Source organism: Pseudomonas helvetica (assembly GCF_039908645.1).
GTDB lineage: Bacteria > Pseudomonadota > Gammaproteobacteria > Pseudomonadales > Pseudomonadaceae > Aquipseudomonas > Aquipseudomonas helvetica.
The window spans coordinates 3,485,387-3,540,560 of record NZ_CP150917.1; the positions used below are offsets into that span (position 1 = coordinate 3,485,387).

The following is a 55,174-nucleotide window of genomic DNA, read 5'->3' on the forward strand; positions in this document are numbered from 1 at the left end:
GATGAAATACGCCGACCTGATCAAGGTCAGCGACGAAGACTTGAGCCTGCTGTATCCGGGGCGCGAGCCGCAGAGTGTGATCGACAGCTGGCTCGAACATCGCTGCCAATTGGTGTTCCTGACCCGCGGCGGCCAGGGTGCGACGGTGTTCAGCCGTCGTCATGGCAGTTGGTCCGCGCCGGCAAGCAAGGTGGTCATTGCCGACACCGTTGGTGCCGGTGACACTTTCCAGGCTGCATTGATCACCTGGCTGACCGAGCAACAGCTCGATTCAGTCGACGGCTTGCAGCGCTTGAGCCGCGAACAGATCGACGCGATGCTCAGGTTCGCCATCAGCGCAGCCGCCCTGACGTGCAGCAAGACCGGGCCGGATTTGCCGTACCGGCATCAGTTGGAAATGCGCTGAATGTGAGGGCCTCTTCGCGAGCAAGCTTTGCTCCTACAGGTCACGTGTTACTTGACGACATTGATCACCCGTAGGAGCAAGGCTTGCCCGCGAAAGCGGTCTACCTCACACCACCACTCTCACTGTCACAACACTGAGAAGTTGTAACTCACAATCAACCGGGTCTCATCCACATCCCGGGCGAACTTCTCGTAGTTGCTCCGATACGTCGCGTTGCGCAGCCGCAGGCTCAGATCCTTGAACGTCCCGCTCTGCACTACATACTTGAGCTCGCTGTCGCGCTCCCACTCCTTGCCTTCCTGCTCGCTGCCCGGCACCTTGATCTGATCGCCATTCACATAGCGGGTCAGGAAGCTCAAGCCATTGAGGCCGACGGCCTTGAAGTCGTAGTCGTAGCGCAACTGCCAGGAGCGTTCCTGGGCCGCAGCGAAGTCGTTGACCTGCACATAGTTGACCAGATACGGGTTACTGCCATCCAGGTACGGCATCGAGTTATCACCGATCATTCGCTGCCAGCCGGCGCTTAGCGTGTGACCGCCAAGGGTGTAGCCGAGCATGCCACTCAAGGCACGGTTCTCGATGGAGCCGGCGCGAGCGGCGCCGCTGTCGGCACTGTCGAATACGCGCAGGTCAGCCTTCAACAGGCCCGAGCCTAATGGCTGATTGGCCAGCAAACCGACAAAGTGCTGACGGTAGATATCTTCCAGTTCGGCGTAATGATACTGAGCGGTCAGGCGCTCGTTGATCTTGTAATCGATGCCATACATATCGAAGTGATCGGCCGTGACGTTGCAGGCGTAACGCTTGTTCTTGCAGTGCACGCGGATGTCCTGGGCGTCGGTGGAATCCCGAGCGGTGTATTTGTCCAGGCGAGCGGCCGTGAAGGTCAGGTCCTTGAATTCTTTCGATGTGAGCATCGCACCGTTGAACATCGTCGGCAGCAGACGACCGTCGTTGTATTTCAGCAGCGGCAGATCCGGTAGCAACGCGCCGTACTTCAGGACGCTTTGCGAAACGCGGACTTTGGCCGTCAGGCCCAGCTTGGCGTATTGGTCTTTCGAGCCACGTGGATTCTCGCCGGTGGACGGCAACAAGCCGCTGTTGCTGCTGTCGGGGCTGGAATCGAGTTTGAGCCCGAGCATGCCCAACGCATCGACGCCGAACCCTACGGTGCCTTCGGTGTAGCCCGATTGCAGATTGAGAATGAAACCCTGGGCCGACTCGTCACGCTTCGACGCACCCTGCTCGTTCGAGGTATGACCATCACGAAAATCGCGGTTGAAATACACCGTGCGCGATTCGACTTTGACGCTGCTGTCTTCGATAAAACCGCTGGCCTGGGACTGCGCGGTAAAACCTGCGCACAGCAGCAAAGCGCCGAAGCCCAGAACCGGGCACGGTGTGATGAGGGGAAACGGGGGACGCATGAAAAAAAGCTCCAACAGCGCATCTTTGCGGCAGGACAATCAGCCAACACAAATAGCGTTCATCCAGCGAAAAGGTTCGCCGTGATGAAGTGAAAAGTTACGGGGGTGATTGCCAATAGTGGCAGATGGCTGCTAGCTGATACAGACGACTTTAGTCTGAAAATGACTGCCAATTACTGCCCGCCGATGAGTTACCGATAGCGCTTAATGAACACGTACTCATCGTTTTTTCGGTGACAAGACCAGACTAGCCACGACCCTAGAGGCGCATTCTGTCCGACTGGTTACGTATGCCAGGAGCAGCGTAAACACGTAAACTCCCGCCCTTATCAGGAAACGGACTTCGGATTCAACGTCATGGAATTGCAATTCAGCATTACCCCCAAGCATACCGAGATCAGGATCGGCAAACTGCTGGAGCGCGAGATGCTCAAGCATGATCAACAGCAGGCCCGACTGCTGGGCTATGTCGCACGCTTTCAGGACCGCCTGATCGCCCCGCTGCTGTTTCTCCTGGGCCTGGTTGGCGGCATGCTGGCAATCTATTTCCCTGCGCGCGAGTTCAGCACTCAGAAGTTCATCTCCATGGCGCTGTTTGGGGTGATCTTCTTGGTGTTCTGGCGGGTCTACTCCGGTCGCCTGCTAAGCCATTTACGTGAACGTATCGCCGACAACCGTGCCAAGCCGCGCGCGCCTTTTCGCAGCGCGAACCAGCGTCTCATAGCAATGAAATTGCGCATTTCCCTCAAGGCAGCTGAAGGTGGTTATCGCCTGCAATTCGACGACCAGGGCTTCACCCTGATCAATACCAGGGGCAAAGGCGCCATAAGTAGGCTGGCCTGGGGGCAGATTGCGCGTCTCACAGTAACGCCCGACTTCTACTCCGTTGCCTGCGCCAAACTGTATCGTGAGGACAAGGCCTATCACATCCCCAGGCATAGCGATGTGATGGACGCGGATTCGTATCAGCAAGGTTTGCAGCTGTTTTTGAGCCGAGTGCCCGTCTCGGCCAAGGAGTCATGCGTCGCGCCCTGAGCCTCTTCTGACCAGCGTGACCCTTTTTGTGTCCCTCTCCCTTTAACCCGCCTCGGCGCAAATATTAAAGAACATGGTCAAATGAGAAAAATTTGGCTGTATACGATAGCTCTGTTGGTGGGCGGCCCTGCTTACGCAGAACCCATCAAGGCGATCCTCAGCTGTCCATTCTCCGATGGAACGCATGCATCGCTGTTGGCCACATCGACTTTGGAAGGTCAGAAGCTGTTTTTGAAAGTCGACGGGAATATCCAGAGTGCATTTTCCGATATGCCGAACGCTGATTTTGTCGGACAGATTGTCATGGCCAAGTGTGTTGCGTCCGGCTTGATATTCGCACTCAACTACGGAACTCCGTACTCCAAGGGAGTCCTCTTACGAAAGAATCCAATAAGTCACGCTACCGAACGGATTGATTTTTCTGAAAAAGCGCTTCCTCGCTGGCTCTATGTCGGGCGTGAACAGATGCGACTCGTCATTCCAAACAGTGGACATGAAGTCGCCGCAAAGTTTCTGGTCTACGATTTCGTCAATGCAAAGGGACAGCCGGAAGAAGTCGAAGGCGTTGATACTCTTCCAGACAAGCTCGGATTTAAGGTTCTACGCTTGAAATGAGCAAACGTTTGGCATTGACACTTCCATCACTGCTCACATGCCGGGCAGTTAGCCGCATTAATACTCTTTACTCCGACTCAATACGGCTCATACGGCATATCATTCAAATGAGACAATTTTCGCTTGGCATCTCGCTTGCCCTATTCTGCGTACATACTTTTGCTGCACCACCACAGATAAAACCTGTCGTCAGCTGTGAGTTGGCAGGCCCCAGGAATACGGTCGAACTGTTACGTGGCTCACCCATTGTTGACTCCTACATCTACAACATCCGCCACACTCAAAAAAACCGACTTATCTTTGGCACCCAGGATGCCTCTCGAGGTACCTCTGTTCAGTGGCAGTGCGCATCCAATCAATCGAATATGAACGTACTGGTGGTCTCTGGTGAATTCACGTCGAACTATCTCCAGGGCGCTCTTTTTTACTACGACCCGAAAACAGGGCAAATAGAGCGTGTCGATTTCGCCGAAAGAAATCGCCCGCGCTGGGTGCAAATGTCCGAACAGGGGGCTCGCGTGATTTTCGAGAACACGGGTAATGAGAGCTCCCACAAGTATTTGGTCTACGGAAAAGGCGACACGTATCTGGAGCTTGATGAGTTACCACCAGCATCTGATGAAAATGGAGGTCCCCTGATCGAACTGCATGGTCCTCAACCGTAAGTCGATCAACCCGCTACGTCCGTTAGGAACCCCACCGAGCTTAACCCCCGGTTAATCCTGCGGTCTAAAATTAACTGGACCGCGTTCGCGCAGAATCTTCTGACGCCCTGCGCGGCAGGGCCGACATCGTCAGGTGTCGCGCTGACTTCACGTCTGCACCGGAGACTTCTCATGAACATGCGAACTTTACTGGTGGCCTCTGCCCTCGCCTGCACCGGGTTTACCGGGCTGGCGCTGGCCGACTCCGCACCCTCCCAGCCTGTGCCGTATCACTACGGAATGTCGCTGCACGTCAAGAAAGTGGTTTCGATGACCGAGCCCACAACGCAAGACTGCAAGGTGGTGACGGCGGAGATGAAGTTCATCGACGACGTGGGTAAACAGGAATACATCAGCTATCGCAAGCTGTCGGATGCCTGCAGCTATCAGAACTGAGTCATGGCGCTGCGCAACGCCAGGCATTTGGTGATGGGCGAGGCCAAAGGTTATGCTTTGGCCTCCCCTCACTGCCGCAAGGATTCGCCATGCAGTTTTCGTTTCGCACACTGTCGATGTTTACCGCTGGTCTGTGTTTTGCGCTGGCGCTGGTCTGGGGCTTTATACCCGAGGTGATGCTGTCGATCTGGAGTATCGGATACTCGGACGCGACAGGCTTGGTGGCCAGACGCAGTGCGATGTTGTTTGTGGCGCTGGGCGTGATGTTTTATCAGACTCGCAACGCGCCGCCGTCCATTTCGCGTAGCGCGCTGAGCAGCGGTCTCGTGGTGGCGGTTTTCGGGCTGGCCACACTGGGTGTCGGCGAATGGCTCAACGGCCACGCCGGCCCGGGTATCTTGCTGGCGGTGGCGGTGGAGATTGCGCTGGGCCTGGCATTTCTCCAGACCCGGCGTGCGCCCGTCGAACTCGCAGAAATCGTGGATTAATGCGCGCGGACCTTTGACGCGAGCACATGGCTGCCGGGGGTGTGATCCTCCAGGTCGTGGCGCAACTCAGCGATCAAATCGTTGATTTCACGACAGCCGTTAAGAGCGTTCGCATCGATGCCGGTCACCAGCAGATCCAGTTGGTCCGTCCGGTGGTTGTCGTAGACCTTGACGGTCATCGACAAGTCCGGTGACAAGGTGCATTGGCACCGTTTAGGCAAAAAGCTGTGTTCAATGATATTGCGAAGTTCCAAGGCAGAAAGAAACATTACACCCCTCCCTTTTTGTAGGACCATCGATCAATCGCCGGGTTAACCGCCGTCAGTCTTGCCCATCCTTATCTCGCGGTTTTTCCTGGCGTGTTTTTCATGCACTGGAATGAAGCATAAGGTATGCCCGGGAATTCGCACGACGGGCCGTCGGTAAATCAGCTATTTGCGACGAACCGCCAAGTGACCTCGTGCAAAACGCATGATTGCCACTAATCATCTCTCACGTTGCCAACTTCGCCGTCGTGATTTGCATTGAGCGACCTGCACAGTAAGAATGCTCGCATTCACCGACTCAACCAAGAGCAAGGAGGCATCATGCGCTCATCAACTCTCACCGCCGCGGCGGTGCTGCTGTCCGGTCTGTCCACTCTGGCCAGCGCTGCGAAACTCGAAGACGTTGCCCCCTATCCCAAGGCTGAAACCGGTTTTACCCGCCAAGTGATTCACCTCGCGCCGCAGACTCGGGAAGACAGCTACCAGGTCGAAATCCTCGCCGGGAAAACCCTGACTGTCGATTGCAATCACCAGCGTCTGGGTGGCACGCTGGAGGAAAAAAACCTCGAAGGCTGGGGTTATCCGTTCTATCGACTGGAGAAAGTCATCGGCCCGATGAGCACCCTGATGGCGTGCCCGGATGGCAAGAACAAGCAGGACTTCGTGCCGGTCGTCGGCGAGGGTTTCCGGCTGCGATACAACAGCAAACTGCCAATTGTGGTCTACGTGCCGAAAGACGTCGAAGTGCGCTACCGGATCTGGTCGGCGTCGGCCAAGGTCGAGAAAGCCCGTCAAGAATAAACGGAGCACACACGATGATTACCTGCCACGTCAAATACGTGATCGACCCTTACCAGCTCGCCGAGTTTGAAGCCTACGCCAAGGCCTGGCTTAGTGTTGTCGAACGCCTGGGCGGTACGCACCATGGGTACTTCCTACCGTCCGAAGGCGCGAGCAATATCGCTTATTGCCTGTTCAGCTTTCCTTCGCTGGCCGACTACGAAAGCTATCGGCATATTGCCCTGACCGACTCCGAAAGCACCGCGTTGGTGGCGCAGGTGATGGAGAAGAAATTCATCCTCAGTTACGAGCGGACGTTTCTGCGTCCGCTGCTCGCCTGAATCCCTTTCAGCGACTTACACCGGAGCGCCGCACAATGCGGCGCGCTCGGCCACATGCCGCAAACTATCAAAATTGATATTGGCCCCCGAGTCGATCGCCACCAGGGTCTGCCCCCAAACACCGGTTTGCGCCACGTACTTCTTGATTCCGGCCACGGCCAGCGCGCCGGATGGCTCGGTGATCGAGCGGGTATCGTCGTAGATATTCTTGATCGCCGCGCACAGTTCGTCGTTGCTGACCGTGAGTACTTCATCGACATGATGGCGGCAAATTTCAAAGCCATACTCACCGATCTGTGCGACGGCTACACCATCGGCGAAGGTGCCCACTTTTGGCAACACCACTCGCTCTCCCGCGAGCATTGCTGCTTGCAAGCATGCGGAGTGTTCCGACTCGACGCCGACGATACGGATCTCCGGCCGCAGGTATTTGACGTACGCGGCGATGCCGGCGATCAAACCGCCGCCGCCCACCGGGACGAAGATTGCGTCCAATGCGCCTTGATGCTGACGCAGGATTTCCATGGCCACCGTCCCCTGCCCGGCGATCACGTCCGGATCGTCGAAGGGCGAAACAAAGGTCCGGCCGGTTTGCCGGGCCAGGTTCAATGCGTACTCCAGGGCGAACGGAAAGCTCTCGCCATGCAACACCGCATTCGCGCCACGACTGCGCACACCAATCACTTTCAGCTCCGGCGTTGACGTGGGCATGACGATGCTCGCCTCGATCCCCAACTCCCGCGCCGCCAGTGCCACGCCTTGGGCGTGATTGCCAGCCGAGGCGGTAATCACCCCGCGAGCCTTTTGCTCGGCACTCAGTTGGGCCAGCTTGTTGTAGGCACCACGAATCTTGAAGGAAAAGGTCGGTTGCAGGTCTTCACGCTTGAGCAGGATCTGGTTGCCCAGCACCTCGGATAACGCCGGTGCCACCTGCAAAGGCGTGCGCACTGCCAGTTCATAAACCGGTGCGGCGAGGATTTTTTTCACGTAACGCTCAAGCAGGGCCTGCTTGGCGGTTGCAGTGTCGGTGTTGGTGTCCATCAACGTCTCCTGGCTTTGTTCACGGCCCCGGAGACAGAAAATGAAAACCCGCCTCTAGGGCGGGTTGGGTGCAGTCGTCAGCTAGCCCGCCAAATAAGGAATGGCGGTAATAATGCTTGGCTGGCAGCGCGATACGGTGGAAGTCATGGCTCGAAATTAGCTGCGCGCGAAAGGCAAGTCAATGGCCAGTTTTCTGTCGAATGCGATAGTCTTCGAAAACCGTTCATTGTCCCAAGGAAGGAAAGCATGAAGTCTGTCGCACTCCCGTTGATCGCCCTTCTCGCCTTTGCTGGCTATACCGTTTCAGTGATGCTCCATGCCGAGCAGTCACTCATCGATTTCGGCATCAGCCTGATGTCCCGCCCCGATACTGCCCAAGTGGTGATCGACCTTTATCTGCTAGCCACCCTCGCAGGCATCTGGATGTACAAGGATGCCCGGAGCCGTGGCCATTCAGTGTTGTCAGTGCTGCCGTACCTGCTGATTACCGCAGTATTCGTTTCCGTCGGGCCACTGCTGTATTTGGTGGTGCGCGGGCTTCGCAGCCGAAAAACCAGTGCTGTTTTCGGGCAGCAAGCGTGAGCAGAAGAGCGCTAAACGGGCGGCAGTGAAAACGTCAGCTCGATACGCCCAGTCTGTACCTTCACCGTGTTGAGCATTGGCGGGTGATGCCAGGCACTGAGTTGGGCACGTTGCGCGGCCGTACCGATGCTCAGTTGCGTCAACACGTCACAGACCACCGCATAGAGGATGGTCTGATTTCCGTCCTCGACTTTTACCGCAATACCCCGCGCCTGCTGGTCGGTCACACCGCGTATACCGATTGCATAGCTCGCGTCGGCACCGACCTTGCCCACCAGTTGACCGTTGAAGGCCTTCATCAGTGCTGTACAGAAACGGCCCTTCCCGGCGACCAGCTCAGGGTATGTGGCCATGGCTCGGTAAATTCGCGCCAATTCAGCTTCACGTGGCGACCGGGCACTTTCACCGGTATCGGCAGCACTGGCTATTTTGGCAAAGAGCAACGCCAGGCGATCCAGCGCGAAGGCCGGTGTCGGCAGGTTGCAGCCGTCGGTAGCCCACTGAATGGCGTCACCTGAAACCTCGCAAACCTCAGCCACCGTCTGCATCACCCGCTGCTGAAGCGGATGAGCTGGAAGGTGATAACCCTCCAGCGTTGCACCCAGCGCTTGGGCGGCCGCCAACATGCCAGCGTGTTTACCTGAACAATTGCTGCACACCGGACCGGGGACAAAATCGCTTTTGATCCAGGCCCGATAGACCTCATCCGAGATAGGCGGATGACCGCCGCAGCGCATGTCTGCTTCACTGGCGCCGGCCTTGGCCAGCATGCCCAGCGCTCGCTGGATATGCCGTGTTTCGCTGCTATGGGAGCCACACATCAAGGCCAGGTCAGCATCGTCCAGACCGAATTGTTCGAGTGCACCAGTTTCCATGACCGCCAACGCTTGCGCAGGTTTGGCGGCGGACCGGGCCAATGTCATGCGCGATGGATCACCAAAACCGCTGAGCAAGCGGCCTTGGGCATCGACGACCGCGACATGCGCGATGTGAGTGTTTTCAATGCTATTACCGCGGTAGACGATCGCGGCAATCGCCTGTTCCCTGTTCATCCGGCATTCCTGCTGATTGCTTGAAAACCCTGCGCGGATGACTCCGCACTAATGCAGGGGAGCGTAGTTCAGCTTAAGGATGTTGTCGGCATGAACGACTGTTCACCAGACTTGCCCGCGACGCTTGAGTTCGAGTCTGCGGACAAACTCCTCGAGTACCAGTGAATACAGATCGTCCTGCAGGTAAGCATCTTCGATACCAGCGTCGATGTTCGGGTTGTCGTTGACCTCGATCACCACCACTTTGTCGCCGGACTGCTTGAGGTCGACGCCGTACAGACCGTCGCCGATGAGGTTGGCGGTTTTCACTGCAAGGTCCACCACGGCCTTGGGCGCCTCATGAACCGCCAGGGTACGGCACTCGCCGTTGATGTCCTGGCCCTTGGCTTTGTGGTTATAAATCTGCCAGTGGCCTTTGGACATGAAGTACTGGCAGGCGAAGATCGGTTTGCGGTTGAGCACACCAATGCGCCAGTCATACTCGGTGTAGAAGAACTCCTGTGCCAGCAGCAACACCGAGTGCTCGAACAACTCAGCCGTGGCTTCGAGCAAGGCTTGCTGACTTTCGACCTTGATCACCCCTCGCGAGAAGCAGCCGTCAGGAATTTTCAGCACCAATGGAAAACCCAGTCGCTCGCCTACCCGCTCAAAATCTTCCGGTCGTTCCTTGTAGAGAATTTCCGTGGCCGGCATGCCCAGTTGATGGCTGTTGAGCAAGTCTGTCAGGTAGACCTTGTTGGTACAGCGCAGAATTGATGCCGGGTCGTCCATCACCACCAAGCCTTCACTTTCGGCCTTTTTCGCAAATCGGTAGGTATGGTTATCGACGCTGGTGGTCTCGCGGATCAGCAACCCGTCATATTCGGCGATACGCGCGTAGTCCTTGCGCTCGATCAACTCGACATCGATGCCCAGGCCCTTGCCCACCCGAACGAAATTCTCCAACGCCCTGGCATTGGATGGCGGCAGCGCTTCCTGCGGATCGTGGAGGATTGCCAGGTCATAACGGGCCAGCCGGCGTGAACGCGGCATGCGCCAGATCTTGCGACTGAAGTTGTCCAGAGCGTTGGCGAAGTGATCTTCCTGATCTTCTCGCAACTTATGTAACGCACCAAACTTGACACCTTCGATGTGCCAGCCGTTACGTCGGCGAAACTCTACCAGCAAGATTGGACAGGGGAACACTTCAAACAACTGACGCGCCAAATCCTGTAACGGTTCGATATTGGTCTTGCCGAAATACAGCGTCAGGGTAAATCCTTCAGTGTCGCTGTAAAGGTGATTATTGAGCGCCTTATCCAAGGCTTTATCCAAATCGTCCAGCGACAGGCCATAAAGAGACTTGCGAGTGAGTTCGCTGATGGTTCGCACCGAAGGAATCACCTTGTGCCCACGAGCCTCAGCCAGCAATGAGCAGTAATAACCGTGTCCCAGGTACTTGTAGCTGCGGCACAGGTTGATCACCTGAACCCGCTTGCCCTGCTCGCTGCCACGGGTTTGCTCGAGATACTCCTGGGCACTGACGATGTCTTCACTGGGAAAGTAAGACGCCCAGTCTTCCTTGCGTTCGACAATAATAACCAACTGACTGGAGGTTCTGGCAGCCTCTGATAAATAAGTTGCTTTGGTTATTGCTGTCGGTAAACGTTGCTCCGATACTTCACGCCAATGACCTTGTAGCGCTGACATAGTGATTGATCCGTTGGAGAACAAGACCTTTCCTATTAAGCACGAAGTTTTTCGAAAGTCCCGTTTCGTTACACAACTTTTACGGTGGTCATATGAATCTTGTCTTTCGCCTTGCAGCACCGGCTGACCTGGCAGCACTCCTGAAACTTGAGCAGCAATGTTTCACCAGCGACCGGCTTAACCGCCGTAACTTTCAGTGGATGATTAACCGGGCTCACGGGCAGTTGATCATCGCCGAGTGTGCGGATCAATTGCTCGGATACGCCTTGGTGCTGTTTCACCGCCGCACTTCGCTGGCGCGGCTGTACTCGATTGCCACCTCGGTTCAGGCCCGCGGTACTGGTCTGGGCAAACAGCTGTTGGAGCGAATCGAGGCTTGTGCGCTGGAGCATGACTGCACCTGTCTGCGACTGGAGGTGCGTATCGACAACCCGGTAGCGATTGCGCTGTATGAACGTAACGGCTACCGGCGTTTTGCGTTGATTCACGACTACTACGAGGACCATGCCGATGCCTTGCGGCTGGAAAAACGTATCAGCTCAGCCAGCGCCTGCCATACGCTCAATAACTGCTGGTGTCCGAATCTCGGGATGGCGACTTGGGCGCACTATACGGTTTGACTGTACCCGGCGCAGTACCGCTGCGCGGATAGCCATTGCCAATCCCGCCGTTTTCGAGGGTCGGTGGGCGGGGAACCGGCACGGTGTTCGGCCCGCGAATAACCGGTGCGCTGGGCTGGGTGCCCTGCATGCTGTTGGGATTTACCCGGCGAATCGGGCTGTTGTAGGGGTTATCGGAGTTGTCAGGGAGATTCTGGGCCAGCAGGGCCGGATGCTCCACCGTGGCAGCCAGCATGCCAATGTCTGCGCCGGCCTGGGTCAGAGTGCCAAGCAAGCCACTCAACGCCAACGCACTGGTACCGAGCACAAACCTGTTCATGGTGGAGTTCCTCCAGTACATGCAGATAGGGTCTTCGATAACACGCTACGCGCAGGATTCATCCCTGGGAAGATAATACTCCAGCGCAGATGTCACACCGATTGAGCGTATTGCAGACTCGCCCGAAACCTCAACGCCGCGCCAGCAAAGGTTGCTGGCGCAATGGTCGTGCTCAGATCAATACAATAATGGCCAGCAAACCGCCGAAAATCGCCCACTTTTCCAGGTAGTAACGCGTCCGGTTGCGCTTTTTCAGTTCTTTACCGCGCAGACGGATCTTGTAGATTTTTCCGAAAAACCGGTTTATGCCACCGGTTTTATCGCCCGCATCGTTTGGCGCGCCAGCAGCGGACATCACATTACGGCTGAACCAGCGATTGAACGCTGTGGCCCAGCGGTATTTCAGCGGGCGCTCGATGTCGCAGAACAGAATGATGCGGTTTTGCTGGGTGGTGTTCTCGGCATAGTGAATGTAAGTCTCGTCAAACATCACCGCCTCACCATCACGCCAGTGGTAGCGCTCGCCGTCGACGTCGATGTAGCAACCCTCATCGTTCGGCGTGTCCAGACCCAGGTGGTAACGGTACGAGCCGGCATACGGGTCACGGTGGCGGACCAGTTTCGAACCCGGTGGCAATTCGGCGAACATCGCCGCCTTGATCGAGCCAATGCTTTGTACCAGCTCCGTGGTACGCGGGCAGAGCTTGGTGGCCGATGGGTGGCTGTCGCCATACCACTTCAGATAGAAGCGCTTCCAGCCGGTTTTGAAGAACGAATTGAAGCCCACATCGTCGTATTGGTCCGAGCGTTTGATCTCCCCTGCCCTGAGCAGATTTTGGCCTTCGGCGCGAATTTCCTGCCAATTGGCCTGCAAGGGGCTCAGGTCCGGGAAGTCGGCCGGATTCAGATAAGGCTTGTTGGGGATTTTCGAAAACAGGTACAGGAAGCAGTTGACCGGCGCCAGAAAGGTCGAATGATCACTCAATTGGCGACTCAGTTTGTGCCGGATGCGACCACGTAGATGCACATACGCAATGGATAAAACGTAGAGGGAGACAATGATGAGTTTCACGGGAATTCGTCACAGTTCAGAAGAGTACATGCCGCGCGCCACAAACCTGATTTGAACGCAGCGTCCGAGATCCAACGATCAAGCGAATCGGTCAAGCACGGGAGTCTGAGCAGAAAGCTAGCTCATGGCCACCGGGGCGTATTTTAGTCATACTTTGTAATCAAAGGTTAACCTACATTTGTGAAAAACTGTGGAGGCGTTGTGCCAGAAACGCGCCTGCTCAGCTCAGCGAGACGCAAGACATCATTGAGAGCTGCGATGATCGTCTCAATAGACGTATGCCTGCTGGCTCAAATCATACGCAGACTGAAAATCCCTCCCTCGGTGTCCTGCCGACCGAACGAAAGCCCCTCTGTCGCCTCAAGATTTCCTACCGCTGCGTCGCGACCTCCACAAAGGGGTTCGCGATAGCAAATTCAGACCGCTCCTTCTGCAGCCCTGTCATTACTCGACTAGGCTATTAATCGCCACAGGAGCCAAAGCCATGGAAGACCGGAGCCCGATCAATTTCGCGCTCCATAATCTAAATCCAACGCAGCGTGTATGCGGCGACGGAGCTACTACCGGTCCGGTGCTGGCAAAATATATTGAAAATTGGAGGGAGCCATGAGCAATAGCGTCGCCACCGGCGAGCCACCTGAAGCCATCCGTCTCATCATCAAGGTTTATGCCGGCCTGCTGCTCGCGGGGTTTGCGTTTATTCCGGCCTACCTGATCAGCTACTTGTACTTCTTTCAGGACCCCACCCTTCTATTCGAGAACCACGCGTTCCATATCATTGCGATCACGGCAGCCACCCTGGAAGGCTTGTTTGTGACTTACGTGACGTGGCGCTGCTATCAGTCATCGGGAGAGCCGCTGCTGCGATGGATGACGCTTGGTTTTCTCGGTTTTGTACTGATCTATGCATTGCATGGTGCGTTCACCGGGCTCGCACATCACAATATCTGGCTCTTCCTGCTTTATGGACCGGCCTCTCGACTGGTCATGTCGATACTGCTGCTGGTCGGAATGCTGTCGTACCACCGCCCACCTGATGCTGCGGACCGCCGAATGCAGCCCCGCCGGTGGTTGACCTGGATAGGACTGTTCCTGCTGGTTGACCTGGTAGTGGCGTTCGTCGCGAACTCGTCAATCGCCGGCGAACCTGCGGTGCGCCTTTCGCTGGAAGGTGGCGCCCTGGTTCTATCCACATTGAACGTGGCAATGCTCCTGTTGCGCCGTATCCGTTCGCAGCTGATGGTGATTTTTGTCATCTCGGTCACGGCGTTCGCGTTGTCATCTCTTGCATTCATCCTTGGACGTCCCTGGAACCACATGTGGTGGCTCGCCCATGCGATCTTCGCCGCTGGATTCTTCCTGTTGAGCTATGGGGTAGTACAAGCGTTCCTCACCACGCGGTCCTTCTCGACAATTTACACCCAGGAGGAGCTGATGGTGCGTCTTGCCGAGGCTATGGAGTACACCGAAAACGCCCTGGTGGAGCTCCAGCGCACCAATCAGGAACTCGGACACCTTGCGGCGACCGATCCACTGACAGGCGCTGATAATCGGCGTCGGTTCATAGAGCGGGTCGAAGCCGAAATTGGCCGGACCAACCGTGGCGGTGAGCCGTTCTCCGTGTTGGCACTTGATCTGGACAATTTCAAGTCCATCAATGATCGCTTCGGCCATCAGGTTGGCGATGACATCCTGAAAGAGTTCGTGCAGAAATGCCTCGATTCGATCCGACCGTATGACGGTGTAGCCCGAGTGGGTGGGGAAGAATTCATGATACTGCTACCTCATACCTCACTAGAGGCCGCGCATGTCATCGCCGAGCGTCTGCGAACCAGCGTTGCAAATACTTCTTTTAATAGCGGCTTCCAGCGGCTGACCATGGTCACCGTGAGCATCGGCATATCGCAATCTGGCCGCGACGGCGACACCATCGAGGCCATTCTGCACGTAGCTGATCAACGCCTGTATCACGCGAAACACCAAGGCCGTAATCGTGTGGTCACTGCCATCAAGACCAGCCTCCAACCGCTGCCCTGAACACCATAAGGATCATCACGAGCCTATTCGCTCTCTCGTAAATAACAGCCAGGTGCCTATAAGGCACCTTGGCTGTTATTAATGGAGCAAGCCATTACTCACGTTGAACTTGCAACGTATCCCAGGGAGTGGATACCGGGTGCTGCGACCGCTGTATGACGTTTTGCAAGTCAATCTGTGTCTAACACTCTCCCGTTGACCGCCCTACTATCGTTCGCTCCAGGTGCAAACCTCAGCGGTGGCGAAAACCGCTCGTATTGATTTAACGGAGCTTTCGATTCGTTATCTCATCCATTAGGAGTTACTCGATGCCCGAACTGTCCAACCTGCTCGCCTACGGTCTGATCTCACTCGGCATGGTGCTGACTCCCGGCCCGAACATGATCTATCTCATCTCGCGGTCGATCTGCCAGGGACGAATGGCCGGACTGGTTTCTTTGGGCGGAGTGGCATTGGGTTTCGTCGTTTATATGTTTTGCGCCGCATTGGGTATCACGGCCCTGGTCATGGCCGTTCCCTATGCGTATGACGCCCTGCGACTCGGCGGCGCGCTCTATCTGCTCTACCTGGCCTGGCAGGCGGTCAAGCCCGGCGGTCGTTCCCCGTTCCATGTGCGAGACCTGCCCAAGGATGGCCCGCGCAAGCTGTTCATGATGGGCTTTGTCACCAACCTGCTGAATCCAAAAGTTGCAGTCATGTATTTGTCGCTGCTACCTCAGTTCATCGACCCCACCGACCACGGCAGCGTGCTGACGCAATCGATCGTGCTTGGCTTTACGCAGATCGTCATTAGCGTGAGCGTCAACGCGCTGATTGCCGTCATGGCTGGCTCCATCGCAACATTTCTCGCAGGCAGGCCCGTGTGGCAGATCGTGCAACGCTGGCTGATGGGGACGGTCCTCGCGGGTTTGGCCGTACGCATGATCGTCGAAGGGCGGCGCTAACCCCAATCGGCTAGCAGTAGCCCGTCGCTTATAGCTCGCCAATTTCGATACGATGGTGATACCAATGACCATCAGCGGACGATGCCGTGCCGGGATTATCTTTTGCCATCCGCGCTCTGTTTGCGGGCTGCCTACTCGTTGCAACAGCCAATCACCTGCATGCAGGCCTTACGCATGGGCTGCTCTGGGACTACGGATATGGTGACAGTACTCCATGGGCCAGTCGTTTGTTCTGGGGAGCGCTCACGTTTTTAGATCCTCTGGCCGCACTTTTGCTCTTCAGAAACCCCCGACCAGGCATCCTTTTCACGGCTGCAATCATCGTTGTGGACGTGATCCATAACACGTTCTATGTGGCGCTAAACCGACAATGGCTGGAGACGTTCTATATTTCGCAGACAGTGTTTTTGCTGGCAGTACTACTTCTAGCACCTGTTGCCTGGAAAAGTATCAAGCAGCACTGAAGCCACGAGCGATAGAGAATGCCTCCGGTACGAATCCCCAGTAACCTCCCGCCAATCACGGACAGTAGCCTCCTGCCCCAAGGCAACGGATTCGCCCATTCCTTTGCCTGCCGGCCCAGGGACCAGGATTTCACCCATATCGGCGCGGACAGGATCCTGGAGGTCGAGTCTGGTTTGCGTCCTGAGCGACCAGCACCTGATCACAGGTTTGAGGACTACAGCAATGCCGAAGAAACAGCAGGAAAATAAAGCAGCGGCGACCGCAGCTGAAATTGAGCGCTCTATCCAGGCGCTGAACAAGATGGCTGAACGCCTGTGGGGGGATGGCCGGGAAGCTGAGGCGAAAGCCCTTCTCGATGCCTTGAATGCGTTAAATCGGGCGCTGGATCGGATCAGGATTGGTGAGAGCCGTAAGACACTCCATTGAGCCCCTGTAAAGGCTGGATAGCGATTCCATCACCTCAAGAGGATATAGCGTTCGCCCTGCGCATATGACCTTGCCATCCTTGGACCGGTAAAGAGTCATATGGCCGGGCGAACAGCTGAAACGATACACCAACTGATCTGGGCCTTCAAAGCATCATATATGGCCAGCCAGTGAAAGGTCGGTCCACGCATATGACTGTCAACCTAAATAATGTAAGGATCGTTGTATGTGATGTCTGCCTGGGGCATTCTTCGCGATGCAAATCTACATGGACGGTAACATTTGATGCGTTCTTCACCCATGGACGTGCTTATCCCCTGCGCCTGCACGCTCGATACCCTGCGTCGAAATCGCCTGGCAGGCGTTACTGGCCTGCCGTCCCATGCGCGAAAACCACCGAGCACTGTTCAACTCTATGGATGAATGCTGGCGTTTTTTCCGACGCGCCCATCGACCACTATTACCCCATTTGAAACCTTGAAAAGGAACTTCTCATGAGTAGCAAACCGGCTGCCCGAGTGACAGCCCCCCACCCATTGACCGCTTCCCGGAAGCGCTCCGTTAAAGCAATTTGATTGCAGTTGAACTGCTGCGCAACGTGAATGCAATCGAACCGTTAATCAGTGGAGACTTAAAAGTTGCAGTGGAAAAAGTCTCAAAAAATGGGAAGCCTTACCCATGGGCCCAGGCTTGGCGAATCGGCCAGTCAAAGAAAAACCATCGGGCCAACCATATACTGAGTACGGTGAAGTAGAAAAAATATATAAAAACTTTGGCGGTACCGTTAAATGAAGCTGCAAACATTCATCATCAGCCTTTTTTGCTGCACCAGTTTTTTTGCCAACGCAACGGACGCCCCTATAAAAGAGGGAATGTCCTTTCTAAATGCCAGAAAAGTATTAATTCAAAATGGCTGGAAGCCGAACCCAACCTATACAGGTGAGTTTGGGGTCGAAAACATCATCATGAGAAAAGGTTTCAAAGAGATCGAATCCTGCACGGAGGGCATCCGGTACTGCAGCTTCAATTACATCAAGAATGGAACCTGCCTTGGCGTGGGAACTGTCGGCGAAAAGATTAAAGAAATGAAGATTTACTCCTGGAACTTTAAATGTCCGGAGAAGGATTGAGGGCTGGCGCCATGTCACGAGATAGATGCACTAATGTCAGCCCTACTACTTTTAGGGTCTTGCCAATTGCTTGCATTGTGCTTTGTTGCGTTAGCACTTTTGCGAACGCAACAGATGTGCCAATTAAAAAAGCAATGCCATTCTTAAGTGCACGAAAGGTATTGATTAAACATGGCTGGAAGCCAAATTTAACGAACGTGATGGAGCCGGGCGGCGTTATGAAAACACTTAGAGATATGGGCATTAGTGAAGTCGAAAGATGCACCGAGGGAGTTCAATACTGCGAGTTTAATTACAGAAAAAATAAAACTTGCCTAGTTGTCAGCACTACTGGCGAAGAGGTAAAAAACATGATAGTTGATGATTGGGGCTTCAAGTGCCCCGAAGCGGAGTAAGGGCTGGCACTAAGTCCGCGCCACAAAGCTTAGACCAGCCAGGAATACACCTCCCACCCCACTGTCGCATCCGCTCACGGAGGGCGATATCAGGCCAGCTTCATCAGCGCTCCAGAGACATTATCTCTGGCTTGCCGCAACTCGCTCGCATCCTGATTCAGGCGATGGACCACGCCCAGCAGCCGCTGGCGCAGCACTTCGTCACCAAGCTGATCAATGGCCCGCATGACATCAAGTGCTGCGGCCTCGTTATTGGCTGCTGCAGCGTCCAGTGTTTTACGCAGGTTTCGTGCTGATCGGTTCACTTCAGTAGCCCTCATGAATCAGGCCAGCACTCTATAACAGCAATGTTTCTTTTTAATTTCAGTCGTTTAGCTTTGGATGAGCGGCACCTGACTGGAAATGCCCCAATGGTCGGAATCATTGGGTTGTCGCCAGCGGTCCAGAACACTACATGTTCATACTACCCGGCCATTTTGCATCGCTGAGATGTAGTAAATAGATCGCGGCCCAGGGCCCGCGCGACGTCCAGATGAACAGTCGGATCCTGCGTTTCCGATTCGAGCAGGAGCTCGGAGGTCACGACACATGCGCCGCAATAGTCAAAGATCCCATGGTCAATCTGCGTCTTCATCGCGTTGGCATAACCGTGCCGTTCATAGGTTCCCCCGTCTGCGCCACCAATACCGACAAGATGAACTCGTAGGTGGCGAAGCTTCTTCACCAGCTTCGCATCAGAACTGAAGTCGAACGCCCAACCATTGGCGAACACACGATCGATCCATCCCTTGAGTAGTGCCGGCATAGACCACCAATAAACGGGATACACCAACACAAGGGTATCGGCGCGATCGATTCTCGCCTGCTCGGCAGCAACATCGGCCGGCGGTGGCCCTTCCCTGTGATGTACAGCGAGATCAGCCGCGGAGAACCGCGGATCGAAACCTTCCTCGGAGAGGTCCGCGATTTCGAAAGAGTTGCCTGCGTCAGCCAAGGATAGGCCCTCGGCGACATGCGCAGCGATGCTGTGACTGAGCGACCTTGGATCATGATGAGCAACAACGATAAGCGCGTGCATGTCGAAAACTCCTGCTACTGATTGAGGGCAAAAGGCGAAGCTTATATACTTTTAGTAAGTTACTATCTTTAAGTTACTTTTGGTATATAGCCATGTCAAGCGCCGAAAATAGAGAGCAGGTCTCCAGCACGCAGCCACGTCGTCGCCTGTCTAGAGAGGAAAGACAGCGTCAGCTTTTGGATGTCGCATGGCGATTGGTTCGAGAAGAAGGCACGGAAGCACTGACGCTTGGACGGCTTGCCGAGCAGGCCGGAGTTACAAAACCCGTCGTTTACGACCATTTCGGCACAAGGCCTGGACTGCTCGCGGCGCTCTATCAGGAGTTCGATGCACGCCAGACAACGCTTATGGACGCCGCGCTCCAAGCGAGTGAATCTACGTTAGTGAGCAGGGCTGCTGTCATCGCATCGTCTTACGTCGACTGCGTGCTTCTCCAGGGCAATGAGATACCTGGCGTGATAGCGGCGCTGGCCAGTTCACCGGAGCTCGAAAAGATCAAGCGTGATTACGAAGTGATCTTCATGAATAAGTGCCGGATCGCCCTGGCCCCTTTTGCCAGGGCAGGAGATATTGCGCCTGCAGGTCTTCGGGCAATGCTTGGCGCGGCCGAGGCTCTATCCCATGCCGCTGCGACCGGAGAAATCACGCCCGCCCAAGCGCAGGACGAACTCTTCGAAATGATCATCGCAATGGTTGATCGAAGCGCGCGCGGCAAGGCTGATCACGTCGCCGATGCGTAGCGATGTCGGCCCGACAGGAACACATCCCAGAAACAACAAAGCCCAGCACTAAACTGGGCTTTTTCACATCAGGAACGACGCCTTACTTGCTCTGGCTCCAGATCACGGCCTGGGCCACGACGATGTGCGAGCCGTTGAATGTTGCAGCTGGAGAACCATAAAGTTGATAGCCCAGCGCGAGCCCACTATCCCGGCGAAGACAACAACGCAGAGTGAACCATACAGAAAGCCGCTGAAGTCTGCGGTCTTGGTCCAGGCTCTGCCCAGCAGCTCAGCAGCACCGAAGCCACCACCAATCCAGCCAGCCACCAGGTAACCCAATCGGCGTAGCGATGTCATGTCCTTGGCGAACACGACGTAAAAGAAAGCCCCGACCAATACGGCCAGGTCAATCTGGGGGAATGCAACGCCAGCGCCAACGCCGCTAAGTACGCCAGCTAATGCCAGGGCGCCGGTACTCGGCTCGGCCATAGGTGTTACTCCAGAAATGAAAAAAACCAGCGAATACTGAGGCCCTGAATAGGTGCGAATTTGCAGCGCACGAGGTATAACACCGGCCGAATATTCATCGAAAAAAAACGAAATACGTGGATCGAAATATGAAGGGAAGTAGAGCTTTCTCAATGTTAATCGCAGCAACCTTTCTCTTCTTGCAGGGATGCGAAAATAAAGAGGAACACATATTCCAACTGACTCGATGTGGTTTAGCTGCCGGTTTGGACGTCCATTCCGATCCATCTGTGGTAACCCGATCTGCCGAAGCAGTGGGGCTGTACGGGCGAGAGCACGGAATCAAAATGAGTTTTGAAGAGATGACCGTTATCACAGACAAGATAACAAAAGAAATAATGGGTGCCCCTGAATCCCCAGTGCAAGAGTGGGATGATCGAGCAAAAAAAATCGCAGAGTCCGATTTTTGTAAAAAGTACCTAAGCAGTTTGTATTCGAAATAGCTGCGCGGTCTTCCCGCTGCCTGCCAAAGCCCTTCACTGCGCCGATCCCCGATCCAGTCTCGCACCAACCGTAAGCGTTGGAGTGCGGGGTGCGCGAACAGCCGTGCTGGCTGCGGTGTAAATTTTAGGCAATAAAAAAACCGGCGCAGTAACCAGGTTTCTCTTAAAGGCAGGACCATCTACTCGCGTTTACTTGCCGCGATCTGCCAAATTTTCAACGACATCAAAGCCATTAATGCGCCAACCGTGCCAGCGAATATACCAATCTGAAGATATACCGAGGGGCCGAACTCGCACATGTTCGTTGGGGTAGCAAAACGAATAATGCAAGGTTCAGGAAACAACATTAGCCAAGCATGCGGTAGACAAGTTATGCAAAAAAAACCGATAACAAAAAGCCCGCACAGCCACCAACCGGAAATGTTTTTGAGCTTTCTGTGGAGGATGCTCAAAGTAATGACCAAGGCAAACGACAAAAGCCCTGGCACAAGAAACGCGTCGAAAAATAATCGATGAAGCTGTTGGGTTGGCGTATCCATGTCACCTCAGCAAAAAAACCAGCACTAGCGCTCTGAGCCTCGGCCATGAGGAGCGCTGGACCTCATACAGTGTGCCGATTCAAACCACCCGGGCACAGGGCTGTACGCCGCATATTGTAGATACCCGACATTTTCTTGCAAGTAGCGATTGGCAGGCAGTTACAAACACGCAGGAAGCGATAGCGTGTCCGCCACCAACGTAAAGGGTAAGTCGAGAATAATGAACGGCCCAACTAAAGGCATCATCTCTTTGAACTCAAGCTCCGTTCCGTTAAAGCAGGCAATGGACCCGTGAGAATTTGCAACAAGCCAAGCGCAGCCGCTCAACTGTGAAAGGCTGAATATCAAAATGAGCTTCCGTAGCACGCAATTTCCTTATTACTTTTCCGTTGTGTTTCCCATAGATGCCATCGCGAAGAGCTAGTCACCCCCTCCCCGAATCTACCCGCATGCACTCCCCTCCGCGCCCAACGGCAACACGCGCGTGCGTGGTTGAGCGGGAGGGAGATCGAGGAAGGAACGCATCTAAATTACAAGAGTGAGTTGAACCTGTACTGGATGCCGTACTTGGCGCTGACTCGCCTGAGTACGATCAGCACCGTGATGCTGCGGAAAATCATCGGAGAGATAAACTGGTCATCACCTGACGTAAAACTCAACTCAATGGTGCGGCTCAGTACGATTCTGGATGATGCCGTTCGGGAGGAGCTCATCGCGAAGAATCCCGCAGAACATTTGGACACGCCGAAGCGCAAGAAGGGGGAGCCTGATCCATTCACCCTGGATGAGGCTAACCAGATAATCGCTCAGCTATACCACACAGCCCATTGGCCGAGCACGATCTACGCTGCATTTTTCGAATTCGCTTTCTTCACCGGCATGCGCCCGCAGGAGATCATTGCTCTACGCTGGGAATCCGTGGGGCGGGTATTGCACGCCCTGGAGTTCGCCGCTCAATACGCGGAGCGCCGGAAAGCTGGGAGTAGTTCAATCAAGCAGTTCCCCTACGTTTTCCCGCCCTCAAAGATGAGTCAGTACATCCGTCAGACCTCAGACCTGCACAAACAATGGGGGCCAACACTGAAGAAGCTGGCGACGCGTTATCGGCCGCCGTACAACTGCCGTCACACTTATGCGACAATATGCACAATGTCTGGCATGAACCCCGCCTTTATAGCTCAACAGCTTGGACACAGCGTCCAGATGCTGCTCTCGACTTATGCGCGCTGGCTGAACTCTAGCGGCGACTGGGGAGAGATGGAAAAACTCCAAAATGCCCCAGGAATGGCCCAAGCGTCAGATGCGTAGCTCGCAACCCATTGATAGGTAAAGTAATTGATCTCCACAGCAAATATCACGATGCAGTTCGGCGCCAAGCCGTTGTTCGAGAACGTTTCGGTCAAATTTGGTGCGGGTAACCGCTATGGCCTGATCGGCGCCAACGGTTGCGGCAAGTCGACCTTCATGAAAATCCTCGGTGGCGACCTTGATCCGTCCGGCGGTCAGGTCATGCTCGAGCCGAACGTACGTCTGGGTAAGTTGCGCCAGGACCAGTTCGCCTACGAAGAATTCAGCGTTATCGACACCGTGATCATGGGTCACGAAGAGCTGTGGAAGGTCAAGGCCGAGCGCGACCGCATCTACTCGCTGCCGGAAATGACCGAAGAGGACGGCATGGCCGTCGCCGAGCTTGAAACCGAATTCGCCGAGATGGACGGTTACACCGCCGAATCGCGCGCCGGTGAACTGCTGCTGGGCCTGGGTATCGGCATCGAGCAACATTTCGGCCCGATGAGCGAAGTTTCGCCAGGCTGGAAACTCCGCGTTCTGCTGGCTCAGGCACTGTTCTCCGATCCGGAAGTGCTGCTGCTCGACGAACCGACCAACCACCTGGACATCAACACCATCCGCTGGCTGGAAAACATTCTGACCCAGCGCAGCAGCCTGATGATCATCATCTCCCACGATAGACACTTCCTGAACAGTGTCTGCACCCACATGGCTGACCTGGACTACGGCGAGCTGCGCCTGTTCCCGGGCAACTATGACGAGTACATGACCGTGGCGACCCAGTCCCGCGAGCAACTGCTCTCGGACAACGCCAAGAAGAAAGCACAAATCTCGGAACTGCAATCGTTCGTCAGCCGCTTCTCGGCCAACGCCTCGAAAGCCAAGCAGGCTACTTCCCGCGCCAAGCAGATCGACAAGATCCAGCTGGCCGAGGTCAAGCCTTCGAGCCGCGTCAGCCCGTTCATCCGTTTCGAACAGAACAAGAAGCTCCATCGCCAGGCGGTCATCGTCGAGCGCATGGCCAAGGGCTTCGATGGCAAGACCCTGTTCAAGGACTTCAGCTTCAACGTTGAAGCAGGCGAACGCGTGGCGATCATCGGCCCGAACGGTATCGGTAAAACCACTCTGCTGCGTACCCTGGTCAATGAATTGAGCCCGGATGCCGGTAGCGTGAAATGGACCGACGCCGCAGAAATCGGCTACTACGCACAGGACCACGCTTCGGATTTCGAAGATGAATCCAACCTGTTCGACTGGATGGGTCGCTGGACTCAAGGTGGCGAGCAACTGGTCCGTGGCACCCTGGGCCGGATGCTGTTCTCCAACGACGAGATCCTCAAGTCGGTCAAGGTCATCTCCGGTGGTGAGCAAGGTCGCATGCTGTTCGGCAAACTGATCCTGCAAAAGCCGAACGTGCTGGTGATGGACGAACCGACCAACCACTTGGACATGGAATCCATCGAAGCGCTGAACCTGGCGCTGGAAAACTACCCGGGCACGCTGATCTTCGTCAGCCACGACCGCGAGTTCGTATCGTCGCTGGCCACTCGAATCATCGAGCTGAGCCCAAGCGGCGTGATCGACTTCAGCGGCACCTACGATGACTACCTGCGTAGCCAGGGCGTGGTGTTCTAAGTAGCCTTAAGCTTCAAGCTGCGAGCGTCAAACAAAGCCCCGTCCATGTGACGGGGCTTTTGTGTTTTTGGCTACAGGATGCGATAGAGCAAGCGCTCAATCCGTACCCGGCTGACCCGACGCAGAAACTTGCTCACTGCCGGCGGGTATTCAAGCAAGGTTTCCAGCTGCTGATAGCGCTCGATGCGGCGGGTGTTGTGGAAAATTTCCGCCAGCTCACTGCGACGGGGTTCCTGCAACTCACCTTTCGGGTCGTCGATCAGCAAAGCGTTTTCCAGGTCCAGGCGGAAGGCACGCGGGTTGAGGTTGTTGCCGGTCAACAAGGTGTAGCGTTCGTCGACCCACATGCCTTTGAGGTGATAGGTGTTGTCACCGTCGCGCCACAGATGCAGGTTCAACTGACTGCTGTCGATCACCCGCTGATGCCGCTTGGCGAAGCGTCGCAGGCTGATTTCATAGAGGTACGGTAACGCGGCAATGACCTTGAACGGCTCGCTCGGCGGAATGTAGAAGTCGTTGGCAGTCTTGTCGCCGACAATGATGTCGATGTTCACCCCGCGTGCCAGCGCCCGATTGATTTCACGGGTCACCGGCAACGGCAGGTTGAAATACGGTGTGCAAATAGTCAGCTGATGCTGGGCGCTTGCAATCAACTCACAGATCACCCGGCTCAACGGGTTGTTTTTACCGACCCCGAGCAGCGGACTGACTGTCAGACCACCCTTGTCCAGCGTACCCGCCGTGGTGTCATACACCGCGTGCTTGAGTCGACTGCGCAGGTCACCGATGTCGCTACGCAGACTGCGGGTGGTTGGCAGGTTTGGCACGTCAAGACGATGCACGGCTTTAGAGGCGATCAACCCGTGCTGCACCAGGTGCTGCATGGAATCGGCCAGTGCCCGGTTGCGCAGCACGTGATAACGGTCGTAACGGTATTTGTCGAATTTATGCAGATAGACGTTATTCAGGCTGGCGCCGCTGTAGATCACGCAGTCATCGATCACGAAGCCTTTAAGGTGCAACACACCGAACAGTTCCCGGGTTTGCACCGGCACGCCATACACCGGCACTTCGCTGGCGTGTTCGCGAGTCTGCTGCTGATACCACGCCGAATTGCCCGGTTGTTTGCCGGCACCGATCAAACCGCGCTGCGCCCGTAGCCAGTCAACCACCACCACCACGTCCAGTTCCGGGCGCGCAGCTTTGGCGGCGTGCAAGGCATCGAGGATTTCCTGTCCCGCTTCGTCGTGCTGCAGGTAAAGCGCGACGATGTAGATGCGCTGTGTCGCCTGGGCAATTTTCTCCAGCAGGCAACGACGGAACTCGGCAGCACCAGAAAGAATGGAGACCGCATCGGCGGTCAGCGGAAAACTGCGCAGCTTGGGCAGTAGAGAGCGTTTGAAAAGCGACGGCATAGGGCTCGCAAAAGGTCGAATCCGAAGAACGCACGAGCTTACACCATGTGTGGCGAAGGGGCTTGCCCCCGTGGACTGCATAGTCGCCGAAAGTGCCGAAAATGTGGTTTTCCATTTGCCGTTTCCAGTATTTTTCAGGCCCGCTTCGCGGTCCAACGGGGGCAAGCCCCCTCGCCACAATAAAATTATTGAATAGCGAGTTGACCAAGAAGAATGATCGTTCTACTCTTTGCCGCATGAACGAAATCACTAGCAACGACACACGCGACATCATTCTGGATGTCACCGAAAAGTTGATCTATAAAAGTGGTATTGCTGCCACGGGCATGGATCTCCTGGTGAAAACCGCCGGCGTCTCCAGAAAAAGTATTTACCGCTACTTTGCCAACAAGGAGGAACTGACAGTCGCGGCTTTGCAACGGCGCGACGTGCGCTGGATGAACTGGTTCAAAAACGAAGTGAACAAGGCCCCGACCTCGGCCGAGCGGCTGCTCAACCTGTTCACCGTGCTCAAGGACTGGTTCGCCAGCGAAGGCTTTCGCGGCTGTGCCTTTATTAACACCAGCGGCGAGACCGGTGACCCGCAAGACCCAGTGCGACTGGTCGCGAAGGAACACAAACAGAAACTGCTCGACTACATACGCGAGCTCTGTACCGAACATGGCGTACACGACCCGGAAGCGCTGGCCAAACAGCTGCTGATCCTGATCGATGGCGCCATTACCGTTGCACTTGTCATGGGCGATCACAGTGCTGCCGATAATGCGCAATGCATGGCGCGGAAGTTATTGGACCTGTAACTGTTCAAGCAAGAACAACTGGCTGTTTTGACACTCACTTTCCCTGGAGACTTTAAATGTCATCTAATGCCGAAGTTCGTCCGCCACTTCCACCATTCACGCGTGAGTCAGCCATTGAAAAGATTCGCCTGGCCGAAGACGGCTGGAACTCCCGCGATCCACAACGAGTATCCCTGGCCTACACCCTGGACACTAAATGGCGTAACCGCGCCGAGTTCGCCAACAACCGGGAGGAAGCCAAGGCTTTTCTGACCCGCAAGTGGGCCAAGGAACTGGATTACCGGCTGATCAAGGAACTCTGGGCTTTCACCGGTAACCGTATCGCTGTGCGTTACGCCTATGAATGGCACGACGATTCGGGCAACTGGTATCGCTCGTATGGCAATGAAAACTGGGAGTTCGATGAGCAGGGGTTGATGTCCAACCGTTACGCCTGCATCAACGACATGCCAATCAAGGAAAGCGAGCGCAAGTTTCACTGGCCGCTGGGCCGGCGCCCGGATGATCATCCGGGCCTGTCTGACCTGGGCTTGTAACCCGGTTGTTGATCGTTCCCATGCTGCGTGGGAACGATCATGCCGGGTATTAGGGCGGTCGCAGGGGGCGGCGGTTATGGGTAAGATGGCGCCCCGCCTTGCCCTCTGCCCCGCCGAATAAGTCGACCTCATGCCTTTCGAACTCAGCGTAGACCTCACCACTCTGGCCATTTTGGCCATCGTCGCGTTCATTGCCGGTTTCATCGATGCGATTGCCGGCGGTGGCGGTCTGCTGACTACCCCGGCGTTGCTCACTGCCGGTTTGCCGCCGCACCTGGTGCTGGGCACCAACAAACTCAGCTCGACCTTCGGCTCGGCCACCGCCAGCTTCACCTTCTACCGACGCAAGCTATTCCACCCGCGGCAGTGGGTACACGCGATTATCGGAACCCTGGTCGGCGCACTGACCGGCGCAACCGTCGCGCACTACCTGCCGGCTGAATGGTTGAACAAGATGCTCCCGGTGATCGTCTTCGCCTGTGGCGTGTATCTACTGTTTGGCGGCACGCCGAAAGCGCCACTGGACAGCGACGCGCCGATCAAGAAGAAGTGGCAGTCGAGCCAGGGTTTCAGCCTCGGTTTCTACGACGGCGTGGCCGGTCCCGGCACTGGCGCCTTCTGGACCGTGAGCAGCCTGCTGCTCTACCCCATCGACCTGGTCAAGGCCAGTGGCGTGGCACGCAGCATGAACTTCGTCAGCAACATCGCGGCGCTGTCGGTGTTCGTCTTTTCCGGGCAAGTGGACTGGATCATCGGCCTGAGCATGGGCCTGTCAGTAATGGTCGGCGCGTTCTTTGGGGCACGCACCGCCATCAGCGGTGGGGCGAAGTTCATTCGCCCGGTATTCATCACCGTAGTGCTGGGTTTGACCGTGCGTCTAGCCTGGCAACACTGGTTCAGCATGGCCTAAGCGTCGCGCCACATAAATGTCGATCAGGTAGCGGGCAATCGAGCGCCCCGCCGGCAACGGCGGCAGCGCATGAATGTTGAACCACTGGGCGTCTTCGATCTCGTCGGCTTGCGGCACGATCTCGCCACTGGCGTATTCGGCATGAAACCCAAGCATCATCGAATGCGGGAACGGCCAGCACTGGCTGCCCAGGTACTGGATGTTCCTGACCTCGATCTGCACCTCTTCGCGCACTTCACGAATCAGGCAATCCTCGGCCGACTCACCCGGCTCGGCAAAACCCGCCAGGGTGCTGTAGACCCCTGGAACAAAGCGCGGCGAGCGCGCCAGCAGGATTTCGTCACCGCGGGTGATCAACACGATCATGCTCGGTGAAATCCGCGGATAAAAGCGCAAATCACAGGGTTCGCAGTACATCGCCCGCTCGCGCGGAATCTGCGTCATGCGCTGGCCACAGTTGCCGCAAAACCGGTGCTCGCGCGCCCAGGTGCCGACTTGCGCGGCATACCCCAACACTTTGTAGACCGTGTGATCGCCATCAAGCATGAACGCCCGCAGGCCTTTCCAGTTGCAGCCCGGCACTTCGCTGTGAGCCTTGAGCTCGAGCAAATACACCGGCTCACCGTCGAGATGACCGATGCCGTGCTCGGCGAGAATCGACAGGTCCTGTCGTTTCAGCCATTCCCGCGGAAACAGCGCGCCATTATCGTCGAACAAAAAACCTTCAGGGCTGCGGGCCACGGCCCAGCCGCCGGGCAAGTCGGTGTCGAGTACTGCAGTGGTCCAGCGTGAAGTCATGTGTGCTCAGTCCAGAAATTCGGGTTTCTGCTTGCTCATCGACGCCGCCATGGCGACCCGCAGGTCTGTGGATTGCAGCATCGCGGCGTTCCACGTAGCGACGTATTCCAGGCCATCGTTGATGCTGTGATCGCGCATGTAGCTGATCATCTCTTTGGTCCCGGCAATCGCAATCGGCGATTTGGCAGCAATTTCACGGGCAATGCCCATCACCCCATCCAGCAGGCTGGTCGTGTCCGGATAAACCCGGTTGACCAAGCCGATGCTGCGCGCCTCTTCTGCGCCGAAGGTGCGACCAGTGTATGCCAGTTCGCGCAGCATGCCGTCACCGATGATCCGCGGCAAGCGTTGCAAGGTGCCGACATCGGCGGCCATGCCCATGTCGATTTCCTTGATCGAGAATTGTGCGTCTTCTGCCGCGTAACGCATGTCACAAGCGGAAATCAGATCGATGGCGCCGCCCAGGCAATAGCCCTGAATCGCCGCCAGCACCGGTTTACGGCAATTATCGACAGCGTTGAACGACGCTTGCAACGCCAGAATCTTACGCCGCAACAGGCGCGCATTGCGACCCGCGTCCTTGCCCATTTCATTGGCCACCGAAGCCAGCATCATCAGGTCGATGCCCGAAGAGAAATGCTTGCCGGCGCCGCTGATCACCACTGCGCGGACTTCATCGGTGTCGTCGATCCACTGGAAGATCTCGATGATTTCAGTCCAGAACACCGCATTCATCGCGTTGATCTTTTCCGGGCGGTTGATCTGCACATGGGCGATGTTGTCGCTCAGTTCGACGCGAAAGGCTTGGTATTCGGACATGGCAGTGATCCTTGCTGGCGCTGAAAATTAGCTCAGAACTATAACAAGCCATCGCGCGTGGCTGTAGGCAGTGCATCGGCCAAAAGCGGGACTGAGCGTCCACAGACCTTGCAGCCATCTACATCCGGTTGGTTACCTCCCCTTGGTCCTCACAAACGGACCTATGCTCAAGGTAAAAAGAGTGGTTTAGTGCCGCCCGTTACCCATCCGGAGAGTTGTCATGACGTTCGATTCGCTTCACTTCACCCCATGGTCCGCGTTGGCTGGAGGCGCGCTGATCGGTCTCGCCGCCGGTTTGTGGGTGGTCGCCAGCGGTCGTATCGCAGGCATCAGCGGGTTGTTGGGCAGTCTATTGGGCCCCAGAGATTCGGCCTCGGGAGAAAAAGCCCTGTTCCTCCTGGGATTACTGGCGGCACCTGTGTTGTGGATGCTGTTTTGGGGACCGCCAGGTATCGAGTTCAAGACCGGCGCCCTGGGCCTGATCGTGGCAGGGCTGCTGGTGGGCATCGGCACCCGCTATGGCGCAGGTTGCACCAGTGGTCATGGCGTGTGCGGTGTTTCACGGCTTTCTCCGCGCTCGATCATCGCCACGCTGTGCTTCATGTTCACCGGTTTTACGACGGTGTTCGTCTTGCGCCATCTGCTGGGAAATTGAACATGAAAAAACTGACTGCGTTTGTTGCCGGCTTGTTGTTCGGCATCGGCCTGTTACTGTCGGGCATGACCAACCCGGCCAAAGTGCTGGGGTTTCTGGACATCGCCGGACTTTGGGACCCTTCCTTAGCCCTGGTCATGATCGGCGCCATTGCCGCGGCGTGGGTGCCGTTTCACTGGGCCATGAAACAGAAAACATCCCTGCTGGGCTTACCCATGCAACTGCCGGTAAGCCGTGAACTGGATCGGCGCCTGATCGGTGGCAGTCTGCTGTTCGGCGTCGGCTGGGGCATTGCCGGTATGTGCCCGGGCCCGGCACTGGTGCTGCTGCCCATCGGACACTGGCAAGCCTGGGTATTTGTGATTGCCATGCTGGCGGGCATGCTCATTTTCAACGTCCTGCAGACACGTCGTTGATCCCGCTGATGTGTTGCGGCCCCGCCTGATCGCCCGGATTGGTCTTGAGCCGAAGCGTTTTTTCAGCGGTTGAGAGCGAGCCCCATCGACAGTAGCTCTTTTCTGAGCAGTGGCGGCTCGACAACGACCAGCCCTGCCTGACAGTCAACCTGTAACAGGCGGTTAAGCTTATGTTGGCTGGCCACAGGCTCGACCAGTAAGTAGCTTTTAGCCTCACCGATGCTGATGACGTTGAGTATCCAGTCATCCCCTTGCGCACCGAGCCATCGGCTCATCGCTGATCGGTGTTGTTGTACTAGGGCCTCGGCGTTCCAAACCGCCATCTGCGCGAACACCTGGGGCAAATTGCTCTGCGGCCGCATTATTTTCAGGTCCGCGGCCAGGGCCACGGGCAGGTCGGCTTCAATCGCCGCCTGACACTCGAGAAAGTAACGCTCAGGCCAGTCAGACGCCAACCCCGCTAGCGGCCTCAGAACCTCAAAGGCTCTGAGATCCTCTTCAGTGCTGCGCAATCCGGTGAAACACAGGGTGTTATCCAGAATTGCCGTAGCCAGCAACGCCGCGCTCTGTGCGCTGATGTGAGGCAGCAAGCCCGAGCTTTCCCAGCGCTGGAAAACCTGAGTCGCTGCCGCGCCGATAGGCCGAATGTCAGCATTCGGCCCCAAGGTTTCGGCCCAATAGGCCTCGAAGCCAGGATGATGATCAATCACCTCCACCACCCGATCGAGCTTCACCATCGGGTCGAAGTAGTGATAGTCAGACACGTCCATTACCACGAACTCGTCATCGGCTCGCGGGATGTAATCATCAAAGTGTTTGTTCCACCCCAACACCGTTGCCGAGACACTGGCGTTGGGCTGTGCGCTGCTCACGGCCCTGGCATCGACGCCGGTAAGATTCAGCCATTCGGCATAAGAGATGCAGCACGCATAAGCATCGATATCCAGATAGGCCGAACCGGAGGTCACTACCCTCATGACAGGTCTACCGCCAGCCTGGGGTGTCGCTCACTTGGGCAAGGCAAGTCCAGGGCGTATGCAAATCCGTAAATCAACATCACATGTCCACATCCATATTCACATTACGTAACAGGGCGTCCACCCCGCTGCAGTTGTTACCTGATAATCAGGTCGCGCAAAATCTCACAGGGACATGACGTAAATGTGACAAAGCGATGGAATATTAAGTAAGTGCTCGAATGGGGAGAGGTCTTACCCCTCCCCCCATACGCGGCGAGACCTCAGGCCGCCAGTTCACCACTGGCAATCGCCGCCGAAGCCGCCAGCATCGCCCGCAACAACACCGCACAACCGGCCGCCAGGTCATCCGGTGTGGCGTTTTCGATTTCGTTGTGGCTGATGCCGCCCTCGCACGGCACGAAGATCATCCCAGCCGGCCCCAGTTCGGCGAGGAAGATCGCGTCATGCCCCGCCCCGCTGACGATGTCCATGTGCGACAGCCCAAGACCTTGTGCCGCACTGCGCACAGCCTCGACGCAGCCCTTGTCGAAATACAGCGGCGGGAAGTCGGCAGTTGGCGTCAGTTCATAAGTCAGGCCGTGCTCATCGCAGGTGCTGTCGATCACCTGCCGCACTTCCGCGATCATCGAATCCAGCCGGGCCGGTTCAAGATGACGGAAGTCCAGGGTCATGCGCACTTCGCCGGGGATGACGTTACGTGAACCCGGATAGGCTTGCAGACATCCGACAGTGCCACAGGCGTGAGGTTGATGACCGAGAGCGGTACGGTTCACGGCGGCGACGATTGCGGCGGCACCGACCAATGCATCCTTGCGCAAATGCATCGGCGTCGGTCCAGCGTGGGCCTCGACACCGCGCAGTTTCAGGTCGAACCACTTCTGCCCCAACGCGCCCATCACCACGCCGATAGTCTTGCGCTCGTCTTCCAGAATCGGCCCTTGCTCGATGTGCGCCTCAAAGTAGGCACCGACTGCGTGGCCACTGACCTTGCGCGAACCGGCATAGCCGATGGCGTTCAGCGCCTCACCCACGGTCACGCCGCTGGCGTCGGTCTTGGCCAGGGTTTCTTCAAGGGTGAATTTTTCGGCAAACACCCCGGAGCCCATCATGCACGGGGCGAAGCGCGAGCCCTCTTCATTGGTCCAGACCACCACTTCCAGCGGCGCCTCGGTTTCCACGCCCAGGTCGTTGAGGGTGCGCAGCACTTCGACCCCGGCCAGTACGCCAAAACAGCCGTCGAACTTACCGCCGGTGGGTTGGGTGTCGATGTGGCTGCCGGTCATCACCGGTGGCAGTTGCGGATTGCGTCCGGCGCGGCGGGCGAAGATGTTGCCGACGGCGTCGATGCTCACCGTGCAGCCCGCCTCCTCGCACCACCTGACAAAAATGTCGCGGGCCTGGCGATCGAGGTCGGTCAGGGCCAGGCGACAGACGCCGCCCTTGACCGTGGCACCGAGTTTGGCCAGCTCCATGAGCGACTGCCAGAGCCGGTCACGGTCGATGTGCTGATGGCTGGACTGCAGAACGTCTACGGCAGCGTTCATGGTGATCTCCTTCAGGCTGATTTTTATAGTTCCCATGCTCTGCGTGGGAATTCATCTCTGGACGCTCTACGTCCGCTCTTGGGACGCAGAGCGTCCCCGGCTGCATTCCCACGCAGAGCATGGGAACGATCACCCTTTTCCTATATCGAGGTATCGGCCACAGCCGTGTCGCTGCTACGCATCGTGCACAACCCGTAATACATCAGCCCGCCAAGGGCCGAGCCGGTGAACCAGCCGTAGCTGTAGAACCAGCTGAAGGCATCGCTGCCCAGCGACAGCAAGGTCAACACCACCGGCACGCCGAAGGCGATGAAGCCGTTCCAGTTCCACGCCGGGTACACGTCATCGCGGTATAGGCCAGCAAGGTCCAGTTGTTGTTTCTTGATCAGGAAATAATCCACCACCATGATCCCGGCGATCGGCCCGAGCAGGCTCGAATAACCGAGCAACCAGTTGGAATAGACCGTTTCCAGGCTGACATTGGAGACAATCAGCCCAAGCTTCTTCAGCAGTTCGTGGCCCATCAGCGCCAGCCCTACCAGACCGGTAAACATCACCGCCTTGGTGCGGTTGATGAGTTTGGGCGCAAGGTTCTGGAAGTCGTTGGTCGGCGAAACGATGTTGGCGGCCGTGTTGGTCGACAGCGTCGCGATAATGATCAGCGCCATGGCGAACGCCACCCACGCCGGGCTCTGGATATGCCCGATCAGACTAACCGGATCAGACACGGTCACACCCACCAGTTTCGCCGACGCGGCAGTCATCACCACCCCGAGCGAGGCGAACAGGAACATGGTCAGCGGCAAACCGAAAATCTGTCCGAGGATCTGGTCTTTCTGGCTTTTGGCGTAACGGCTGAAGTCCGGGATGTTCAGCGACAAGGTCGCCCAGAACCCGACCATCGCGGTCAGCCCGGCAAGGAAGTAACCGGTCACGCTGGCGCCTTCAGGACGTTTCGGCGGCTGGGCCAGCAACTCGGTCAGCGACACATTCGGCATGGCCCAGACCAGCAGACCCAGCCCCACCGCCACCAACAGCGGTGCCGAGAGCGTTTCCAGCCATTTGATCGACTCGGCACCGCGCAGCACCACCCACAGGTTCAGCGTCCAGAACATCATGAAGCCGATCACTTCGCCGGTGCCCCCGAGGGATTTCCAGCCCTCGAAAACCGAGCCGAGAAACAGGTGAATCGCCAGCCCGCCAAACATCGTCTGGATACCGAACCAGCCGCAGGCCACCAGCGCGCGAATCAGGCACGGCACGTTGGAACCGATCACCCCGAACGAGGAACGCAGCAACACCGGAAACGGAATCCCGTACTTGGTGCCCGCAAAGGCGTTAAGGGTCAGTGGAATCAGCACGATGACGTTGGCCAGCAGAATCGCCAGCAGCGCTTCGCCAACGCTCAGGCCAAAGTACGCGGTAAGCACCCCGCCAAGGGTGTAGGTCGGCACGCACACCGACATGCCGATCCACAACGCGGTGATGTGCCATTTGTTCCAGGTTCGTTCGTGCACCTTGGTCGGCGCAATGTCGTGGTTGTACCGGGGACTGTCGAGGACGTCGCTGCCGGCGTCCAGTTCGTACAACCCTTCGCGCTCGGTGACGTGCGATCTGTTCTGTTGCATGGCCGCTCCACTGTTTTTTTGATTATTTTGCTCATCGGGCTGGCCTGCGGTTAAACCACGAGCCGGACGATGGCCGGAGAACTTACGACTTTTACCGACCGGCCAAGGTGTCAGCGGCAGCAATCAATAAGCATGCCGGAGGCTTTGCTGACGACCTTTGCGCGTCGGTAAAATCCATGTAAACAACTGATGTTCATCAGTTTTATTCAAACAACAATCAAGCCCGCGAAGACTTGCCCGAGCACTCAGGCAAAATGCCGGGCAAGTTGTCCGAGCCGTCAGGGCTCAATCTGGTGCGTTACATTTATTTTGTATTTTTTCTGTCAGCCACAGGCGCACCTCAAATAGCTGATTTCACATAGGAAATCTTGACCATATTTCGATCCTGTCAAGTGCGTCAAAATGGTGAGAGACCTCACCATTTTGGTGATTTGCACTTTTAATCGTTTAATTTCAACAAGTTAATATCGATATAAGCTTACAAAAAATATTCTTGCCCAATCCGATATCTCCAGCTAGCGTTTATTCCTGACAGCGCTGACAGGAATACAACTTCCTTAGCCTGCTACATATAAAACACTTAGAACCGGCATAAGCCAGTCAAGCCTGCGAGGAACTCGGAATGTCTCTGTTGATCCGTGGCGCCACCGTTATTACCCATGATGAAAGTTATCGCGCCGATGTCTTGTGCGCCGACGGCGTGATCAAAGCCATCGGCAACAACCTCGATACTCCCGCCGGCTGCGAAGTGCTCGACGGCAGCGGCCAATACCTGATGCCCGGCGGCATCGACCCGCACACGCACATGCAATTGCCCTTCATGGGCACCGTGGCCAGCGAAGACTTCTTCAGCGGCACGGCGGCGGGTCTGGCGGGTGGTACCACGTCGATCATCGACTTCGTGATTCCCAATCCGCAGCAATCGCTGCTGGAAGCTTTCCATCAGTGGCGTGGCTGGGCTGAAAAATCAGCCTCCGACTATGGCTTTCACGTCGCCATCACCTGGTGGAGCGAACAGGTTCGAGAAGAAATGGCTGAGCTGGTCAGCCATCATGGGGTCAACAGCTTCAAGCATTTCATGGCGTACAAGAACGCGATCATGGCCGCCGACGACACGCTGGTCGCCAGTTTCGAGCGCTGTCTGGAACTCGGTGCCGTACCAACCGTGCACGCAGAAAACGGCGAACTGGTCTATCACCTGCAGCGCAAACTGATGGCCCAGGGCATCACCGGCCCTGAAGCGCACCCGCTGTCGCGGCCGTCCCAGGTTGAAGGTGAAGCCGCGAGCCGGGCGATCCGTATTGCAGAAACGCTTGGCACGCCGCTGTACCTGGTCCACGTCTCGACCAAGGAAGCGCTGGATGAAATCACCTACGCCCGCAGCAAAGGCCAACCGGTCTACGGCGAAGTGCTGGCCGGGCATCTGCTGCTGGATGACAGCGTCTACCAGCACCCGGACTGGCAAACCGCCGCCGGTTACGTGATGAGCCCGCCCTTCCGTCCGCGCGGCCACCAGGAAGCACTTTGGCACGGCCTGCAATCGGGCAACCTGCACACCACCGCCACCGATCACTGCTGTTTCTGTGCCGAACAGAAAGCTGCGGGGCGTGACGACTTCAGCAAAATTCCCAACGGCACGGCGGGCATCGAAGACCGTATGGCGGTGCTGTGGGATGAAGGGGTCAACACCGGGCGCCTGTCGATGCAGGACTTCGTTGCGCTGACCTCTGCCAACACCGCAAAAATCTTCAACCTCTACCCGCGCAAAGGCTCGATCCGCGTCGGCGCCGATGCCGACCTGGTGCTCTGGGACCCGCAAGGTACGCGGACCATTTCCGCCAAGACCCATCACCAAAACGTCGACTTCAACATCTTTGAAGGCAAGACCGTGCGCGGCGTACCCAGCCACACCATCAGCCAGGGTCGACTGGTCTGGGCCGACGGCGACCTGCGTGCCGAACGCGGTGCCGGGCGCTACATCGAACGCCCGGCGTACCCGGCGGTGTTCGATTTGCTGAGCAAGCGCGCTGAGTTGCACAAGCCGACTGCCGTGAAACGCTGACGCTACCCCTGTGGCGAGGGAGCTTGCTCCCGCTGGAGTGCAAAGCGCTCCCAAACCGGTCGATTGCGTCCTATCTGCGTGACGAGTTGTCTGGTTTACGGGCGCTACGCACCCGAGCGGGAGCAAGCTCCCTCGCCACAGGATGCGGCGTTACCAACCACCTATTTGCGTCATGTACAAAAAACAATGCCCATCAGAGGCAGTACCTCAAATAACCGTGAGGCCAACACCGTGATCAAGACTCTGAGCCACTTGCCCCATCCCGCCGAGGATGCGGCCACCCTCGCCGGCCATTTCACCGACCTGGCGCCGCCGCTCAACGACCGTCAGGCACATCTGGAAGCCTCGCGCTGCCTGTATTGCTATGACGCGCCATGCGTCAACGCGTGCCCGAGCGACATCGATATCCCGTCGTTCATTCGCAACATCCATCAAGAGAACGTCCAGGGCGCTGCGCAAACCATTCTCTCGGCGAACATCCTGGGTGGCAGTTGCGCCCGGGTCTGTCCGACAGAAATCCTTTGCCAGCACGCCTGCGTACGCAACAACGCCGAGGAATGCGCGCCGGTACTGATCGGCCTGTTGCAGCGCTACGCCATCGACAACGCGCACTTCAGCGAACACCCATTCCAACGCGCAGCGGCCACCGGCAAACGAATTGCCGTGGTCGGTGCCGGGCCTGCCGGTTTGTCCTGCGCGCACCGCAGCGCCATGCATGGCCACGAGGTGGTAATTTTCGAGGCGCGGGAAAAGGCCGGCGGACTCAACGAATACGGGATCGCCAAATACAAACTGGTGGATGACTTTGCCCAGCATGAGCTGGACTTCCTGCTGGAAATCGGCGGCATCGAAATCCGCCACGGGCAAAAACTCGGTGAGAACCTGAGCCTCAGCGAACTGCATCAGCAGTTCGACGCAGTATTCCTCGGCCTTGGCCTGGCCGCCAGCAAACAGCTGGGGTTGGCTGACGAAGACGCCCCAGGGCTGTTGGCCGCTACCGATTACATTCGCGAACTGCGCCAGGCCGATGACCTGAGCCAATTGCCGCTGGCCGATCATTGCATCGTCCTCGGCGCCGGCAACACGGCAATCGACATGGCCGTGCAAATGGCCCGCCTCGGTGCCCGCGACGTGAATCTGGTGTACCGCCGTGGTCTTGAGGACATGGGCGCAACCGCTCATGAGCAGGACATCGCCAAGGCCAATCAGGTACGGCTGATGACCTGGGCGCAACCGCAGGACGTCTTGCTCGACGATAAAGGCCAGGTGCGTGGAATGCGTTTCGCCCGCACGCGTCTCGAAAATGGTCGGCTGATCAGCACCGGGGACACCTTCGAGCTGGCCGCCGATGCGATCTTCAAAGCCATCGGGCAAAAATTCGACGACAACGCGCTGAGCGATCCGCTGGCCCGCGAGCTGAAACGCCAGGGCGACCGAATTCAGGTGGATGAACAGATGCGTACCAGCATTCCCGGCGTCTATGCCGGCGGCGATTGCACCAGCCTCGATCAGGACCTCACCGTACAGGCCGTGCAGCACGGCAAACTCGCCGCTGAAGCGATCCATGCCCAACTCATGCTCAACGTGGAGGCTGCGTAAATGGCCGATCTTTCGATTGTCTTCGCCGGTATCAAAGCCCCCAACCCGTTCTGGCTGGCCTCCGCACCGCCCACCGACAAGGCCTACAACGTGGTCCGTGCGTTCGAGGCCGGCTGGGGTGGGGTGGTTTGGAAAACCCTGGGTGAAGACCCGGCGGCGGTCAACGTCTCGTCGCGTTACTCCGCGCACTTTGGTGCCAACCGTGAAGTCATGGGCATCAACAACATTGAGCTGATCACTGACCGCTCGCTGGAAATCAATCTGCGAGAAATCACCCAGGTCAAAAAAGACTGGCCGGATCGCGCACTGATCGTGTCGCTGATGGTGCCTTGCGTCGAAGAGTCGTGGAAAAACATCCTGCCGCTGGTAGAAGCCACGGGCGCCGATGGTATCGAGCTGAACTTCGGCTGCCCCCACGGCATGCCGGAACGTGGCATGGGCGCGGCAGTGGGTCAGGTGCCGGAATACGTCGAGCAAGTCACTCGCTGGTGCAAGACCTATTGCTCGCTGCCGGTGATCGTCAAGCTCACGCCGAACATCACCGACATCCGCGTCGCCGCCCGGGCAGCCCACCGTGGTGGCGCCGATGCGGTGTCGCTGATCAACACCATCAACTCGATCACCAGCATCGACCTGGATCGCATGGTTGCGCATCCGATGGTCGGCAGCCAAAGCACCCACGGTGGTTACTGCGGTTCGGCGGTCAAACCGATTGCGTTGAACATGGTCGCCGAAATCGCCCGTGACCCGCAGACCCAAGGCCTGCCCATTTGTGGCATCGGCGGCATTGGCAGTTGGCGTGACGCAGCCGAATTCATGGCGCTGGGCAGTGGCGCGGTGCAGGTGTGCACGGCGGCGATGCTGCATGGTTTTCGGATCGTCGAGGAAATGAAGGACGGATTGTCCCGCTGGATGGACAGCCAAGGCTACTCAAGCGTGCAGGATTTTTCCGGGCGTGCGGTGGGCAATACCACGGACTGGAAATACCTGGACATCAACTATCAGGTGATCGCCAAGATCGACCAGCAAGCCTGCATTGGTTGCGGCCGTTGCCACATAGCCTGCGAAGACACTTCGCACCAGGCCATCGCCAGCCTGAAACAACCGGATGGCACCCACAAATATGAAGTGATCGATGACGAGTGCGTGGGCTGCAACCTGTGCCAGATCACTTGCCCGGTGCAGGACTGCATCGCGATGGTGCCGGTCGATAACGGGAAACCGTTTCTGGACTGGGACCATGATCCGAGGAATCCCTATCATGTCGCGGGTTGAGATCCGCGTCGCCTGAACTGACGCCTTCGCGGGCAAGCCTTGCTCCTACGGATTTGTGTCGAGCCACAAATAGGTGATCGACACTAAACCCGTAGGAGCAAGGCTTGCCCGCGATGACAATCCTACGGTTCCAACCCGATCCCCCGCAGAATCACGCTGGTCACCGTCTGCACCGCGCGCTCGAACTGCATGTCCGACAGCGGTTGATGGTCGTTGAGAATGTTGATCTGGTGATCGAAGTCAGCGTAATGCTGGGTCGAGGCCCAGATCATGTACAGCAGGCTTGAAGGCTCCACCGGCAGGATGCGTTTGTCCTCCACCCATTGGCGAATTTTCGCTTCCTTCATCTTGGCCCAGTCGTACAGGCTGACGTCCAGCGCCTCACCCAATGTCGGCGCACCGTGGATGATTTCATTGGCCCAGACTTTCGAGCCGTAAGGCCGGCTGCGGGAATGGTTCATCTTGGCGCGGATGTAACTGCTGAGCACCACCCGCGGGTCATCGAACATCTCGAAGCACAGCGCGTCCTGCTTCCAGACTTCCAGCAAATCGAACAGCACCGCGCTGTACAGCTCAGCCTTGGTGCTGAAGTAGTAATGCAGATTGGAGCGCGGCAGTTGCACTTCCTTAGCGATGTCGGCCATCGCGGTGCTGCCAAAACCTTTCTCGGCGAAGACCTTCTCGGCGGCCAGGAGGATTTTCTCGACGTTACTGCGGCGGATCTCGATTTTGTGATTGCCCATAAGGGCTCCCTGACAGCGGCATGGGTCAAGACTAGCATTCGCCACCTGCGAAACGAAACGTCGTACAGGGTCCGAGGCATAGGTAAACTGTCGCATCTTCCAATCTGCCTGATAGGTGCTGACCGATGTTGCTGAAAAAAGCCCTGACTGTGACTGCCCTACTCGGCTCGCTGTTCGCCGCCTCCTCGGTGTTTGCTCACGCTCACCTGAAAAGCTCGACGCCAGCCGCCGACAGCAACGTTGCCGCACCTGCCGAATTGCGCCTGGCGTTCTCCGAAGGGGTTGAAGCCAGTTTCACCAAAGTCGATATCAGCAAGGATGGCGTGGCCGTTGCCGTGAAAAGCATCGTCACCGAAAGCGCCGATAAAAAGACCCTGGTCGTTACTCCCGCCGCCCCTCTGAGCGCCGGTAACTACAAGGTCGAATGGCATGCAGTGTCGGTCGACACCCATAAAAGCGCTGGCGACTACAGCTTCAAGGTGAGTCAGTAATCGATGTCGAGCGCGCTGGTCCTGGGCCGCTTCCTGCATTTCATCGTCGTGCTGATGCTGTTTGGGGCCTGCCTGTTCAGGCCCTTGCTGTTGCGCCATGAACCGCTGGCCCAAGCGCTCGCGACACTCGATCAACGCCTGGCCGGGCTGAGTCGGCTGCTCGCCGGGTTCGCCTTGTTCAGCGGGGTTTGCTGGCTGCTGTTGATCACCGCCAGCATGGCCGGCTCGCTGTCGGCGGCGTTTGATTGGCCAACCGTGCAACTGGTGTTGAGCAACACCTTCTTCGGGCAGGTCTGGCGTTGGCATTTGCTGTTCAACGGGCTGTTGGTGGTCTGCCTGCTGAGCCCGCTGAGCAACTCGTTTGCGCTGCGTATGCTCCTGAGCAGCCTGCTGCTGATGACCCTGGCCCCGGTCGGTCATGGCGCGATGCTCGATGGCCTGAATGGCCAGTTGCTGATCCTCAATCAAGTGATTCACCTGACCTGCGTCGGTGCCTGGCTGGGTGGACTCATGCTGCTACTGATGATTCTGCGGCGACCGACGACTCACGCTGTCGAGCCGATACTGCAACGCTTCAGCGGGATCGGTTATGGGCTGGTGGCGGGTTTGCTGGTAACCGGCCTGATCAACGTCCGGGTGTTGACCGGGGCCTTCTGGCCGACACCGCTGCTGTCCGGGTTCGCGTTGATTCTGTTGATCAAGGTGCTGTTGGTCAGCGCCATGCTTGGCCTGGCGCTGTTCAATCGCTTGAAAATCAAGCACTGCGGGCAACGCCTCTCGGCGCTGCGCACCAGCGTGATGCTGGAGTGGTTGCTGGGGATAGCGGCCGTGGCGGCAGTTTCCCTGTTGGGTACATTGCCGCCGATGGTGGCCGGTAACTGATCGTTCCCGCACGGGAACGATCATCGGCACCTACGGATTGCCAGCGACGGCATTGCCTTGCCCGGAGGTATCGATACTCACCACCACCGACATGCCGGGCCGCAGGCGTTCGCTTTGCGCCTGGTTCGCGTCAACGGTGATGCGCACCGGCACGCGTTGAGCGATTTTGACGAAGTTGCCGGTGGCGTTGTCGGCCTGCAGCAGGCTGAACTCGGAACCGGTGGCCGGTGAAATGCGCTGCACTCGACCGTGAAATTTCTGGTGATTCAAGGCATCGACGGTGAAGGTAACCGGCTGGCCGATGTGGATGTTGTTCATCTGGGTTTCTTTCATGTTGGCGATCACCCACAACTGGCTCGGCACCAAGGCCATCAACTGCGCGCCGGAGTTGACGTAGGCACCAAGACGCACGCCGATCTGCCCGAGCTGACCGTCTTGCGGAGCGACCACGCGGGTGTTGGACAGATCGATCCGCGCCAGCTCAACCGCCGCTTCGGCACTGGCCACCGCCGCCTCCAGCGAACCGCGATTGACGATCACCGTTTGCAGGTCCTGCCGGGCAATTTCCAGACTGGCCTGGGCCTGCGCCACCGCAGCGATGGTTTGCGCATTAGCGGCACGGGTCACGTCCAGCTCGCGCTTTGACACCGAGCCGTCGCTGATCAACGCTTCGTTACGCCGCAAGTCCGCCGCGCTTTTTTGCGCCTGGGCCTGGCTGTCGGACAGCGCCGCCTGACGCAGCTTGATGGTCGCCTCGGCGCTGTTGCGTTGCTGCACCGCATTGGCCAGCGCGGCTTTCTGCACCGCCAGTTGCGCCAGCGATTGATCCAGACGTTGCTTGTAAATCCGGTCATCCAGCCGCACCAGCAGGTCGCCGGTCTTGACGAACTGGAAGTCCTGCACCGGCACCTCAAACACGTAGCCACTGAGCTGCGGGCCAATGATCGTCACCTGGCCGCGAACCAGCGCATTTTCAGTGCTTTCGATGGCGCTGCCGAACGGCGGCAACTGCCAGGCATACAACACGATCAGCACCCCGACGATGGCAATGCCAGCAAAGCCCAGCGACGAAATAATCCGCACCGGCAGAGAACGCGGCTCGGTGCCAGAAGTTTTAGGCGGTGCCACGCCCTCGGGAGTCGAGGCGATGGCGTTGGTGGTTGTGGTGATCGGGTCGGTCATGAAGAAGAGGCACCGCTGGAAGGAACGGAAGTCGGACTGGCCGGCGTGGGAGCGACAGCCTTGGTCGTGCTCAACAGCCACAGGCTGCGAATGAAGATCCAGAGCATGGTCAGCATCGCGATCACCGCGATCAGCATGAACACATCGTTATAGGCCATGACATTCGCCTCCCGGGTCGCAGCCGCTGCCAGGCTACGAATGCCCTGAGTGGTGCGGGCCGATGGGTCGGCGATACTCGACACATAACTCGCGCTGCTGCCTTGCACACGGCTGGCCACTTGCGGGTCGACCAGGGTCAGGCGCTCGACGATATGGCTGGAATGGAATTTTTCCCGGGCGATCTGGAACGTCCCCAACAACGCAGCACCAATCAAGCCACCGAGGTTCTGGCAAATCCCGAACAGCACGGAAAAACTCACCAGATTGCGCGGATTGGTCAACACGTTGCGGGTGCCGAGCACCATGGTCGGGCCGAGGAAAAACGTCCCGCCAAAGGCCAGTAGAAACTGGCTGAGGTACATGTTCTCCGGGCGTGTCAGGTTGGTCGAGAAACTGTCCATCACGGAACCTGTGGCCATCAGCGCCAGAGAAATGATCAACGGCATCAACAGGTGCGAGGGATTGATCGTCAGCGCGCTGGTGGCAAGGCCAGCGACGCTGCCCACTAGCATCACCACGTAAAGGCTGTGCATCTGCTGGCTGCCCAGGTTCAGGGTTTGCAGCAAACCCACGGCCCCGGTGGACTGTTCGGTGAGCACCATACGGATGAGGATCACCGCCAATGCCAGGCGAATCATCACCCCGCTGCCCAACCAGCGGGTCATCAGCATCGGGTTGCTGCGGTTATGTTCGATGGCCAGGCCGGCCATGATCAACACGATCGAGCCGGCCGAGGCGACGCCGATCCACGGTGCTTCAAGCCACCAATCGATACGGCCCAACGACAACACCGCACAGAGCAGCGCCACTCCACCCGCCAGCAAGGCGAAGGTCAGGAAATCGAGTTTTTCGAAAGTTTTGAAGCGGTCACCCGGCGGCAACTTGAGCATGAACACACAGCCCAGTGAGGTCAGCGCCATGCCCAGTTCAAACAGATAGAGCCCGCGCCATTCAGCGATCTGCAACAGGTCTTCGGAGAACAACCGGGCCAGTGGCAATGCCAGTTGCGAGGTACCCAGGCCCAGCACCAACGCCTTCATGCGCCACTTCGCCGGGAAAGCCTGCACCATGTAATACAGGCCCAGCGAACTCAGCGCCGCACCGACCATACCGTGGGCGGCGCGCACCGCAATCGCCGAACTGAGGTCGTTGACGAACAAATGCCCGAAGGTCACCAGCGCATACAACACCAGGAATACTTCAGTGAACGCCCGCAAGCCGAACTGCTGACGAAACTTCACCAGCAGCAGGTTCATCGAGACGTTGGTCATCACGTAAGCCGCTGGCAGCCAGGCCATCTCGGCGGTCGTCGCCCCCAGCGCCCCTTGCAGGTAAGGCAGGTTGGCGACCACCAACGCATTGCCCAAACCACCGGTCAATGCCACCAGCAACCCGACCAATGCATAAGCCAAGCGCTTTGGTGTTGGGTGTAAAGGGGTCGAGGGGGAACCGGGCAAGCTTGGCCGTTCGTGGGGCTGCCAGTTGCGCGGGGCGTAGTGATCCATGGCGTGGCCTTGTCATCGGTAATGAAGGCAGTAGACCTGAGCCAGAGATTTCTTGCCAGTTCGCCGCACGGCAACCACCGATTTCAGGCCTTGAGCAGCATGTAGCCGGCCACCATCAGGCACACACTGGCAAACCCCACTTGAAGTGCCCGGGCCGGAACGCGGGCGCACAGTCGTCGCCCCACGACCATCCCGGCGATGCTCGCGGCGATAAAAGCCGCGCCCTGGGCATCGATGGTCACCCCGGCATGAAAGGCGCCGATCACTCCGGTTGCCGAGATCAAACTGATCACCATCAACGAGGTGGCGATGATGCCGCGCATCTGTACGTCGGTCAGTTGCTTGAATGCCGGCACGATCAGGAAACCCCCACCGACCCCGAGCAAGCCTGAAACCACGCCGGTCACCGCCCCCAATGCAGCCAGGGTTGCGGTGCATTTGGCGGTCCAGGAAAAGCGCCCGGTCTGTTGATCGAGCATGCAGTTCTTCTGGCCCCAGTTGGCGTGGCCGTGATCGCTCGGCCCCGCTTGCGGCTTTTCTCGCCGCAGCATCCGCCAGGCGATCATGATCATCAGCAGACTGAACAGGATCATCAGGACTTTTTCCGGCAACTGATGGGCGAAGTAGATGCCCACCGGTGAGAACACCGCCCCCAGCAACGCTATCAACAACGCCGCACGGTAACGCACCAACCCATGGCGCAAGCCGTCGATGGCACCGACCGCCGCCGCACTGCCCACCGCAAACAACGCCACCGGCGCTGCCTGGGTCATGCCCCAGCCCAGCCCGAGCACCAGGGCCGGGACTGCAAGAATGCCTCCGCCGGCCCCGGTCAGCCCCAGGATCAGGCCCATCACCACACCAAACAATGTCGCCAGCAGCATAGGGTTTTCTCAATCGACCTTGGACACACGAGTCAGCCACTCACGACCTTTGAGCATGCCGTTCCAGTAAAACCACGGCAGCAGCGTCGCCTTGAGAAACCATGCCGAACGCCGCGCCACAGTCGGCTCGAGGGGAAAAGTCGGCAGCAGCTTACCGGCATAGCCGAACTCGGCGAGTATCACCTTGCCCTTCTCCACCGTCAGCGGGCAGGAGCCATAACCGTCGTATTTCAGCGGCAAGGGTTGCTGTTTGCGCAAGGCCAGCACGTTCTCCGCCACCACGACGATTTGCTTGCGCACCGCGGCGGCGGTCTTGGCGTTGCTGGTAGAGCAGACATCGCCGAGGGCGAACACGTCCGGATAACGCACATGCTGCAAACTGTGGACGTCCACTTCGCACCAGCCTGCGGCATCGGCAAGCGAACTCTGACGGATGAAGTCCGGCGACACCTGCGGTGGCACCACATGCAACAGATCGAATTTTTTCGCTTGCAGCGTGACCGTTCCGGCGGCGTCCCTGACCTCAAACCAGGCGGTTTGCGCCGGCCCGTCGACCTTCACCAGGTTGGAGTTGAATGCCAACCGCGCACGGTATTTCTCGATGTACTTCATCAGCGGCGCAACGAACGTCGCCACGCCGAACAACGCGGCGCCGGCCAGGTTGAACTCGACGTCGACATGCTTCAGCACACCGTGTCGGAGCCAGTGATCACACGACAGGTACAACGCCTTTTGCGGCGCCCCGGCGCATTTGATCGGCACCGCCGGCTGGGTGAAGATTGCCTTGCCGCCGCGCAGACCTTTGACCAGTTGCCAGGTGTAGGCCGCATGCCGGTAGCTGTAGTTGGACGTGACACCGTGTTGCCCGAGGGCTTCTTGCAGACCTTCGATTTTCTCCCAGGCCAGTCGCAAGCCAGGGCAGACGATCAGGTTCTGATAAGAGACGCTGCGCCCATCATCAAGCGTCAGCAGACGGTTTTCGGGGTCGACGCTGCTGACCGCAGCCTGCACCCAGTGAGCCTGACGCGGCATCACCGCCGCCATTGGTCGTACGGTGTTCTTGAGTTCATGCGCGCCGCCGCCAACCAACGTCCAGGCCGGTTGGTAATAGTGCTGGGCGCTGGGTTCGATGACGGTGACGTTCAAGTGCGGATCGCGCTTGAGCAGGCTGGCAGCGAAGCCGATACCCGCGGTACCGCCGCCTATCACCACGATGTCGGCACTGATGGTCTGGCCCCAGTGTTGGTCCTGCATAAGTTATTGCCTCTACAAGGGGCTGCCCGAAAAGGCTCACGCCCAGCTTTTTAGCACCGCGCCGCAATACAGGCCCGAGAGTGTTTTCATCACCTGAATCACTTCGTGGCTGGCAAGACCGTAGAAAATGTACTTGCCTTCACGTCGGGTGCCCACCAGGCCTTCATCGCGCAGAATGCCCAATTGTTGGGACAACGTCGGCTGACGCACACCGGTCATGGTTTCCAATTCGCCGACGTTGCGCTCGCCCTGAGTCAACTGGCAGAGGATCAGCAGACGGTCCTCATTGGCCAATGCCTTGAGCAGCGCGCAGGCCTTGGAGGCCGAGGCACGCAATTGCGCCACTTCACCTTCGCTTAGACTGGATTGCATTTGCAGATAACCTTAGTCGTCACTTAAGCTGCGGACATTATGTTTAAACATAAAGTGTTGCAAGCCTTTGTGTCTTTCTGCCACCCAGCCAGGACCCGCCGCCATGCCAGCGTTGATCCAAGCCTTCCTTGACGACGCATCAAAGACCTACACCTATGTGATCTATGAACACGACGGCGGCCCGTGCGCCATTGTCGATTCAGTGCTCGATTACCACCCGGCGTCCGGTCGAACCGCCACCACGCAGGCTGACCGGGTGATTGCTTTCGTTCGCGAGCACCGGTTGCAAACCCAATGGCTGCTGGAAACCCACGCCCATGCCGATCACCTGTCCGCCGCGCCTTACCTGCGCCGCGAGTTGGGCGGCAAGATCGCCATCGGCCAGGCCATCAGTCAGGTGCAGGACGTCTTCAAGAACCTGTTCAACCTTGAGCCGGCGTTTCGCAGCGACGGTTCGCAGTTCGACCATCTGTTTGCGCCGGACGAGGAATTTTCCATCGGCAACCTCAAGGCCAAGGCGCTGCATGTTCCCGGTCACACTCCGGCAGACATGGCCTACCTGATCGACGATGAACTGATTCTGGTGGGCGACACGCTGTTCATGCCCGACGTCGGCACCGCCCGCTGCGACTTCCCTGGCGGCAACGCCAACCAGCTATTCGCCTCGATACACAGGTTGCTGGCCTTCCCCGCCGACACCCGTCTCTATGTCTGCCACGATTACCCGCCAGCCGGCCGCACTTCCCAGTGCATGACCACCGTTGGCGAGCAACGCAAAAACAATATTCATGTGCATGACGGCATCGACGAAACGGCGTTCGTCGACATGCGCACCCGGCGCGATGCGGGCTTGTGCATGCCGACGCTGATACTGCCGGCGATTCAGGTGAATGTGCGGGCCGGGAATTTGCCACCGGCTGAAGACAACGGCGTGGTCTACCTGAAGATCCCCATCAACCAGTTCTGACCCCAACACATTGGACCCCACACTTTATCTCGTAGCAGCTGCCGAGCTCCGCGAGGCTGCGTTCGGCGGCGCAGCCGTCGCGAAACCTGCCACCGCGTTCTTTCAGGCAGACCGTATCAGCCGGATTACGACGGCTGCGCCGCCGAACGCAGCCTCGCGGAGCTCGACAGCTGCTACGGGTATGTGGGGAGATCTCAGTTGGCCAGGGTCAGGCCATTGGCTGGCAATGGCAGCGCGGTTTTGTAGCGCACCTGCTTGAGCGCAAAGCTTGAGCGGATGTTGGCGACGCCCGGGACCTTGGTCAGGAAGTCCATCATGAAGCGCTCCAGCGACTGAATGGTCGGCACCAGTACGCGGATCAGATAGTCCGGGTCGCCGGCCATCAGGTAACACTCCATCACCTCCGGACGGTTGGCGATGGCGGCCTCGAATTGCGCCAGCGCCTCTTCCACCTGCTTCTCCAGGCTGACGTGAATGAACACGTTGACGTGCAGCCCCAGCAGGTCGGCATCCAGCAGCGTGACCTGCTCGCGAATCAGCCCTAATTCTTCCATGGCCTTGACCCGATTGAAGCACGGTGTCGGTGACAGATTCACCGAGCGGGCGAGGTCGGCGTTGGTGATGCGGGCGTTCTCCTGAAGGCTGTTGAGAATGCCGATGTCGGTACGGTCCAGTTTGCGCATGAGACAAAACAACCTGTTTTTTATGTTTATGCAGATTTTTTATCCTCAAATGGCTTCAACTGCAACGAAACAGAGATAAATATTCTTCTTGCCCCGGCCTATGATTGTTGTAGGACAAGATTTCTTCTACCCGAAGGATGACGGTCAGCTCACTACAAGAAATTCACAAGATCGAGCGTAGAAAGCCATGAATCAAGCGTACGAACCCCTGCGCCTGCACGTTCCCGAACCCTCGGGCCGCCCCGGCTGCAAAACCGACTTTTCCTACCTGCGCCTGACCGATGCCGGTACGGTGCGCAAACCCCCAATCGACGTAGAACCTGCCGACACCGCTGATCTGGCCAAGGGCCTGATTCGCGTGCTCGACGATCAGGGCAATGCCCTCGGTCCGTGGGCAGAAGGCGTGCCCGTGGAGATTCTGCGTAAGGGCATGCGCGCCATGCTCAAGACGCGGATTTTCGACAACCGCATGGTGGTCGCCCAACGTCAGAAAAAAATGTCGTTCTACATGCAAAGCCTTGGCGAAGAAGCCATCGGCAGCGCCCAGGCCCTGGCCCTGAACATCGACGACATGTGCTTCCCCACCTATCGTCAGCAAAGCATTCTGATGGCTCGCGAAGTGCCGCTGGTGGACCTGATCTGCCAACTGCTGTCCAACGAGCGCGATCCGCTCAAGGGCCGTCAGTTGCCGATCATGTACTCCGTTAAAGACGCCGGCTTCTTCACCATTTCCGGCAACCTCGCCACCCAGTTCGTACAAGGCGTGGGCTGGGGCATGGCGTCGGCGATCAAGGGCGACACCAAAATCGCCTCGGCCTGGATCGGCGACGGCGCCACCGCCGAATCCGACTTCCACACCGCCCTCACCTTCGCTCACGTTTACCGTGCGCCAGTGATCCTCAACGTGGTCAACAACCAGTGGGCGATCTCGACGTTCCAGGCGATTGCCGGTGGTGAAGCCACTACGTTCGCCGGTCGCGGCGTCGGTTGCGGCATCGCCTCCCTGCGGGTCGACGGCAACGATTTTGTCGCGGTGTACGCCGCCTCTGCCTGGGCCGCCGAACGCGCCCGCCGCAACCTTGGCCCGACCATGATCGAATGGGTCACCTACCGCGCCGGCCCGCACTCGACGTCCGATGATCCTTCCAAGTACCGCCCTGCCGACGACTGGAGTCACTTCCCGTTGGGCGACCCGATTGCGCGCCTCAAGCAGCATCTGGTGAAAATCGGTCAGTGGTCCGAAGAGGAACACGTGGCCCTCAGCGCTGAACTGGAAGCCGAAATCATCGCCGCGCAAAAAGAAGCCGAACAGTACGGCACCCTGGCCGGTGGCCAGATTCCGAGCGCTGCGACCATGTTCGAAGACGTCTATAAAGAGATGCCGGAGCACTTGAAGCGCCAGCGTCAAGAGTTGGGGATCTGACATGAACGATCACAACAATAATATCGAGCTGGAAACCGCCATGACCACAACCACCATGACCATGATCCAGGCCCTGCGCTCGGCCATGGACGTGATGCTCGAGCGTGACGACAACGTCGTGGTGTTCGGCCAGGACGTCGGCTACTTCGGCGGCGTGTTCCGTTGCACCGAAGGCCTGCAGAGCAAATACGGCACCTCGCGGGTGTTCGATGCGCCGATCTCCGAAAGCGGCATCGTCGGCGTTGCGGTCGGCATGGGCGCCTACGGATTACGGCCAGTGGCCGAGATCCAGTTCGCCGATTACGTCTACCCGGCCTCGGACCAGATCATTTCCGAAGCGGCACGCCTGCGCTATCGCTCGGCCGGCGAGTTCACCGCCCCGATGACCTTGCGCATGCCTTGCGGCGGCGGCATCTACGGCGGCCAGACCCACAGCCAGAGCATCGAAGCGATGTTCACTCAGGTCTGCGGCTTGCGCACAGTGATGCCGTCCAACCCCTACGACGCCAAAGGCCTGTTGATCGCCTCCATCGAGAACGATGACCCGGTGATCTTCCTTGAGCCAAAGCGCCTGTACAACGGCCCGTTCGACGGCCATCACGACCGCCCGGTAACCCCGTGGTCGAAACACCCTGCCGCGCAAGTGCCGGACGGCTACTACACCGTTCCGCTGGACCTCGCCGCCATCACCCGTCCAGGCAAGGACGTGACCATCCTGACCTACGGCACCACCGTGTATGTCTCGCAAGTGGCCGCTGAAGAAACCGGCATCGACGCCGAAGTCATCGACCTGCGCAGCCTGTGGCCGCTGGACCTGGAAACCATCGTCAAGTCGGTGAAGAAAACCGGCCGCTGCGTGGTCGTCCACGAAGCCACCCGCACCTGCGGCTTTGGCGCCGAACTGGTCGCGCTGGTTCAGGAACATTGCTTCCACCACCTGGAAGCGCCAATCGAGCGTGTGACCGGTTGGGATACTCCCTACCCGCATGCGCAAGAGTGGGCGTATTTCCCAGGTCCGTCCCGTGTGGGCGCGGCGTTGAAACGGGTCATGGAGGTCTGAATGGGCACGCACGTTATTAAAATGCCGGACATTGGCGAAGGCATTGCAGAAGTTGAACTGTCGGTGTGGCACGTCAAGGTCGGCGACATGGTCGTCGAAGATCAGGTGCTGGCCGATGTGATGACCGACAAGGCGATGGTCGACATTCCGTCCCCGGTGCATGGCAAGGTGATCTCCCTCGGCGGTGAGCCAGGTGAAGTCATGGCCGTCGGCAGCATTCTGATCAGTATCGAAGTGGAAGGTGAAGGCAACGTCAAAGCGTCGTCTCAGCCAGCACCGGCTGCACCAGCACCGAAGCCCGCAGCGGTTGCCGCACCGAAAGTCGAAGCCGCGATTGAAAGCAAATCCGCCGTCCCGGCTCACCCAGTTGCGCCGCAAGGCCCGATGGTCGCTCGCGAAGCCGATGAGCGTCCGCTGGCCTCCCCGGCCGTACGCAAACACGCGCTGGATGCCGGTATTCAATTGCGTCTGGTCCGTGGCACCGGCCCTGCCGGGCGGATTCTTCACGAAGACCTCGAGGCCTATCTGGCACAAGGTCAGTCGAACGCATCGAGCACTGTGGCCGCATACGCCGAACGCAACGACGAACAGCAGATCCCGGTGATCGGCATGCGTCGCAAGATCGCCCAGCGGATGCAGGATGCGACTCAGCGTGCCGCACACTTCAGCTACGTCGAAGAAATCGACGTGACGGCAGTGGAAGAACTGCGTGCGCATCTGAATGAAAAGCACGGCGCAACTCGCGGCAAGCTGACGTTGCTGCCGTTCCTGGTCCGCGCCATGGTCGTCGCCCTGCGCGACTTCCCGCAGATCAACGCCCGTTATGACGACGAAGCCCAGGTCATCACCCGCCTCGGTGCGGTGCATGTCGGCGTCGCAACCCAAAGCGACATTGGCTTGATGGTGCCGGTGGTGCGTCACGCCGAGGCTCGCAGCTTGTGGGACAGCGCTGCGGAAATCTCCCGTCTGGCCACGGCTGCGCGCAATGGCAAAGCCAGCCGCGATGAACTGTCCGGCTCGACCATCACCCTGACCAGCCTCGGCGCCTTGGGCGGCATCGTCAGCACCCCGGTGCTGAACCTGCCCGAAGTGGCGATCGTCGGCGTCAACAAGATCGTCGAGCGGCCAATGGTGATCAAAGGCCAGATCGTGATTCGCAAGATGATGAACCTCTCCAGCTCCTTCGATCACCGGGTGGTCGATGGCATGGACGCGGCGCAATTCATCCAGGCCATTCGTGGCTTGCTCGAACAACCCGCAACCCTGTTTGTGGAGTAGTAAGGCATGCAACAGACTCTGAACACCACGCTGCTGATTATCGGCGGCGGCCCCGGCGGTTATGTGGCGGCGATCCGCGCGGGCCAGTTGGGCATCAGCACCATTCTGGTCGAAGGCCAGGCGCTCGGCGGCACCTGCCTGAACATCGGCTGCATTCCGTCGAAAGCGCTGATCCATGTAGCCGAGCAGTTCCATCAGACTCAGCATCACAGCCAGCATTCGGCCCTCGGGATCAACGTCTCGGCGCCGACCCTGGACATCGGCAAAAGCGTCGAGTGGAAGGACGGTATCGTTGATCGCCTGACCACCGGCGTCGCGGCGCTGCTGAAAAAGCACAAGGTCCAGGTCATTCAAGGCTGGGCCAAGGTCATCGACGGTAAAACCGTCGAGGTCGGCGACACGCGTATCCAGTGCGAGCACCTGCTGCTGGCCACCGGTTCGAAAAGCGTCAACCTGCCGATGCTGCCAATTGGCGGGCCGATCATCTCTTCCACCGAAGCTCTGGCGCCGAAAAGCGTGCCAAAACGGCTGATCGTGGTGGGTGGCGGCTACATCGGGCTTGAGTTGGGCATTGCCTACCGCAAGCTCGGCGCCGAGGTCAGCGTGGTCGAGGCGCAGGATCGGATTCTGCCAGCCTACGATGCCGAACTGACCCAGCCGGTCAACGAAGCGCTCAAGCAACTCGGCGTAAAGCTTTACTTGAAGCACAGCGTCGAAGGCTTTGATTCACAAGCCAATACCTTGCAAGTGCGCGACCCGAACGGTGAAACCCTGAACCTGGCCACCGATCAGGTGCTGGTGGCGGTTGGGCGTAAACCCAACACCCAGGGCTGGAACCTTGAAGCATTGAACCTGGACATGAACGGCTCGGCGATCAAGATCGACAACCGCTGCGCGACCAGCATGCGCAACGTCTGGGCCATCGGCGATCTGAGCGGCGAGCCGATGCTCGCTCACCGCGCCATGGCGCAGGGTGAAATGGTCGCCGAGCTGATCTCGGGCAAACACCGCGAGTTCAATCCCACCGCCATCGCCGCCGTGTGCTTTACCGACCCGGAACTGGTGGTAGTCGGTAAAACCCCGGATGAAGCCAAGGCCGCTGGCCTGGATTGCATCGTGTCGAACTTCCCGTTCGCCGCCAACGGCCGGGCGATGACCCTGGAATCGAAAAGCGGCTTCGTGCGGGTGGTCGCGCGGCGTGACAATCATCTGATTGTCGGCTGGCAGGCGGTGGGGGTCGGGGTCTCCGAGTTGTCGACGGCATTCGGCCAGTCCCTGGAAATGGGCGCACGCCTGGAAGACATCGCCGGCACCATCCACGCCCACCCGACATTGGGTGAAGCAGTGCAGGAAGCGGCGTTGCGCGCCTTGGGGCACGCGTTGCACCTGTAACCGCTCAACTGTGGCGAGGGAGCTTGCTCCCGCTGGGCTGCGAAGCGGCCCCAATCGCGTCACTGTGATCTGCCTGATACACCGCAGTGTCCGGTTTTACCAGTGCTGCGCACTGGAACGGGAGCAAGCTCCCTCGCCACAGGGTTTCGAATAATGAAGGATCGGCGGCAAGTTTCATGAGCGGGCTAAGAAATCTGCCAATCACTCGATAGTCCGGGCTGCGATTTAGGCCTGGAATGAAGTATTGTTGTCCCCATCCAGAAAAACGTCAGAAGCCTTGAACCATTCAGGCGATTGTTAAGTGATAGAGGGTGTCATGGGTAACGAAAGCATCAATTGGGACAAGCTGGGTTTTGACTACATCAAGACAGACAAGCGCTATTTGTCGCACTGGCGCGATGGCGCCTGGGACCAAGGCACCTTAACCTCCGATAACGTGCTGCACATCAGCGAAGGCTCCACTGCTCTTCACTATGGCCAGCAATGCTTCGAAGGCCTGAAGGCCTACCGCTGCAAGGATGGTTCGATCAACCTGTTCCGCCCGGACCAGAACGCCGCACGCATGCAGCGCAGCTGCGCTCGCCTGCTGATGCCGCAGGTCGACACCGAACAATTCGTCGAGGCCTGCAAGGCCGTGGTGCGTGCCAACGAGCGTTTCATTCCGCCGTACGGCACTGGCGGCGCGCTGTACCTGCGTCCGTTCGTGATCGGCGTGGGTGACAACATCGGCGTGCGTACCGCTCCCGAGTTTATCTTCTCGATCTTCTGCATCCCGGTCGGCGCCTATTTCAAAGGTGGCCTGACCCCACACAACTTCCTGATCTCCAGCTACGACCGCGCCGCGCCACAAGGCACCGGCGCTGCCAAGGTCGGTGGCAACTACGCCGCCAGCCTGATGCCTGGCTCCCAGGCCAAGAAGGCGCACTTCGCCGACTGCATCTACCTGGACCCGATGACCCACACGAAGATCGAAGAAGTCGGCTCTGCGAATTTCTTT

At 58.0% G+C, this 55,174-nt stretch carries 59 protein-coding genes and 3 pseudogenes (2 of these 62 cut by a window edge); 36 read left to right on the forward strand and 26 right to left on the reverse strand.

Annotated elements, in window-relative coordinates; translation table 11 throughout:
• Positions 1-406, forward strand: the 3' end of a protein-coding gene (locus AABM55_RS15910; protein ID WP_054597534.1) for a carbohydrate kinase. Its footprint begins 539 nt before the window's first position; 406 of the gene's 945 nt are visible here — the last part of the coding sequence; its start codon lies off the left edge, out of view; its stop codon occupies positions 404-406.
• Between the two features lie 125 nt (positions 407-531).
• On the opposite strand, the gene AABM55_RS15915 is transcribed toward AABM55_RS15910, so the two are convergent.
• The gene (locus AABM55_RS15915) at positions 532-1,833 is read right to left on the reverse strand and encodes an OprD family porin (protein ID WP_347926917.1); all 1,302 of its coding nucleotides are present in this window, start codon (positions 1,831-1,833) and stop codon (positions 532-534) included.
• A 357-nt stretch (positions 1,834-2,190) separates the two neighbouring features.
• Here AABM55_RS15915 and AABM55_RS15920 point away from each other — a divergent pair, with 357 nt between their 5' ends.
• The 5 genes from AABM55_RS15920 (at position 2,191) to AABM55_RS15940 (ending at position 5,071) form a co-directional block, all read left to right on the forward strand.
• The gene (locus AABM55_RS15920) at positions 2,191-2,868 is read left to right on the forward strand and encodes a hypothetical protein (protein ID WP_054597536.1); all 678 of its coding nucleotides are present in this window, start codon (positions 2,191-2,193) and stop codon (positions 2,866-2,868) included.
• A gap of 81 nt (positions 2,869-2,949) precedes the next feature.
• Positions 2,950-3,483, forward strand: coding sequence for a hypothetical protein (locus AABM55_RS15925; RefSeq protein WP_347926919.1), 534 nt, complete (start codon positions 2,950-2,952; stop codon positions 3,481-3,483).
• Positions 3,480-4,148, forward strand: a complete 669-nt coding sequence (locus AABM55_RS15930) for a hypothetical protein (RefSeq protein ID WP_347926921.1) — start codon at positions 3,480-3,482, stop codon at positions 4,146-4,148. Before AABM55_RS15925 ends, AABM55_RS15930 begins: the two co-directional genes overlap by 4 nt.
• A gap of 171 nt (positions 4,149-4,319) precedes the next feature.
• Positions 4,320-4,583 (forward strand): DUF2790 domain-containing protein, encoded by a 264-nt coding sequence (locus AABM55_RS15935; RefSeq protein ID WP_347926922.1) that lies wholly within the window; start codon positions 4,320-4,322, stop codon positions 4,581-4,583.
• Between the two features lie 89 nt (positions 4,584-4,672).
• On the forward strand, positions 4,673-5,071 hold the full coding sequence (locus AABM55_RS15940; protein ID WP_347926923.1) for a hypothetical protein: 399 nt from the start codon (positions 4,673-4,675) through the stop codon (positions 5,069-5,071).
• On the opposite strand, the gene AABM55_RS15945 is transcribed toward AABM55_RS15940, so the two are convergent.
• Positions 5,068-5,340, reverse strand: coding sequence for a DUF1652 domain-containing protein (locus AABM55_RS15945; RefSeq protein WP_054597541.1), 273 nt, complete (start codon positions 5,338-5,340; stop codon positions 5,068-5,070). The genes AABM55_RS15940 and AABM55_RS15945 overlap by 4 nt on opposite strands.
• A 318-nt stretch (positions 5,341-5,658) precedes the next feature.
• Between AABM55_RS15945 and eco the strand changes: the two genes are divergently transcribed.
• Both eco and AABM55_RS15955 read left to right on the forward strand, forming a co-directional pair.
• Complete coding sequence (gene eco / locus AABM55_RS15950) at positions 5,659-6,138, forward strand: serine protease inhibitor ecotin (protein ID WP_347926925.1); 480 nt, start codon at positions 5,659-5,661, stop codon at positions 6,136-6,138.
• 14 nt (positions 6,139-6,152) lie between these two features.
• Positions 6,153-6,458, forward strand: coding sequence for an NIPSNAP family protein (locus AABM55_RS15955; protein WP_347926927.1), 306 nt, complete (start codon positions 6,153-6,155; stop codon positions 6,456-6,458).
• Positions 6,459-6,473: 15 nt separating this feature from the next.
• Here AABM55_RS15955 and ilvA read toward each other — a convergent pair whose 3' ends face one another.
• Entirely contained in the window at positions 6,474-7,499 is a 1,026-nt protein-coding gene (ilvA, locus tag AABM55_RS15960; protein ID WP_347926929.1) for a threonine ammonia-lyase, biosynthetic, read from the reverse strand.
• 246 nt (positions 7,500-7,745) lie between these two features.
• Between ilvA and AABM55_RS15965 the strand changes: the two genes are divergently transcribed.
• The gene (locus tag AABM55_RS15965) at positions 7,746-8,081 is read left to right on the forward strand and encodes a DUF2834 domain-containing protein (protein ID WP_347926930.1); all 336 of its coding nucleotides are present in this window, start codon (positions 7,746-7,748) and stop codon (positions 8,079-8,081) included.
• An 11-nt stretch (positions 8,082-8,092) separates the two neighbouring features.
• Here the strand turns inward: AABM55_RS15965 and AABM55_RS15970 are convergent, their stop codons facing one another.
• Positions 8,093-9,133, reverse strand: coding sequence for an asparaginase (locus AABM55_RS15970; RefSeq protein WP_347926931.1), 1,041 nt, complete (start codon positions 9,131-9,133; stop codon positions 8,093-8,095).
• 102 nt (positions 9,134-9,235) lie between these two features.
• On the reverse strand, positions 9,236-10,822 hold the full coding sequence (locus AABM55_RS15975) for a RimK family protein (RefSeq protein ID WP_347926933.1): 1,587 nt from the start codon (positions 10,820-10,822) through the stop codon (positions 9,236-9,238).
• A 92-nt stretch (positions 10,823-10,914) separates the two neighbouring features.
• Here AABM55_RS15975 and AABM55_RS15980 point away from each other — a divergent pair.
• Positions 10,915-11,358 (forward strand): annotated as a pseudogene (locus tag AABM55_RS15980) (GNAT family N-acetyltransferase); the annotation flags it as partial.
• 25 nt (positions 11,359-11,383) lie between these two features.
• Here the strand turns inward: AABM55_RS15980 and AABM55_RS15985 are convergent.
• Positions 11,384-11,761, reverse strand: coding sequence for a hypothetical protein (locus AABM55_RS15985; protein WP_347926935.1), 378 nt, complete (start codon positions 11,759-11,761; stop codon positions 11,384-11,386).
• Between the two features lie 172 nt (positions 11,762-11,933).
• Positions 11,934-12,833: a lipid A hydroxylase LpxO gene (gene lpxO / locus AABM55_RS15990; RefSeq protein ID WP_054597549.1), complete on the reverse strand. Its 900-nt coding sequence runs from the start codon at positions 12,831-12,833 to the stop codon at positions 11,934-11,936.
• Positions 12,834-13,439: 606 nt separating this feature from the next.
• On the opposite strand from lpxO, the gene AABM55_RS15995 reads away from it, so the two are divergent.
• The 6 genes from AABM55_RS15995 (at position 13,440) to AABM55_RS16020 (ending at position 18,230) form a co-directional block, all read left to right on the forward strand.
• On the forward strand, positions 13,440-14,870 hold the full coding sequence (locus AABM55_RS15995; RefSeq protein WP_347926936.1) for a diguanylate cyclase: 1,431 nt from the start codon (positions 13,440-13,442) through the stop codon (positions 14,868-14,870).
• Positions 14,871-15,178: 308 nt separating this feature from the next.
• The gene (locus AABM55_RS16000; protein ID WP_054597551.1) at positions 15,179-15,814 is read left to right on the forward strand and encodes a LysE family translocator; all 636 of its coding nucleotides are present in this window, start codon (positions 15,179-15,181) and stop codon (positions 15,812-15,814) included.
• An 86-nt stretch (positions 15,815-15,900) separates the two neighbouring features.
• On the forward strand, positions 15,901-16,278 hold the full coding sequence (locus tag AABM55_RS16005) for a hypothetical protein (protein ID WP_054597552.1): 378 nt from the start codon (positions 15,901-15,903) through the stop codon (positions 16,276-16,278).
• 223 nt (positions 16,279-16,501) lie between these two features.
• Positions 16,502-16,705, forward strand: coding sequence for an exodeoxyribonuclease VII small subunit (locus AABM55_RS16010; RefSeq protein ID WP_054597553.1), 204 nt, complete (start codon positions 16,502-16,504; stop codon positions 16,703-16,705).
• A gap of 788 nt (positions 16,706-17,493) precedes the next feature.
• Positions 17,494-17,835, forward strand: coding sequence for a hypothetical protein (locus AABM55_RS16015; protein ID WP_347926939.1), 342 nt, complete (start codon positions 17,494-17,496; stop codon positions 17,833-17,835).
• Entirely contained in the window at positions 17,817-18,230 is a 414-nt protein-coding gene (locus AABM55_RS16020; protein ID WP_347926940.1) for a hypothetical protein, read from the forward strand. The genes AABM55_RS16015 and AABM55_RS16020 overlap by 19 nt, the downstream gene beginning before the upstream one ends.
• A gap of 89 nt (positions 18,231-18,319) precedes the next feature.
• Here AABM55_RS16020 and AABM55_RS16025 read toward each other — a convergent pair whose 3' ends face one another.
• Both AABM55_RS16025 and AABM55_RS16030 read right to left on the reverse strand, forming a co-directional pair.
• The gene (locus AABM55_RS16025) at positions 18,320-18,535 is read right to left on the reverse strand and encodes a hypothetical protein (protein WP_054597555.1); all 216 of its coding nucleotides are present in this window, start codon (positions 18,533-18,535) and stop codon (positions 18,320-18,322) included.
• A 158-nt stretch (positions 18,536-18,693) separates the two neighbouring features.
• The gene (locus AABM55_RS16030; protein WP_347926942.1) at positions 18,694-19,308 is read right to left on the reverse strand and encodes an NAD(P)H-dependent oxidoreductase; all 615 of its coding nucleotides are present in this window, start codon (positions 19,306-19,308) and stop codon (positions 18,694-18,696) included.
• A gap of 92 nt (positions 19,309-19,400) precedes the next feature.
• Between AABM55_RS16030 and AABM55_RS16035 the strand changes: the two genes are divergently transcribed.
• The gene (locus AABM55_RS16035; protein WP_347926944.1) at positions 19,401-20,048 is read left to right on the forward strand and encodes a TetR/AcrR family transcriptional regulator; all 648 of its coding nucleotides are present in this window, start codon (positions 19,401-19,403) and stop codon (positions 20,046-20,048) included.
• Positions 20,049-20,130: 82 nt separating this feature from the next.
• Here the strand turns inward: AABM55_RS16035 and AABM55_RS16040 are convergent, their stop codons facing one another.
• Complete coding sequence (locus AABM55_RS16040) at positions 20,131-20,304, reverse strand: DUF1737 domain-containing protein (RefSeq protein WP_347930043.1); 174 nt, start codon at positions 20,302-20,304, stop codon at positions 20,131-20,133.
• Positions 20,283-20,786, reverse strand: a pseudogene (locus AABM55_RS16045) (putative holin); the annotation flags it as partial. The pseudogene AABM55_RS16045 and the gene AABM55_RS16040, both read right to left, overlap by 22 nt.
• On the opposite strand from AABM55_RS16045, the gene AABM55_RS16050 reads away from it, so the two are divergent.
• Positions 20,672-21,001 (forward strand): hypothetical protein, encoded by a 330-nt coding sequence (locus AABM55_RS16050; protein ID WP_054597558.1) that lies wholly within the window; start codon positions 20,672-20,674, stop codon positions 20,999-21,001. The pseudogene AABM55_RS16045 and the gene AABM55_RS16050 overlap by 115 nt on opposite strands.
• Positions 21,002-21,180: 179 nt before the next feature.
• On the opposite strand, the gene AABM55_RS16055 is transcribed toward AABM55_RS16050, so the two are convergent.
• Both AABM55_RS16055 and AABM55_RS16060 read right to left on the reverse strand, forming a co-directional pair.
• On the reverse strand, positions 21,181-21,540 hold the full coding sequence (locus AABM55_RS16055; protein ID WP_347926946.1) for a hypothetical protein: 360 nt from the start codon (positions 21,538-21,540) through the stop codon (positions 21,181-21,183).
• 159 nt (positions 21,541-21,699) lie between these two features.
• The gene (locus AABM55_RS16060; RefSeq protein WP_347930044.1) at positions 21,700-21,786 is read right to left on the reverse strand and encodes a YceK/YidQ family lipoprotein; all 87 of its coding nucleotides are present in this window, start codon (positions 21,784-21,786) and stop codon (positions 21,700-21,702) included.
• Positions 21,787-22,014: 228 nt separating this feature from the next.
• On the opposite strand from AABM55_RS16060, the pseudogene AABM55_RS16065 reads away from it, so the two are divergent.
• Positions 22,015-22,848 (forward strand): annotated as a pseudogene (locus AABM55_RS16065) (tyrosine-type recombinase/integrase); the annotation flags it as partial.
• Between the two features lie 27 nt (positions 22,849-22,875).
• On the forward strand, positions 22,876-24,465 hold the full coding sequence (locus tag AABM55_RS16070) for an ABC-F family ATPase (RefSeq protein ID WP_081013829.1): 1,590 nt from the start codon (positions 22,876-22,878) through the stop codon (positions 24,463-24,465).
• 71 nt (positions 24,466-24,536) lie between these two features.
• On the opposite strand, the gene pssA is transcribed toward AABM55_RS16070, so the two are convergent.
• On the reverse strand, positions 24,537-25,880 hold the full coding sequence (gene pssA, locus AABM55_RS16075) for a CDP-diacylglycerol--serine O-phosphatidyltransferase (RefSeq protein ID WP_347926949.1): 1,344 nt from the start codon (positions 25,878-25,880) through the stop codon (positions 24,537-24,539).
• 236 nt (positions 25,881-26,116) lie between these two features.
• Between pssA and AABM55_RS16080 the strand changes: the two genes are divergently transcribed.
• The 3 genes from AABM55_RS16080 (at position 26,117) to AABM55_RS16090 (ending at position 28,126) form a co-directional block, all read left to right on the forward strand.
• The gene (locus tag AABM55_RS16080; protein WP_347930045.1) at positions 26,117-26,680 is read left to right on the forward strand and encodes a TetR/AcrR family transcriptional regulator; all 564 of its coding nucleotides are present in this window, start codon (positions 26,117-26,119) and stop codon (positions 26,678-26,680) included.
• A gap of 56 nt (positions 26,681-26,736) precedes the next feature.
• The gene (locus AABM55_RS16085) at positions 26,737-27,216 is read left to right on the forward strand and encodes a nuclear transport factor 2 family protein (RefSeq protein ID WP_054597643.1); all 480 of its coding nucleotides are present in this window, start codon (positions 26,737-26,739) and stop codon (positions 27,214-27,216) included.
• 130 nt (positions 27,217-27,346) lie between these two features.
• A complete protein-coding gene (locus AABM55_RS16090; RefSeq protein ID WP_103316612.1) occupies positions 27,347-28,126 on the forward strand; it encodes a TSUP family transporter in 780 nt (259 codons plus the stop codon).
• Here AABM55_RS16090 and nudC read toward each other — a convergent pair.
• Entirely contained in the window at positions 28,094-28,924 is an 831-nt protein-coding gene (nudC, locus tag AABM55_RS16095; protein ID WP_054597645.1) for an NAD(+) diphosphatase, read from the reverse strand. The two genes, AABM55_RS16090 and nudC, sit on opposite strands and share 33 nt — an antisense overlap.
• Positions 28,925-28,930: 6 nt before the next feature.
• A complete protein-coding gene (locus AABM55_RS16100; RefSeq protein WP_103316615.1) occupies positions 28,931-29,743 on the reverse strand; it encodes a crotonase/enoyl-CoA hydratase family protein in 813 nt (270 codons plus the stop codon).
• 220 nt (positions 29,744-29,963) lie between these two features.
• On the opposite strand from AABM55_RS16100, the gene AABM55_RS16105 reads away from it, so the two are divergent.
• Positions 29,964-30,398 (forward strand): YeeE/YedE family protein, encoded by a 435-nt coding sequence (locus tag AABM55_RS16105; RefSeq protein WP_103316617.1) that lies wholly within the window; start codon positions 29,964-29,966, stop codon positions 30,396-30,398.
• A gap of 2 nt (positions 30,399-30,400) precedes the next feature.
• Complete coding sequence (locus AABM55_RS16110; protein WP_347926953.1) at positions 30,401-30,814, forward strand: DUF6691 family protein; 414 nt, start codon at positions 30,401-30,403, stop codon at positions 30,812-30,814.
• 62 nt (positions 30,815-30,876) lie between these two features.
• Here the strand turns inward: AABM55_RS16110 and AABM55_RS16115 are convergent, their stop codons facing one another.
• The 3 genes from AABM55_RS16115 to AABM55_RS16125 form a co-directional block, all read right to left on the reverse strand.
• Entirely contained in the window at positions 30,877-31,791 is a 915-nt protein-coding gene (locus AABM55_RS16115; RefSeq protein WP_347926955.1) for a DHH family protein, read from the reverse strand.
• Between the two features lie 263 nt (positions 31,792-32,054).
• Positions 32,055-33,338 carry a Zn-dependent hydrolase gene (locus AABM55_RS16120; RefSeq protein ID WP_054597650.1) on the reverse strand — a complete coding sequence of 428 codons (1,284 nt, stop codon included), beginning with the start codon at positions 33,336-33,338 and terminating at the stop codon, positions 32,055-32,057.
• A gap of 140 nt (positions 33,339-33,478) precedes the next feature.
• Positions 33,479-34,966, reverse strand: coding sequence for an NCS1 family nucleobase:cation symporter-1 (locus AABM55_RS16125; protein ID WP_347926957.1), 1,488 nt, complete (start codon positions 34,964-34,966; stop codon positions 33,479-33,481).
• Positions 34,967-35,588: 622 nt separating this feature from the next.
• On the opposite strand from AABM55_RS16125, the gene hydA reads away from it, so the two are divergent.
• From hydA to preA, 3 genes are all read left to right on the forward strand, one after another.
• Complete coding sequence (gene hydA, locus AABM55_RS16130) at positions 35,589-37,028, forward strand: dihydropyrimidinase (protein WP_347926959.1); 1,440 nt, start codon at positions 35,589-35,591, stop codon at positions 37,026-37,028.
• Positions 37,029-37,259: 231 nt separating this feature from the next.
• Entirely contained in the window at positions 37,260-38,627 is a 1,368-nt protein-coding gene (locus AABM55_RS16135; RefSeq protein WP_347926961.1) for an NAD(P)-dependent oxidoreductase, read from the forward strand.
• Positions 38,628-39,902 carry an NAD-dependent dihydropyrimidine dehydrogenase subunit PreA gene (gene preA, locus AABM55_RS16140; protein WP_347926962.1) on the forward strand — a complete coding sequence of 425 codons (1,275 nt, stop codon included), beginning with the start codon at positions 38,628-38,630 and terminating at the stop codon, positions 39,900-39,902.
• Between the two features lie 122 nt (positions 39,903-40,024).
• Here preA and AABM55_RS16145 read toward each other — a convergent pair whose 3' ends face one another.
• Positions 40,025-40,645, reverse strand: a complete 621-nt coding sequence (locus AABM55_RS16145; protein ID WP_103316632.1) for a TetR/AcrR family transcriptional regulator — start codon at positions 40,643-40,645, stop codon at positions 40,025-40,027.
• A gap of 125 nt (positions 40,646-40,770) precedes the next feature.
• Here AABM55_RS16145 and copC point away from each other — a divergent pair, with 125 nt between their 5' ends.
• Together copC and copD are read left to right on the forward strand one after the other, a co-directional pair.
• Positions 40,771-41,136: a copper homeostasis periplasmic binding protein CopC gene (gene copC / locus AABM55_RS16150; RefSeq protein ID WP_347926963.1), complete on the forward strand. Its 366-nt coding sequence runs from the start codon at positions 40,771-40,773 to the stop codon at positions 41,134-41,136.
• A gap of 3 nt (positions 41,137-41,139) precedes the next feature.
• Positions 41,140-42,018: a copper homeostasis membrane protein CopD gene (copD, locus tag AABM55_RS16155; RefSeq protein WP_347926964.1), complete on the forward strand. Its 879-nt coding sequence runs from the start codon at positions 41,140-41,142 to the stop codon at positions 42,016-42,018.
• A gap of 30 nt (positions 42,019-42,048) precedes the next feature.
• Here copD and AABM55_RS16160 read toward each other — a convergent pair whose 3' ends face one another.
• The 5 genes from AABM55_RS16160 to AABM55_RS16180 form a co-directional block, all read right to left on the reverse strand.
• Positions 42,049-43,200 (reverse strand): HlyD family secretion protein, encoded by a 1,152-nt coding sequence (locus AABM55_RS16160; protein WP_347926965.1) that lies wholly within the window; start codon positions 43,198-43,200, stop codon positions 42,049-42,051.
• Entirely contained in the window at positions 43,197-44,864 is a 1,668-nt protein-coding gene (locus AABM55_RS16165; protein WP_347926966.1) for an MFS transporter, read from the reverse strand. Before AABM55_RS16165 ends, AABM55_RS16160 begins: the two co-directional genes overlap by 4 nt.
• A gap of 83 nt (positions 44,865-44,947) precedes the next feature.
• The gene (locus AABM55_RS16170; RefSeq protein WP_347926967.1) at positions 44,948-45,748 is read right to left on the reverse strand and encodes a sulfite exporter TauE/SafE family protein; all 801 of its coding nucleotides are present in this window, start codon (positions 45,746-45,748) and stop codon (positions 44,948-44,950) included.
• A 9-nt stretch (positions 45,749-45,757) separates the two neighbouring features.
• Positions 45,758-47,002 (reverse strand): FAD/NAD(P)-binding oxidoreductase, encoded by a 1,245-nt coding sequence (locus tag AABM55_RS16175; protein ID WP_347926968.1) that lies wholly within the window; start codon positions 47,000-47,002, stop codon positions 45,758-45,760.
• Positions 47,003-47,038: 36 nt separating this feature from the next.
• A complete protein-coding gene (locus AABM55_RS16180) occupies positions 47,039-47,374 on the reverse strand; it encodes a helix-turn-helix transcriptional regulator (RefSeq protein ID WP_054598349.1) in 336 nt (111 codons plus the stop codon).
• 103 nt (positions 47,375-47,477) lie between these two features.
• Between AABM55_RS16180 and AABM55_RS16185 the strand changes: the two genes are divergently transcribed.
• Positions 47,478-48,341: an MBL fold metallo-hydrolase gene (locus tag AABM55_RS16185; RefSeq protein ID WP_054597661.1), complete on the forward strand. Its 864-nt coding sequence runs from the start codon at positions 47,478-47,480 to the stop codon at positions 48,339-48,341.
• Positions 48,342-48,535: 194 nt separating this feature from the next.
• On the opposite strand, the gene bkdR is transcribed toward AABM55_RS16185, so the two are convergent.
• Positions 48,536-49,024 carry a Bkd operon transcriptional regulator BkdR gene (bkdR, locus tag AABM55_RS16190; RefSeq protein ID WP_019690099.1) on the reverse strand — a complete coding sequence of 163 codons (489 nt, stop codon included), beginning with the start codon at positions 49,022-49,024 and terminating at the stop codon, positions 48,536-48,538.
• A 187-nt stretch (positions 49,025-49,211) separates the two neighbouring features.
• On the opposite strand from bkdR, the gene AABM55_RS16195 reads away from it, so the two are divergent.
• The 5 genes from AABM55_RS16195 to AABM55_RS16215 form a co-directional block, all read left to right on the forward strand.
• Complete coding sequence (locus AABM55_RS16195) at positions 49,212-50,447, forward strand: 3-methyl-2-oxobutanoate dehydrogenase (2-methylpropanoyl-transferring) subunit alpha (protein WP_054597662.1); 1,236 nt, start codon at positions 49,212-49,214, stop codon at positions 50,445-50,447.
• Position 50,448: 1 nt separating this feature from the next.
• Positions 50,449-51,507: an alpha-ketoacid dehydrogenase subunit beta gene (locus tag AABM55_RS16200; protein WP_054597663.1), complete on the forward strand. Its 1,059-nt coding sequence runs from the start codon at positions 50,449-50,451 to the stop codon at positions 51,505-51,507.
• Positions 51,508-52,785: a dihydrolipoamide acetyltransferase family protein gene (locus tag AABM55_RS16205; RefSeq protein ID WP_347926969.1), complete on the forward strand. Its 1,278-nt coding sequence runs from the start codon at positions 51,508-51,510 to the stop codon at positions 52,783-52,785.
• Positions 52,786-52,791: 6 nt separating this feature from the next.
• Positions 52,792-54,177 (forward strand): dihydrolipoyl dehydrogenase, encoded by a 1,386-nt coding sequence (gene lpdA, locus AABM55_RS16210; RefSeq protein ID WP_347926970.1) that lies wholly within the window; start codon positions 52,792-52,794, stop codon positions 54,175-54,177.
• A gap of 316 nt (positions 54,178-54,493) precedes the next feature.
• A protein-coding gene (locus tag AABM55_RS16215) for a branched-chain amino acid aminotransferase (protein ID WP_347926971.1) crosses the window boundary here: on the forward strand, positions 54,494-55,174 show its 5' portion. The gene runs 339 nt beyond the window's last position; only the first 681 of its 1,020 coding nucleotides appear in the window; its start codon is at positions 54,494-54,496; the stop codon falls past the right edge of the window.

Coding starts and splice junctions, on each gene's coding strand:
- AABM55_RS15915 (WP_347926917.1), bottom strand. CDS start 1,833: ATGCGTCCCCCGTTTCCCCTCATCACACCGTGCCCGGTTCTGGGCTTC.
- AABM55_RS15920 (WP_054597536.1), top strand. CDS start 2,191: ATGGAATTGCAATTCAGCATTACCCCCAAGCATACCGAGATCAGGATC.
- AABM55_RS15925 (WP_347926919.1), top strand. CDS start 2,950: ATGAGAAAAATTTGGCTGTATACGATAGCTCTGTTGGTGGGCGGCCCT.
- AABM55_RS15930 (WP_347926921.1), top strand. CDS start 3,480: ATGAGCAAACGTTTGGCATTGACACTTCCATCACTGCTCACATGCCGG.
- AABM55_RS15935 (WP_347926922.1), top strand. CDS start 4,320: ATGAACATGCGAACTTTACTGGTGGCCTCTGCCCTCGCCTGCACCGGG.
- AABM55_RS15940 (WP_347926923.1), top strand. CDS start 4,673: ATGCAGTTTTCGTTTCGCACACTGTCGATGTTTACCGCTGGTCTGTGT.
- AABM55_RS15945 (WP_054597541.1), bottom strand. CDS start 5,340: ATGTTTCTTTCTGCCTTGGAACTTCGCAATATCATTGAACACAGCTTT.
- eco (WP_347926925.1), top strand. CDS start 5,659: ATGCGCTCATCAACTCTCACCGCCGCGGCGGTGCTGCTGTCCGGTCTG.
- AABM55_RS15955 (WP_347926927.1), top strand. CDS start 6,153: ATGATTACCTGCCACGTCAAATACGTGATCGACCCTTACCAGCTCGCC.
- ilvA (WP_347926929.1), bottom strand. CDS start 7,499: ATGGACACCAACACCGACACTGCAACCGCCAAGCAGGCCCTGCTTGAG.
- AABM55_RS15965 (WP_347926930.1), top strand. CDS start 7,746: ATGAAGTCTGTCGCACTCCCGTTGATCGCCCTTCTCGCCTTTGCTGGC.
- AABM55_RS15970 (WP_347926931.1), bottom strand. CDS start 9,133: ATGAACAGGGAACAGGCGATTGCCGCGATCGTCTACCGCGGTAATAGC.
- AABM55_RS15975 (WP_347926933.1), bottom strand. CDS start 10,822: ATGTCAGCGCTACAAGGTCATTGGCGTGAAGTATCGGAGCAACGTTTA.
- AABM55_RS15985 (WP_347926935.1), bottom strand. CDS start 11,761: ATGAACAGGTTTGTGCTCGGTACCAGTGCGTTGGCGTTGAGTGGCTTG.
- AABM55_RS15995 (WP_347926936.1), top strand. CDS start 13,440: ATGAGCAATAGCGTCGCCACCGGCGAGCCACCTGAAGCCATCCGTCTC.
- AABM55_RS16000 (WP_054597551.1), top strand. CDS start 15,179: ATGCCCGAACTGTCCAACCTGCTCGCCTACGGTCTGATCTCACTCGGC.
- AABM55_RS16010 (WP_054597553.1), top strand. CDS start 16,502: ATGCCGAAGAAACAGCAGGAAAATAAAGCAGCGGCGACCGCAGCTGAA.
- AABM55_RS16015 (WP_347926939.1), top strand. CDS start 17,494: ATGAAGCTGCAAACATTCATCATCAGCCTTTTTTGCTGCACCAGTTTT.
- AABM55_RS16020 (WP_347926940.1), top strand. CDS start 17,817: ATGTCCGGAGAAGGATTGAGGGCTGGCGCCATGTCACGAGATAGATGC.
- AABM55_RS16030 (WP_347926942.1), bottom strand. CDS start 19,308: ATGCACGCGCTTATCGTTGTTGCTCATCATGATCCAAGGTCGCTCAGT.
- AABM55_RS16035 (WP_347926944.1), top strand. CDS start 19,401: ATGTCAAGCGCCGAAAATAGAGAGCAGGTCTCCAGCACGCAGCCACGT.
- AABM55_RS16050 (WP_054597558.1), top strand. CDS start 20,672: ATGTTAATCGCAGCAACCTTTCTCTTCTTGCAGGGATGCGAAAATAAA.
- AABM55_RS16055 (WP_347926946.1), bottom strand. CDS start 21,540: ATGGATACGCCAACCCAACAGCTTCATCGATTATTTTTCGACGCGTTT.
- AABM55_RS16060 (WP_347930044.1), bottom strand. CDS start 21,786: ATGATGCCTTTAGTTGGGCCGTTCATTATTCTCGACTTACCCTTTACG.
- pssA (WP_347926949.1), bottom strand. CDS start 25,880: ATGCCGTCGCTTTTCAAACGCTCTCTACTGCCCAAGCTGCGCAGTTTT.
- AABM55_RS16080 (WP_347930045.1), top strand. CDS start 26,117: ATGAACGAAATCACTAGCAACGACACACGCGACATCATTCTGGATGTC.
- AABM55_RS16085 (WP_054597643.1), top strand. CDS start 26,737: ATGTCATCTAATGCCGAAGTTCGTCCGCCACTTCCACCATTCACGCGT.
- AABM55_RS16090 (WP_103316612.1), top strand. CDS start 27,347: ATGCCTTTCGAACTCAGCGTAGACCTCACCACTCTGGCCATTTTGGCC.
- nudC (WP_054597645.1), bottom strand. CDS start 28,924: ATGACTTCACGCTGGACCACTGCAGTACTCGACACCGACTTGCCCGGC.
- AABM55_RS16100 (WP_103316615.1), bottom strand. CDS start 29,743: ATGTCCGAATACCAAGCCTTTCGCGTCGAACTGAGCGACAACATCGCC.
- AABM55_RS16105 (WP_103316617.1), top strand. CDS start 29,964: ATGACGTTCGATTCGCTTCACTTCACCCCATGGTCCGCGTTGGCTGGA.
- AABM55_RS16110 (WP_347926953.1), top strand. CDS start 30,401: ATGAAAAAACTGACTGCGTTTGTTGCCGGCTTGTTGTTCGGCATCGGC.
- AABM55_RS16115 (WP_347926955.1), bottom strand. CDS start 31,791: ATGAGGGTAGTGACCTCCGGTTCGGCCTATCTGGATATCGATGCTTAT.
- AABM55_RS16120 (WP_054597650.1), bottom strand. CDS start 33,338: ATGAACGCTGCCGTAGACGTTCTGCAGTCCAGCCATCAGCACATCGAC.
- AABM55_RS16125 (WP_347926957.1), bottom strand. CDS start 34,966: ATGCAACAGAACAGATCGCACGTCACCGAGCGCGAAGGGTTGTACGAA.
- hydA (WP_347926959.1), top strand. CDS start 35,589: ATGTCTCTGTTGATCCGTGGCGCCACCGTTATTACCCATGATGAAAGT.
- preA (WP_347926962.1), top strand. CDS start 38,628: ATGGCCGATCTTTCGATTGTCTTCGCCGGTATCAAAGCCCCCAACCCG.
- AABM55_RS16145 (WP_103316632.1), bottom strand. CDS start 40,645: ATGGGCAATCACAAAATCGAGATCCGCCGCAGTAACGTCGAGAAAATC.
- copC (WP_347926963.1), top strand. CDS start 40,771: ATGTTGCTGAAAAAAGCCCTGACTGTGACTGCCCTACTCGGCTCGCTG.
- copD (WP_347926964.1), top strand. CDS start 41,140: ATGTCGAGCGCGCTGGTCCTGGGCCGCTTCCTGCATTTCATCGTCGTG.
- AABM55_RS16160 (WP_347926965.1), bottom strand. CDS start 43,200: ATGACCGACCCGATCACCACAACCACCAACGCCATCGCCTCGACTCCC.
- AABM55_RS16165 (WP_347926966.1), bottom strand. CDS start 44,864: ATGGATCACTACGCCCCGCGCAACTGGCAGCCCCACGAACGGCCAAGC.
- AABM55_RS16170 (WP_347926967.1), bottom strand. CDS start 45,748: ATGCTGCTGGCGACATTGTTTGGTGTGGTGATGGGCCTGATCCTGGGG.
- AABM55_RS16175 (WP_347926968.1), bottom strand. CDS start 47,002: ATGCAGGACCAACACTGGGGCCAGACCATCAGTGCCGACATCGTGGTG.
- AABM55_RS16180 (WP_054598349.1), bottom strand. CDS start 47,374: ATGCAATCCAGTCTAAGCGAAGGTGAAGTGGCGCAATTGCGTGCCTCG.
- AABM55_RS16185 (WP_054597661.1), top strand. CDS start 47,478: ATGCCAGCGTTGATCCAAGCCTTCCTTGACGACGCATCAAAGACCTAC.
- bkdR (WP_019690099.1), bottom strand. CDS start 49,024: ATGCGCAAACTGGACCGTACCGACATCGGCATTCTCAACAGCCTTCAG.
- AABM55_RS16195 (WP_054597662.1), top strand. CDS start 49,212: ATGAATCAAGCGTACGAACCCCTGCGCCTGCACGTTCCCGAACCCTCG.
- AABM55_RS16200 (WP_054597663.1), top strand. CDS start 50,449: ATGAACGATCACAACAATAATATCGAGCTGGAAACCGCCATGACCACA.
- AABM55_RS16205 (WP_347926969.1), top strand. CDS start 51,508: ATGGGCACGCACGTTATTAAAATGCCGGACATTGGCGAAGGCATTGCA.
- lpdA (WP_347926970.1), top strand. CDS start 52,792: ATGCAACAGACTCTGAACACCACGCTGCTGATTATCGGCGGCGGCCCC.